We start from the raw sequence: 54061 nt of genomic DNA on the forward strand, positions 1-54061 counted from the left end.
TGGTGTGAAGCCTTGTTTATTCCAGCTCGCCCATCTGCGATTGCAGGTAGTTCTGCAGGCCGACGCGGTCGACCAGGTCGATCTGGGTTTCAAGGAAGTCGATGTGTTCTTCGGTGTCGTCCAGAATTTCTTGCAGCAGGTCGCGCGAGACATAGTCGCGCACCAGTTCGCAGTGCTGGATGCCGTCCTTGATGGTGGCTTGCGCGCCGGTTTCGGCGCCGAGGTCGCAACGCAGCAGTTCGGGCACGTCTTCGCCGATGTTCAGCTTGCCCAGGTCCTGCAGGTTCGGCAGGCCGTCGAGCATGAAGATGCGGTCCATCAGCTTGTCGGCATGCTTCATTTCGCCGATCGACTCTTCGTATTCCTTCTTCGCCAGCTTGTCCAGACCCCAGTGCTTGAGCATGCGGTAGTGGAGGAAGTACTGGTTGATTGCGGTCAGCTCGTTCTTGAGCTGCGCCTGCAGATGTTCGATGACCTTGGGGTCGCCCTTCATATTCGTTTTCCTTGTTCTGAAAACGAGGATTGTCCGGGTCCTCGCAGGGGCCGCGCAAGCATTCCCCCTGCGCAGTCGGTCTGCATGCGTACGAGGGTGATATGCGTTCGTATCCGGGCAGGAGGCGAAAGCGCCGGGACCTTTGTTTTTCATAGGCCGCACCGATGCAATCGATAGTTCATTACTATCAAAATGTATTATTCAGTAGCTATACTCATGGCTCGCACTTATTTTTGTCCACCCGCAGCATCCAAGGAATCACCATGTCCCTGATCAACACCCAAGTCCAGCCCTTCAAGACCCAGGCCTACCTCAACGGCAAGTTCATCGATGTGTCCGACGAGACGCTCAAGGGCAAGTGGTCCGTGCTGATCTTCATGCCGGCGGCCTTCACCTTCAACTGCCCGACCGAAGTCGAAGACGCGGCCGACAACTACCCCGAGTTCCAGAAGCTGGGTGCCGAGGTCTACATCGTGACCACCGACACGCACTTCTCGCACAAAGTCTGGCACGACACGTCGCCGGCCGTCGGCAAGGCCAAGTTCCCCCTGGTGGGCGACCCGACCCACACGCTGACCAACGCTTTCGGCGTGCACATTCCCGAAGAAGGCCTGGCACTGCGCGGCACCTTCGTGATCAACCCCGACGGCATCATCAAGACCGCCGAAGTGCACTCCAACGAAATCGCCCGCGACGTCAAGGAAACCCTGCGCAAGCTCAAGGCAGCTGTCTACACCGCCGCCCACCCGAACGAAGTCTGCCCGGCCAAGTGGAATGACGGCGACAAGACCATCGCACCGTCGTTCGACCTCGTCGGCAAGATCTAAGCGCCCCGCGCGAAAGCCCGGGCGCTCACGAGGCCCCGGGCTTTTTTGTTCCCAGTTGATAGTTTTCAGTTATCGAAAGAGAGTCCCTCATGCTCGACGCAAGCACCAAAGCCCAATTGAAGAGTTACCTCGAACGTGCCACGCAGCCGATCGAGATCGTCGCCTCCCTCGACGACAGCAAGGCCTCGGGCGAAGTGTTGTCGCTGCTGAAGGACGTGGCCGATTCGTCCCCGCTGGTCAAGCTGACCGAAAGCCGCGACGACAACCACCGCAAGCCCTCGTTCTCGGTCAACCGCCCGAGCGAAAACCACGGGCCGCGTTTCGCCGGCCTGCCGATGGGCCATGAATTCACCTCGCTGATCCTTGCGTTGTTGCAGATCGGCGGCTACCCCCCGAAGGTCGAGCAGGCCGTGCTCGACCAGATCAAGGCGCTCGACGGCGACTTCGAGTTCGAGATCTACGTCTCGCTCACCTGCCACAACTGCCCCGACGTGGTTCAGGCGCTGAACCTGATGGCGGTGCAGAACCCGCGCATCCGCGCCACCATGATCGAGGGCGGCACCTTCCAGGACGAAGTGAAGGAACGCCAGATCATGGCCGTGCCGACCGTGTTCCTCAACGGCACCGAGTTCGGCCAGGGGCGCATGAGCCTGGAAGAAATCCTCGCCAAGATCGACACCAGCGGTGTGGAGCGCGAAGCGAAGAAGATCGCCGCCAAGGACCCGTTCGACGTGCTGATCGTCGGCGGCGGTCCCGCAGGCGCTGCGGCCGCGGTCTACGCGGCCCGCAAGGGCATCCGCACCGGCGTGGCCTCGGAGCGCTTCGGCGGCCAGGTGCTGGACACCCTGGGCATCGAGAACTTCATTTCGATCAAGGAAACCGAAGGCCCCAAGTTCGCACACGCGCTCGAAGAGCATGTGCGTGATTACGACGTCGACATCATGAATCTGCAGCGTGCCAAGGCGCTGGTGCAGGGCAAGGACCTGATCGAAGTGCAGCTTGAAAGCGGCGCTTCGCTCAAGAGCAAGACGGTCATCATCTCGACGGGCGCGCGCTGGCGCAACATCAACGTGCCCGGCGAGCACGAGTTCAAGAACAAGGGCGTGGCCTACTGCCCGCATTGCGACGGCCCGCTGTTCAAGGGCAAGCGCGTGGCGGTGGTCGGCGGCGGCAACTCGGGCGTCGAAGCGGCGATCGACCTGGCCGGCATCGTGGGCCATGTCACGCTGATCGAGTTCGACACCCAACTGCGCGCAGACGCCGTGCTGCAGCGCAAGCTCAAGAGCCTGAAGAACGTCGACATCTTCACCAACGCGCAGACCACCGAGATCACCGGCGACCAGAAGGTCAACGGCCTGGTCTACAAGGACCGCGCGTCGGGCGAGCTCAAGACGGTCGCGCTGGAAGGCGTGTTCATCCAGATCGGCCTGGTGCCCAACACCGACTGGCTCAAGGGCGTGGTCGAGCTGTCGAAGCACGGCGAAATCATCGTGGATGCACGCGGCCAGACCTCCGTGCCGGGCGTGTTCGCGGCCGGCGATGCGACCACGGTGCCGTTCAAGCAGATCATCATCGCGGCCGGCGACGGAGCGAAGGCGGCGCTCGGCGCGTTCGACCATCTGATCCGCACTTCGGCTCCTGCCTGAAGACGCATCGGCGCATGCGCCATGCAAGAGCGCTCGCTTGTCGGGCGCTCTTTGCTATCCAAAAGATAGCAATCTCAGTAGTTGAGCCGCTCGGGCCGCAGCTCCTGCAGGATCGTCGTCGCGATTTCCTCGATCGACTTGGTGGTGGTCGACAGCCAGCGGATGCCGCCGCGCCGCATCATCGCCTCGGCCTCGCTCACTTCGTGGCGGCAGTTCTCCAGGCTGGCGTAGCGCGAGTTGGGCCGGCGCTCGTTGCGAATCTCGCTGAGCCTCTCGGGCTGGATGGTCAGGCCGAACATCTTCTTGCGGTGCGGGGTGAGGGCGGGCGGCAACTGGCGGCGGTCGAAGTCTTCCGGAATCAGCGGGTAGTTGGCCGCCTTCAGGCCGTGCTGCATGGCCAGGTAGAGCGAGGTCGGCGTCTTGCCGCTGCGGCTCACGCCCACAAGAATGACGTCGGCGCCTTCCAGGTCGCGGTTGCTCTGGCCGTCGTCGTGCTGCAGGCTGAAGTCGATCGCGGCGATGCGGTCGTTGTATTCCTTGCTTTTGCTCACGTCGCTGAAGCGGCCGATGCGGTGGTTCGACTTCATGGCCAGCTCGATTTCCAGCGGCCGCACGAAGGTGCCGAACATGTCCAGCAGCATGCCCTTGCAGCCGGTCTCGATCACTTCCAGCACGTCCATGTTGGCCAGTGTGGTGAAGACGATGGGGCGCACGCCCTCGAGTTCGGCCGTGTGGTTGATGTGGCGCACCGCCTGGTGGGCCTTGTCGACCGTGTCGGTGAAAGGCAGGCGCACGTGGCGCGGCTTCATCTCGAACTGGGCGAGAACGGCGTTGCCGAAAGTCTCGGCGGTGATGCCGGTGCCGTCGGAAATGAAGAAAACAGTGCGTGTATGCATGGTGTTGCTCTTGCGGCCTTGTCCTGCGGCGCGCGCGACCTTGCCACGCCTACAATTCGGGCCATTATCGGGAATCCGCTTTCCCAACCCCCCATTTTTTCCATGCACGCCGCGCCCGCACCCAAAGCAACGACAACGATCGTGCCGCGCCGTCTGCATGCGGCACCGGTTTCAACTTCTGGAGCTTCCCCATGTCTGCACTTTTCGACGCGACCGCCCTGGTCGTACCGTTTGAAAACCTGAGAATGACCGACGTCGAGGCGGTTGGCGGCAAGAACGCCAGCCTCGGCGAAATGATCTCGCAGCTGCCGCAGGGCGTGCGTGTGCCCACCGGTTTCGCGACCACGGCGCACGCATTCCGCCAGTTCCTGGCCCACGACGGCCTGGCCGACAAGATCAGCAAGCGCCTGGCCGCACTCGACACCGAGGACGTGCGCGCGCTGGCCACCGCGGGCGCGGAGATCCGCGCCATGGTCGAAAACCAGCCTTTCCCGGCCGACCTGCAGAAAGCCATCGGCGAAGCCTTTGCCACGCTGAGTGCCGGCAACCCCGAGGCTTCGTTTGCCGTGCGTTCTTCGGCCACGGCCGAAGATTTGCCCGACGCGTCGTTCGCCGGACAGCAGGAAACCTTCCTGAACGTGGTCGGCATCGAGGACGTGCTGCACAAGATGAAGGAGGTATTCGCCTCCCTCTACAACGACCGCGCCATCAGCTACCGCGTGCACAAGGGCTTCGAGCACGACGTGGTCGCGCTGTCGGCCGGCGTGCAGCGCATGGTGCGCTCCGACCTCGGCGCCGCCGGCGTCATGTTCACCATCGACACCGAGTCGGGCTTCGACCAGGTGGTGTTCATCACCTCGAGCTACGGCCTGGGCGAGACGGTGGTGCAGGGCGCCGTGAACCCCGACGAGTTCTACGTGCACAAGCCGACGCTGCGCGCCGGCAAGAAGGCTGTCATCCGCCGCAACCTCGGCTCCAAGCTCATCCAGATGGAGTTCGCCACGCCTGAAGAGAAAAAGGCGAGCGGCAAGCTTGTGAAGACCACCGACGTCAAGGCCGAGCAGCGCAACCGCTACTCGCTGAGCGACGCCGACGTGGAGCAACTGGCCAGGTACGCGCTGGTGATCGAAGAGCACTACGGCCGCCCGATGGACATCGAGTGGGGCAAGGACGGCACCGACGGCCACCTCTACATCCTGCAGGCGCGTCCCGAAACGGTGAAGAGCCAGCAGCAGGGCAAGGCCGAGCAGCGCTACAAGCTGTTGGGCAAGGGCGCCGTGCTGGCCGAAGGCCGTGCCATCGGCCAGAAGATCGGCACCGGCCCGGTGCGCCTGGTGCACAGCATCAGCGAAATGGACAAGGTGCAGGCCGGTGACGTGCTCGTCACCGACATGACCGACCCCAACTGGGAACCGGTGATGAAGCGCGCCGCCGCCATCGTCACCAACCGCGGCGGGCGCACCTGCCACGCGGCCATCATTGCGCGCGAGCTCGGCATTCCGGCCGTGGTCGGCTGCGGCGACGCGACCGACCTGCTGAAGGACGGCACGCTGGTCACCGTGAGCTGCGCCGAAGGCGACACCGGCTTCATCTACGACGGCCTCCTCGAGACCGAGGTGACCGAAGTGCAGCGCGGTGTGATGCCCGAGATCGACCTGAAGATCATGATGAACGTGGGCAACCCGCAGCTCGCCTTCGACTTCGCGCAGTTGCCGAACCACGGCGTGGGCCTGGCCCGCCTGGAGTTCATCATCAACAACAACATCGGCGTGCACCCGAAGGCCATCCTGGACTATCCGAACGTCGACAACGACCTGAAGAAGGCCGTGGAGTCGGTGGCCCGCGGCCATGCCTCGCCGCGTGCGTTCTATGTCGACAAGGTGGCCGAGGGCATTGCGACCATTGCCGCCGCGTTCTGGCCCAAGCCGGTCATCGTGCGTCTGTCGGACTTCAAGTCGAACGAGTACCGCAAGCTCATCGGCGGCAGCCGCTACGAACCGGAAGAAGAAAACCCGATGCTGGGCTTCCGCGGTGCCGCGCGCTACCTGAGCGCCGACTTCGGCGAGGCCTTCGCCATGGAGTGCGAAGCCCTGAAGCGCGTGCGCAACGACATGGGCCTGGTCAACGTGCAGATCATGGTGCCCTTCGTGCGCACCCTGGGCCAGGCAGAGCGCGTGACCGGCCTGCTCGGCGAGCACGGCCTGAAGCGCGGCGAGAACGAACTCAAGCTGATCATGATGTGCGAGGTGCCGAGCAACGCCATCCTGGCCGACGAGTTCCTGCAGTTCTTCGACGGCTTCTCGATCGGTTCGAACGACCTGACCCAGCTCACGCTGGGCCTGGACCGCGACTCCGGCCTGGAACTGCTGGCGGCCGACTTCGATGAGCGCGACCCGGCGGTGAAAGCCCTGCTGAGCCGTGCCATAAAGTCCTGCAAGGCGCAAGGCAAGTACGTCGGCATCTGCGGCCAGGGCCCTAGCGACCACCCGGACTTCGCGCTGTGGCTGGCCGATGAAGGCATCGAGTCGATCTCGCTGAACCCCGACAGCGTGATCGACACCTGGCAACAGCTCGCCAAGCGCTGAATCCACGAATGGCGGAAATCCCCATCGGGGGATTCCCGCTGTCGGCGGGTGTTTTTGAAACAAATTGCGTAATTGATGCCAGACTTGTGAGATTCACGGGCGCATCCCGGAAGGGAAGACCACCATGATTCTTGTCAAGACGCAAACTGGCCATCAGGCCTTGAAAGACCGCTCGGTCACGCTGTCGCCGCGGCAGCGTTCGGCTTTCATTCTTTTCGACGGCAAGCGCTCTCTCGACGACGTGCTGGCCGCCGGCATGGGCATCGCGCGCGAGGACATCGACCACCTGGTCGAACTCGGCATGTTGGCGCCTGTGGGAGGAGCCTCCGCGGTGCCCGATGGCGCGGTTTCCCAGGCGAGTCCCGTGGCGGCGCCGGCCACCTCCGGGCGCAGCAAGCAGCAGCGCTACAAGGACGCCTATCCCATCGCCACGCAACTCACCGGCAGCCTGGGCCTGATGGGGTTCCGGCTGAACCTGCAGGTCGAGGGCACCGCGAGCTACGAGGACCTGGTCGCGCTGGCACCGAAGATCCGCGCGGCGGTCGGCGCCGAGAAGGCTGCGCCGCTGGACAAGGCGCTCAACGACTGAACGCCTTGCCGGCCCGCGCAATACAGGGCTATAATCGTGGGCTTTCCCTTGCCACACTGCGCCAGACGCTGCAGGTGGCTTTTTTCTCTTCTTCGGAAGAATCCACAAGGAGTGCCATGCGTCACTACGAAATCATTTTGCTGATCCACCCGGATCAGAGCGAACAAGTTCCGGCCATGCTGGAGCGCTACAAGGGCCTGATCACGGCCGGCGGCGGCAAGATCCACCGCGTCGAAGACTGGGGCCGCCGTCAGCTGGCTTACCAGATCAACAAGCTCAACAAGGCGCACTACCTGTGCGTCAACATTGAAGCTGAGCAAACCGTGATGGGTGAACTCGAGCACGCGTTCAAGTTCAACGACGCCGTGCTGCGCCACCTGACCGTTCAGAAGAAGAAGGCCGACACCGGTCCTTCGTCGATGATGAAGACGGTCGAGCGCGAAGAAGCCCGCAAGGCTCAGCAGGCCGAATACGCCGCCAACAACAACTGATGGTGTGAGTGCCGCCGCTGCGGCAACAGGGGTCAATCAGCTGTTGCTGACCGCCTCGGTTGCCGAACTCGGAGCTCTGCGATACACCCCAGCCGGCTTGCCCGCCATCGACCTGAAGCTCGAACACGAGTCGACGCTCCAGGAGGCGGGAAAGCCCAGGCAGGTGAAGGCGGCCCTCAAGGCCGTTGCCTTCGGCGCCATCGCCGAACGGCTCGCAAGGCAGTCCATGGGGAGTCTCTGGCGTTTCCAGGGGTTTCTCGCGACACCGGGCAACGGCAAGCATCCGGTCCTGCATGTGCAGGACTTCCAGCAAGATTAATTTTTCGAGAGGTCCATCATGGCCACGTTCAAGAAATTCAACAAAGACAAGCGCCCCAAGCGCAACACCCAGTCGCTGCTGTTCAAGCGCAAGCGCTTCTGCCGCTTCACCGTCGCTGGCGTCGAAGAAATCGACTACAAGGACATCGACACGCTGCGTGACTTCATCAGCGAAAACGGCAAGATCATCCCCGCACGCCTGACCGGCACGCGCGCGATCTACCAACGCCAGCTGAACACCGCCATCAAGCGCGCGCGCTTCCTGGCCATGGTGCCGTACAGCGACCAGCACCGCGTCTAAGGAGCCGAGACCATGCAAATCATTCTTCTGGACAAGGTTGTCAACGTCGGTGCCCTGGGCGATATCGTCAAGGTCAAGGACGGCTACGCACGCAACTTCCTGATCCCGACGGGCCTGGCCCGCCGTGCGACCGCCTCCAACAAGGCCGAATTCGAAGCCAAGCGCGCCGAACTCGAAAAGGCTGCGGCCGCCAAGCTGGCCGAGTCGCAAGCCCAAGGCGAAAAGCTCGGTGGCACGACCGTCAAGCTGACGCAAAAGGCCGGCGTCGACGGCCGCCTGTTCGGTTCGGTCACCAACGGCGACATCGCCGAAGAGCTGAACAAGCAAGGCTACAAGGTTGTCAAGGCGCAAGTGCGCCTGCCCAACGGCCCGATCAAGGTTGTTGGCGACAGCACGGTGAGCGTTTCGCTGCACACCGACGTGGTGGTCGAAATCAACGTGACGGTCTACGGCGAAACCGCCTGATCGTTCACAGCGCGTGAGCGCTGCAGCAAAAGCCGCCTTCGGGCGGCTTTTCTTTTTGTGCGCCAGAGTTTTCCAGTTGATTGCACCGGAAGATCACCGTTTATTCACAACCTTGTCCACACACGCGGGTGCGTGCGCGGCTTAGCATGCAGGGTTGCAAGGGAAGTCCATGTCCGCCGTTTTCTCCTATGCCGACAATGACCCGTCGGCCGACCGCCAAGTTGCCAAGCTGCGCATTCCGCCTCATTCCATCGAGGCCGAATCGAGCGTGCTCGGCGGCCTGCTGCTCGACAACGGCGCCTGGGACCGCATGGGCGACCTGCTGGTCGACGGCGACTTCTACCGGCACGAGCACAAGCTGATCTACGCCGCCGTCGGCGGGTTGATCAATGCCAGCAAGCCGGCCGACGTGATCACTGTCTACGAGCAGTTGCAGAACATCGGCAAGGCCGACGAGATCGGCGGGCTGGTCTACCTGAACTCGCTCGCGCAGTACGTGCCCAGTGCGAGCAACATCCGGCGCTATGCGGAGATCGTGCGCGAGCGTTCGATCCTGCGCAAGCTGGTGTCGGCCGCCGACGAGATCGCGACCAACGCGTTCAATCCGCAGGGCAAGGCGGTCGACAAGATCCTGGACGAAGCCGAGCAGAAGATCTTCAACATCGGCGAAGAAGGCACGCGGATGAAGCAGGGCTTCCAGAGCATGGATGCCCTGGTGGTCGAACTGCTCGACCGCGTGACGGAGATGGCCGAGAACCCGAACGACGTCACCGGCGTGCGCACCGGCTTCCACGACTTCGACAAGATGACCTCGGGCCTGCAGCCGGGCGACATGATCGTCCTGGCCGCGCGTCCTTCGATGGGGAAGACCTCGCTCGCGATCAACATCGCCGAGCACGTGGCCCTCGAAGAAGGGCTGCCGGTGGCGGTGTTCTCGATGGAAATGGGCGCCTCGCAACTGGCGGTGCGTATCGTGGGCTCGATCGGCCGCATCGACCAGGGTCACCTGCGCACCGGCAAGCTCAGCGACGAAGAGTGGCCGCGCCTGACCGAAGCCATCGAGAAGCTGCGCACCGTGTCGCTGCACATCGACGAGACGCCGGGCCTGTCGACCAGCGAGTTGCGCGCCAACGCGCGCAGGCTCGCGCGCCAGTACGGGCGCCTCGGGCTGATCGTGGTCGACTACCTGCAGCTCATGTCGACCAGCAGTTCGGGCGACGAGAACCGCGCCACGGCCGTGGGCGAAATCTCGCGCGGCCTGAAGATGCTGGCCAAGGAACTGAAGTGCCCGGTGATCGCGCTGTCGCAGCTCAGCCGCGGTGTGGAAAGCCGCACTGACAAGCGCCCCATGATGAGCGACTTGCGCGAGTCCGGCGCCATCGAGCAGGACGCGGACATCATCATGTTCATCTACCGCGACGACTACTACAACAAGGAGTCGAAGGAGCCGGGCGTGGCCGAGGTGATCATCAGCAAGCACCGCAACGGCCCGACCGGCACCATCAAGCTGGCCTTCCTGAAGCCGATCACCAAGTTCGAGAACCTGGTCGGCTACAGCAACAGCGACCAGTACTGAGCGGGCTCAGCCGACGCTGCTGCCCGACCATGGCGGGGTGCTCGGCGGCTTGAGCGGCACGATCTTTCCCTGCGAGTTCTCTGCCTTCAACTGCCGCAGCATGTCGGCCAGCGTCTTGCCTGCTTCGTCGCGAAAGCGTTCTGGCAGCACGTCGATCGCATCCATGCGGTCCACGCGAAAGCCGCGAAAGTCGTTGCGCAGCTCGCACCAGGTCGACAGCGTCCACACCTTGCCCCAGTAGAAGCAGCCGAGCGGGCGCACGGTGCGCTCGCTGGCATCGCCCGACACATCGCGGTAGTGCAGCCTCAGCTTGTTGTGCGACTGCACGGCCTCGCGCAGCGACTGCAGCCGCGCACGCAGGGCGTCGTCCAGGCCCATGGCCGGCGCGTAGAGCGCCAGCGCCTCCGCGGAGACGCGCGCGGCCGGCGGCAGCACCGAGAGGATCTTTCCCAGCCCGCTCTCGATGTCGCGCGCCAGCGCCGGATCGACCCAGCTTTGCGCAAGCCGCGCCGCGGCCACGAGCGCAGACGCTTCGTCCTGCGTGAACATCAGCGGCGGCAGCTCGAAGCCCGCGCCGAGCCGGTAACCCACGCCGGCTTCGCCCTCGATGGGCACGCCCTGGTGCTGCAGGTCGGCCACGTCGCGGTACACCGTGCGCTCGGACACCTCCAGGCGCTGCGCCAGGAAGGCGGCCGTGGTGAGCCGGCGCCCTCGGATGAGCTGCACGAGCTGGAAGAGGCGGTCGGCACGGCGCATCAGCGTGTGCCTGTGAATTCGAATTCGCCGCCAGTCTTCGTGGTGCTCATGAAACTCCGATATGGATCGCGACCTTGTCCGGTCCTTCGTAGGCTTCGAAATCGCTGCGGTAGCTGCGCGCGACCTCCGGGTGCATCTCGAAATAGTGCCAGATGCGCTGCCAGGTGGCGATCACCATGTGCGGCATTTCGCCCTGGCCGGTGAACACGAGGTAGTCGCCGGCCTCGACGGCCACGCTGTCCGCACCGTCGGAAACGGCCACGCCCGCCGTCACGTCGAACGCGCCATGGGCGTCCGATTCGTAGGCCGAGTAGACGCTGAAGATCCGGGTGTCACTGGTGCGGTGCGGTGTGGATGCATACGTCTGCTCGCCGAAGAAGCGCCGCCACAGCGCCCCTATGCGGGCCGTGTCCGGGGCATTCTCCTCGCGGTTGGTGGTGCGGACCGTGAGGCCTGCAACCTGGAAGGCGTCTTGGTGGTGGCGGGTCGATTCCATCTTTTCTTTTGTCTTTCTCACAGTGCGAGCATCTTCAGGTCGGCTTTCATGGCCAGGGCGATCAGTTGCATGTCGTCATCCGTGATGTCGAACATGCCGAAGCGAAACTTGTAGCCCCATTGCTTCGGGCTCTCAATGAACGCGAGGCGCTCGATCAGCGGCGCGATGGGCGCCTCGTGCGACGCCGCATAGGCCACGTCGCGGCGCCACGGCACGAAGCCGTTGCCCATGTCGAATTCGTACGGCATGCCGGGCTGCACGATGCCGATCGACACGAAGCTCTGCAGCTTGTCCGTGCCGCTGAACACCGTGGCCGGCGAATAGTAGGCCACGCGGTCGCCCGCTGAAAGTCGCTTGAGCGGTGCCTGCTTGCCGTGCCCGACCTGCATGAAGCCCAGCGGGCGGTGGTCGCGGCCGCGCCGCGCATGCTCGGCGCTGGCCACGGCGATCCAGTTGCGTTGCGCCATGGCCGTTCAGTCCAGCGCGTGCAGGCCGACTTCGTTGCCTTCGGTGTCGCGCATGTGGGCGATGAAGCCCATGCCCGGCGGCAACGCGGACTTCGGTGCCACGATGTGCCCACCGGCCGCCTCGACGCGCGCGAGCACGGCGTCGAGGCTGGGCATGCAGTCGAGGTAGATGCGGATGCTGCTGCCGGCGCGCGCGGTGGCACTGGCACCGGCCTGCAGGGCGCCACCGGTGGCGGGTGCTTCGTAGGGAAACACGGCCAGCGCGTCGCCGCCGAAGTCTTCGCGGCGCAGCTTGCGGGCGAGCACGGTTTCGTAGAAGGCCTGTGCGCGGTCCAGGTCGGCGACCGGAATCTCGAACCAGCTGATGGCGTTGTGCTTGTGCATGGAGGGCTCTCTTTCGTTGCTGTTGAAGGAGCCCCTATGGTGCGATCCGCCTCCTGACAGCGTCTTGTCAGTAGCCTGTCGCCGCAGGCGAAAAAAAGCCCGCGGCGCTCCGGGGAGCGTGCGCGGGCTTTGTCGGCGTCGAGGCCGGCGGCTTACAGCACGTCGCTCGCGAAGTCAGCCAGGCGAGAGCGTTCGCCGCGCGCCAGCGTGATGTGCCCGCCGTGCGGCCAGCCCTTGAACTTGTCGACCGCGAAGGTTAGGCCCGAGGAGCCTTCCGTCAGGTAGGGCGTGTCGATCTGTGCCAGGTTGCCCATGCAGATGATCTTGGTGCCCGGGCCTGCGCGCGTGATCAGCGTCTTCATCTGCTTGGGCGTCAGGTTCTGCGCCTCGTCGATGATCACGTACTTGTTTAGGAAGGTGCGCCCGCGCATGAAGTTCATGCTCTTGACCTTGATGCGGCTGCGGATCAGCTCGTTGGTGGCCGCGCGGCCCCATTCGCCGGCACCGCCGCCGTCGCCCTTGGCCAGGAACTCGAGGTTGTCGTCGAGCGCGCCCATCCAGGGACCCATCTTTTCTTCTTCGGTGCCGGGCAGGAAGCCGATGTCCTCGCCCACGCTCACGGTCGCGCGGGTCATGATGATCTCGGTGTAGCGGCGGTCGTCCAGCACCTGCGTGAGCCCTGAAGCCAGCGCCATCAGGGTCTTGCCGGTGCCGGCCGTGCCGGTGAGCGTGACGAAGTCGATCTCCGGGTCCATCAGCAGGTTCATCGCGAAGTTCTGCTCGCGGTTGCGCGTGTTCACGCCCCACACCGCATTCTTGGCCGAGCTGTAGTCCTTGAGCGTCTTGAGCACCGCGGTCTTGTCGCGGATCTCGGTGACGCGCGCGTACATGCTTGGTTCACCCGGCGCCTCGAAGAAGACGAACTGGTTGATGTACAGGTTGGGCACGATCGGACCGCTGATCCGGTAGAACGTGTTGCTGCCGCTCTGCCAGCTTTCGACCGTCTTGCTCTGGCGCGTCCAGAAGTCGGGCGGCAGGGCGAGCGAACCGGCATAGAGCAGGTCGCCGTCTTCCAGCGTCTTGTCGTTCTGGTAGTCGTCGGCGGCCAGGCCCAGCGCGCGGGCCTTGACGCGCATGTTGATGTCCTTCGACACCAGCACCACTTCCTGCTTCGGCCTGCCCGGGCGGTCCTTGGCGTACTCGTCGCGCAGCGCGTGCACCACGCCGAGGATCTGGTTGTCGGCCTTGCCCTGGGGCAGGCTGATCGGCAGCGAGTAGTCGAGCGGGGCGGTCTGGAAGAACAGCCGTCCGCCCGCTTCGCGGTGGCCGGTGGTGTCGAGCTTCAGGCCCTTGTCGATGTCTGCATCTTGTGCACCGGCCAGCGCGTCGAGCGTGCGGCTGGTCTGGCGGCCGTTGCGCGCGACCTCAGTGGTGCCTTTCTTGTGGCCGTCGAGCTCTTCCAGCACGATCATCGGCAGGAAGATGTCGTGCTCCTCGAAGCGGAACAGGCACATCGGGTCGTGCAGCAGCACGTTGGTGTCGAGCACGAACAGCTTGGCAGGGCCGGTGGATTTGCTTCGCTTGGGGCGTGCCGGTGCTTGCGGTGCCGCAGCGGGTGCCTGAATCACGGGAGCCGCCGTGGGGACTCTGGTCTCGACCTGGATGGCGGCGGGCGGCTGCTGCGGCGCGGTGACGGGGACAGGCGCGGAGACCGGTTTCGATTTGGCGCGGCGGGGAGGGTGTGCGGTTTCGCTGCCGCCGCCGCCTTCCGTGCCGAGGTTATCGAACAGTTCCAGCGGCTGCGGTCCGCTCTGCGCGGAGGCTTCGGCGCGCGAATCGCCAGCGCGGCGCGAGCCCCTGTGCGAGGGCCGTGCGGGCGCATCGATCGCGTCCGGCGAGAGCAATGCAGCGCGTTTCGTGGGGGCGGGAGGCAATGGCATGTGTCAGGTCGCTCGCAGAAAGTGGGAACCAGAAAACGAAAAAGCCGCCTGTAGACCAAGGCGGCTTTGTTCGGGGGATGCGGTCGTGGAGCTCAACGGCATGAACCCATTATGCACACCCTGGATGACGCGTCGAAGGCTCTTTACGCGCTGCGTGGGGCATTCCCCACGTCGCGACGCAAAAGGGCTGCCAGCGCTTTGTGCAATGCTCAGGCGGCCTTCTTGAGGGCCTTGACAGCCTTGAGCACGTCGTCGACATGGCCAGGGACCTTGAGTCCGCGCCATTCGGCCTTCAGGATGCCGTCAGCGCCGATCAGGAAGGTGCTGCGCTCGATACCCTTGACCTTCTTGCCGTACATGATCTTGTTCTTGACCACGCCGAACATGTGGCACATTTTTTCTTCGGTGTCGGCAATGAGTTCGAACGGGAGTTCGAGCTTTGCCTTGAACTCGTCATGCGACTTCATGTTGTCGCGCGACACGCCGAAGACCGTGGCGCCTGCCTTTTCGAAGTCCTTGTAGCGGTCGCGGAATTGCATCGCTTCGGTTGTGCAGCCCGGAGTGTTATCTTTCGGGTAAAAGTACATGACCAGCACGTGGCCGAGATGCGAAGTATTCGAGACCTTCAGGCCGCCCGTGGCGTTGGCGTCGAATTCAGGAATGGGTTTGTTGACAACGATCGCCATGAAACTTGTTTTCTCCGTTAGATTCAGTCCTTCGAGCCCTCTCGAACCGTTTTCAGACGGTGCTTGCTCGAAGAATGAAGGATTGGTCGTTGCTAACTTTGGGGTAGCGGGCCGGTTCGCAACCTAGTATTTTACCCCGAAAACGCCTGCCTCAGCCGCCTGCTGGACTCTCGACGAGCAGAGCGGCGATCACGTGCCTGCCTTCGCCGGCCAGGATGTTGTAGGTTCGGCAGGCTGCCGCGGTGTCCATGGTCTCCACGCCGGTGCGTTGCGCCATCAGGGGCTGCAGCCAGGCGGGTTGGGGAAAGCGGATGCGGTTTCCGCTGCCGAAGATGATCAATTCGGCACCCAGCGACGCCAGCTGCGCGAAATGTTCGGCGCCGATCTGGTCGAAGCTCGAACAATTCCATTCGAACCGCTCGCCGTGCGAGCCGACCACGACGCTGCCCTCGACCTTTTCATTGTTGATGGCGACCCAGCCGGGGCCGTGTGCGGTGAGGGATTGGGCGTCGGATTTGTCGGGCTGGAGCTTCATCGGTGCACTGGGAACTGTGGTCAAATTATAGGTTTTCCCCAGCGTCACGAGGCCCGCAAGGGCTTTTTTCGGAGCCAGCCCGCCGGGACGGCAACTCCGAGCAAGCAACCCGTTAACCCGCGCCCGGGAGGGCCCTTTGAAGCAGCTCAAGAAATCGGCCAAGCTGGCCAACGTTCTCTACGACATCCGCGGGCCCATCATGGACGCCGCCAAGCAGATGGAAGAGGACGGCCAGAAGATCATCAGGCTCAACATCGGCAACCTCGCCGTGTTCGGCTTCGATGCACCCGAGGAAATCCAGCAGGACATGATCCGCAACCTGCCGAACTCGGCCGGTTACTCCGACAGCAAGGGTGTTTTCGCCGCGCGCAAGGCGGTGATGCACGAGACGCAGAAGCAGGGCATCGCGGGCGTCACCCTCGACGACATCTACCTGGGCAACGGCGCCAGCGAGCTGATCGCCATGTCCACCAACGCGCTGCTCGACGACGGCGACGAGCTGCTGCTGCCGGCGCCCGACTACCCGCTGTGGACCGCCTCCACGAGCCTGTCGGGCGGCACCCCGGTGCACTACCTCTGCGACGAGGCCAACGGCTGGATGCCCGACCTCGACGACATCCGCGCCAAGATCACGCCGCGCACCAAGGGCATCGTGGTCATCAACCCGAACAACCCGACCGGTGCGCTGTATTCCGACGCGCTGCTCAAGAGCATCGTGGCCATCGCGCGCGAGCACGGCCTGGTGATCTTCGCCGACGAGGTCTACGACAAGGTGCTGTACGACGGCGTCAAGCACACCGCCATCGCCAGCCTGTCGAGCGATGTGCTCACGCTGACCTTCAATTCGCTTTCCAAGAGCTACCGTTCCTGCGGCTACCGCGCCGGCTGGCTCGTGGTGTCGGGCGACAAGCGCAGCGCGCAGGACTACATCGAGGGCCTGAACATGCTCTCGAACATGCGCCTGTGCGCCAACGTGCCGGGCCAGTGGGCCATCCAGACGGCGCTGGGCGGCTACCAGAGCATCAACGACCTGGTGTGCGACGGCGGGCGCCTGCGCCGCCAGCGCGACCTGGCCTACGAGCTGATCACCGCCATTCCAGGCGTGAGCTGCGTCAAGCCCAGCGCCGCGCTCTACATGTTTCCCAAGCTCGACCCCGAGGTCTACCCGATCGAGGACGACCGCCAGTTCTTCCTCGAGCTGCTGAAGGAAACCCGCGTGATGCTGGTGCAGGGCACCGGCTTCAACTGGGCCACCCCGGACCACTTCCGCATCGTGTTCCTGCCTCACGAGGATGACCTGCGCGAGGCCATCAACCGCATCGCGAAGTTCCTGGAGCAGTACCGCTTGCGCCGCAAGACGGGCTCATGAGATCCGCCTGCATCGCCGCCGCCTTGTCGCTTGCAGCCTTGTCTGCAGCCGCCGCCGACAAGGCGCCCGTTTCCTTCTCGCACAACGACTGGGAACTTGCCTGCGACAACACGCGCACCTGCCGCGCCGCGGGCTACCAGCAGGACGGCGAGCCGGTGTCGATGCGCATCACCCGCAAGGCCGGCCCCGGCACCACGGTCGACATCGCACTGCAGACCGGCGGTGAGGAAGAGGTCAAGGGCCCGTTGCGCCTGAAGGTCGGCAAGGCCACCGTGTCCGGCCTCGAAGGCGGCGCCCCCAGCCTCGACGCCAGCCAGGTTCGCACCGTGCTGCCCGAACTCCTCAAGAGCGACGACGCCACGCTCACGGCCAACGGCGGCAAGAAATGGGTGCTCTCGCTCTCCGGCCTCAACGCCGTGCTGCTGAAGATGGACGAAGCCCAGGGTCGCGTCGACACGCCGGGCGCGCTGGTGCGCCGCGGCGGCAAGCCCGAAACCTCCGTGCTGGCGGCGTTGCCGATGCCCGTCGTCAATGCGCTCGAGCCCGTCAAGGCGCGCCCTGGCGACGACGCCCTGGCGGCGCGCATCTTCCCTTCTCTCAAGTTGAGCGAAGCCGATGGCCCGTGCAACAGCATGGACGGGGTGCAGGCCAAATCGTTTCAGATCCATCGCCTGACCGACAGCAAGATCCTGCTGTCGCTGGAGTGCAGCGTGGGTGCCTACAACTCCACCAGCCAGCTCTGGATCGCTAACGACAAGCCGCCCTATGCGCCATCGGCCCTCGAGGCCAACGGTGATTTCGACGACAAGGACGCCAGCATTTCCTCGGTCATGAAGGTCCGCGGCATCGGCGACTGCGTGTCGACCGAAACCTGGCACTTCGACGGCAAGGGCTTCGTGCGAACCGACGCCACCGTCGACAGCCTGTGCCGCGATTTCCCGGGCGGCGCATGGAACCTGCCGCGCTACGTCAGCCGCGTCGTGACCGCGCCCGCCGCCACCCCATCCAAACCATGAACGCCCTGAACGCGACTTTCCCAATGAAACCCATCCAAGTAGGCCTGCTCGGCGCAGGCACGGTCGGCAGCGGCACCTTCAAGGTGCTCCAGCGCAACCAGGAAGAAATCAAGCGCCGCGCCGGCCGCGGCATCGAGATCACCATGGTGGCCGACCTCGACACCGCCCGCGCCCGCGAAGTGGCCGGCGAAGGCGTCAAGGTGGTGGCCGATGCGCGCGAAGTCATCGCCAACCCCGACATCGACATCGTCATCGAGCTGATCGGCGGCTACGGCATTGCGAAGCAACTCGTGCTCGAAGCCATTGCGGCCGGCAAGCACGTGGTCACCGCCAACAAGGCGCTGCTCGCGGTACACGGCACCGAGATCTTCGCGGCCGCGCAGGCCAAGGGCGTGATGGTGGCCTTCGAGGCCGCGGTGGCCGGCGGCATCCCGATCATCAAGGCGCTGCGCGAAGGCCTCACGGCCAACAGCATCCAGTGGCTGGCCGGCATCATCAACGGCACCACCAACTTCATCCTGTCCGAGATGCGCGACAAGGGCCTGGACTTCGCGACCGTGCTGAAGGAAGCCCAGCGCCTGGGCTACGCCGAAGCCGATCCGACCTTCGACATCGAAGGCGTGGACGCCGGCCACAAGGTCACGCTGATGAGCGCCATCGCCTTCGGCATTCCGGTGCAGTTCGACAAGGCCCACATCGAGGGCATCACCAAGCTCGCCGCGCAGGACATCAAGTACGCCGAACAGCTCGGCTACCGCATCAAGCTCTTGGGCATCACCAAGCGCACCGCCCAGGGCATCGAGCTGCGCGTGCATCCGTCGCTGGTGCCGTCCAAGCGGCTGCTGGCCAACGTCGAAGGCGCGATGAACGCGGTGGTGGTGCACGGCGACGCAGTGGGCACCACGCTGTACTACGGCAAGGGCGCCGGCAGCGAGCCGACCGCCAGCGCCGTGATTGCCGACCTGGTCGACATCACCCGCCTGCACACAGCCGACACCGCACACCGTGTGCCGCACCTGGCCTTCCATCCCGACGCCATGAGCGACCTGAAGGTGCTGCCGATGACCGAGGTGGTCACCAGCTACTACCTGCGCCTGCGCGTGGCCGACCAGGCCGGCGTGCTCGCCAAGGTGACGGGCCTGCTGGCCACCGCCGGCATCAGCATCGACGCGGTGCTGCAGCGCGAAGCCGACGAAGTGGGCGGCGAAGGCTCCACGCAGACCGACCTCATCATCCTCACGCACGATGCGCGCGAAGGCACTGTCAACGACGTGCTGGCCGAGCTGCAGGCACTGCCCACGGTGCTGGAGCCCATTGTTCGCATCCGCAAGGAAGAGCTGTCCTGAGGGGCAGCCTGCGAACTTCATCCATCGAACATTGAACCGGTACAACAGGACCATCGCGTGAACTACCTGAGCACCCGCGGCCACCCCGACCGCAAGCGCTTTTGCGAAATCCTTCTCGAAGGCCTCGCGCCTGACGGCGGCCTCTACCTGCCGGCGCACTATCCGCAGGTCGACACCGCCACGCTCGCCAGGTGGCGCGCGCTGCCTTACGCCGAGCTGGCCTTCGAGATCCTCTCGCTCTACATCGACGACATTCCGCCGGCCGACCTGAAGGCGATCTGCGCGAAGACCTACACCGCCGAGGTGTTCGGCTCCGACGAGATCGTGCCGCTGCGCGAGCTCGAGGACGGCGTGTACCTCGAAGCCCTGTCCAACGGCCCCACGCTGGCCTTCAAGGACATGGCGATGCAGCTGCTGGGCAACCTGTTCGAGTACGAACTGGCGCGCCGCGGCGCGGAGCTCAACATCCTGGGCGCGACCAGCGGCGACACCGGCAGCGCGGCCGAGTACGCGATGCGCGGCAAGAAGGGCGTGCGCGTCTTCATGACCTCGCCCGACGGCCGCATGAGCCCGTTCCAGCAGGCGCAGATGTTCAGCTTGCAGGACGAGAACATCCACAACATCGCCATCACCGGCGTGTTCGACGACTGCCAGGACATCGTGAAGGCGGTGTCCAACGACCTGGGCTTCAAGCGCAAGTACCGCATCGGCACCGTCAATTCGATCAACTGGGCGCGGCTGCTGGCGCAGGTCGTCTACTACTTCGCGGGCTATTTCCAGGCCACGGCGAGCAACGACAAGCCGGTGAGCTTCACCGTGCCCTCGGGCAACTTCGGCAACGTGTGCGCGGGTCACGTGGCGCGCATGATGGGCCTGCCGATCCAGACGCTGGTGGTCGCCACCAACGAGAACGACGTGCTCGACGAGTTCTTCCGCACCGGCATCTACCGCGTGCGCGGCGCGGTCGACACGCACGAAACATCCAGTCCGTCGATGGACATCAGCAAGGCCAGCAACTTCGAGCGCTTCGTGTTCGACCTGGTGGGCCGCGACGCCGCCCGGCTGCGCCAGCTGTTCGTGGAAGACCTGGGCCTGCAAGGCAGCTTCGACCTGAGCGCCGACCCGGCGTTCAAGCAGGCTGCCGAACGCTTCGGCTTCAAGAGCGGCCGCAGCACGCACGCCGACCGCCTGGCGACCATCCGCGACACCGAGAAGCGCTTTGCCACGCTGGTCGATCCGCACACCGCCGACGGCCTGAAGGCCGCGCGCGAGCAGCTCGCACCCGGCGTGCCGATGGTGGTGCTCGAAACCGCGTTGCCGATCAAGTTCGCCGCCACGCTGGTCGAGGCGCTGGGCGAGGAGCCCGAGCGGCCGAAGCGGTTCGAGGGCATCGAGGCGCTGCCCAAGCGCGTCGTCAAGCTGCCGGCCGACGCCGAGGCCGTGAAGGCCTACATCGCACAGAACTGTGATTGATCTCGTCCGGGCCCTCGCATGAAGGTCGTCGGCTTCGCCGGCTATTCGGGCGCGGGCAAGACCACGCTGCTGGAGCGCCTGATCCCCGCGCTCAAGCGACTCGGACAGCGCGTGTCGGTGGTCAAGCATGCGCACCACAAGTTCGACATCGACCATCCGGGCAAGGACACGTACCGCCACCGCGAGGCGGGTGCCTTCGAGGTCGTCGTCGCCTCCGACAAGCGGCTGGCCGTGATGCGCGAGTTCGAATTCCCCGTGGAGCTCAGCGTGCACCAGTTGCTGGCCGAGGTGCACCCGGCCGCCGACTGGGTGCTGGTCGAGGGCTTCCGGCACAGCGACGTGCTGAAGATCGAAGTCTGGCGTCAGCCCGAGGGCGACGAGCCATCGCGCCCGGTGCTCTACACCGACGATCCTTTCGTCACCGCCGTGGCCACGGACGACCCGGCCGGCCTGCCCGTGCCCACCGAGCGCCCGCTGTTCGACCTCAACGACGCCGAGGCCATTGCGAAGTGGTTGATCGACAGCGGCGACCGCTTCGAATACAACCCTGAACACCATGGCTGACACACCTGTTCCTCCCGTTCCTTTCGCTGCCTCTTCCTTGCGCCCGCCGTTGATGCCGCTCGACGAGGCCATCGCCGTCCTGCTCGCCAGGGCGCAGCCGACGCTGCCCGCCGAGAGCGTCGCCACCTTCGAGGCCGACGGCCGCGTGCTGGCGCAGGACCTCGTGTCCGGCCTGACCGTGCCGCCGCGGGACAACAGCGCGATGGACGGCTACGCCGTGCGCGTGGCCGACTGCGCCGCGCCGGGGGCCGAGCTGGCCGTGGCGCAGCGCATTCCCGCGGGCACCGTGGGCACGCCGCTCGCGGCCGGCACCGCGGCGCGCATCTTCACGGGGGCGCAGGTCCCCGAGGGCGCCGACGCCGTCGTGATGCAGGAAGACACCGCCGCCACGCCGCAGGAAGGCAGCCTGGGCTCGGTTCGCATCGCCATCGTTCCGGCGGCGGGCCAATGGGTGCGACGCGCGGGCGAAGACGTGGCGTCGGGCGACGTGGTGCTCAAGCAGGGCGAACGCCTCACGCCCGCCGCGCTCGGCCTGGCGGCCAGCGTCGGCTTTCACAAGCTGCAGGTGGCCCGCAAGCCGCGCGTGGCCATGCTCTCCACCGGCGACGAACTGGTGATGCCCGGCGAAGTGGCGCCCGACGCCATGAAGCCCGGCGCCATCTACAACTCCAACCGCTTCTTCATGCGCGCCTTGCTGCACCGCCTGGGCTGCGAGGTGAACGACCTGGGCATCGTGCCCGACGACCGCGAAGCCACCATCGCGGCGCTGCGCGAGGCGGCCGAGAGCAGCGACCTGATCATCACGACCGGCGGTGTTTCCGTCGGCGAGGAAGACCACATCCGCGCCGCGCTGCAGTCGCTCGGCGAGCTTCAGCTGTGGTCGCTGTCGATGAAACCCGGCAAGCCCTTCGCCTATGGTTCCATCGCGCGCAGCAACGGGCAGGGCGCCTGCCACGTGACCGGGCTGCCCGGCAACCCTGTGTCGAGTTTCCTGACCTTCCTGATGCTGGTACGGCCCTTCCTGCTGAGCTTGCAGGGTGCCACGCGCGTGGCGCCCGAGGCCGTGCAGATGCGCGCCGACTTCGACTGGCTGCGCGCCGACAAGCGCCGCGAGTTCCTGCGCGCGCGGCGCAACGCGGCGGGCGGGCTCGAACTGTTCGGCAACCAGAGCTCGGGGGTGCTGACCTCGATGGTCTGGGGCGACGGTGTGGTCGACAACCCGGCCGGGCAAACCATCAGGTCGGGCGACACCGTGAACTTCATTCCCTTCGCCTCGCTGCTCGGCTGAATCGAATGAAAGTCCAGGTTCATTATTTCGCCTCGGTGCGCGAGGCGCTGGCCCGCAGCGGCGAAAGCGTCGACACGCAAGCCGAAACGCTCGCCGCGCTTCGCGACGAACTCATCGGCCGGGGCGGCTCCTATGCCACCGCGCTCGCGCGCGGCAAGGCGGTGCGCATGGCGCTCGACCAGGCCATGAGCGACGAAGCCGCAGCCCTGCACGACGGCTGTGAAGTCGCCTTCTTCCCGCCCGTCACGGGCGGCTGAGCAGGGCGTCCAGCGCCACGAGGCGCTCGCGCAGGCCGTCGGACGCGCGCGTCATCGGCGAACGCAGCTCGTCGTGCATTTCGCCGGCGTGCGCCAGCAGCGCCTTCACGGGGCCGGGGTTCGGCTCGGCGAACAGGCTGTCCACCAGCGGCTGCAAGGCCTGCCATTCGTCGCGCGCCTGCGCCAACCGGTTCTCCGACAACAGCCGCACCAGCCGCACGAAGCGGCGGGTCTGCACGTTGCCGCTGGCGGCGATGGCACCCACGCCGCCTTCGGCCATCGTGCTGAAGATCTGGTGGTCTTCGCCCGACAGTACCTGCAGCCGGCCGTCGGCGATCACGGCGCGTGTCTTGGCCATGTCGCCGCCGCAGTCCTTGATGCCGCGAATGCGCGGGTGCGCGGCCAGCGCCAGCAGCGTGTCGCGCGCGATGGTGACACCGGTGCGGTAGGGGATGTCGTAGACCAGCACAGGCACCGTGCTGGCATCGGCGATGGCGTGGAACCATTCGAGCAGGCCGCCCTGCGACGGGCGGATGTAGTGCGGTGCTGCCACCAGCAGGCCCGCCAGCGGGCGCTCGCACAGCTTGCGCGCCCAGGCCGTGGCCTTGCCCAGGTGGTAGCCCGAAATGCCCATCACCACCGGCAGGCCGCCGGCTGCGGCCAGCACGGTGTCGAGCACGGCCAGCTGTTCGTCCTCGTCGAGCGCGGCGGCCTCGCCGGTGGAGCCGCAGGGCACGAAGCCGGTCACGCCGTCGGCGGCGAGGCGCCGGGTCAGGGCGGCGAGGGCGTCATGGTCCACCGCGCCGTTGCGGAACGGGGTGACGAGGGCGATCCAGAAGCCTGAGAAATCAGGGACAGTGGGATAGGGTTGTTGCGGCACGCGGGTTTCCTCTCAGGAATCGACCGATGGAAAAAGAACCACCGTCGGATGCGCGCGAAACCCATGAAAGGGCCAAAAACCTTGGCAGGTTCCGTCGCTCATCCGACGACGGAACCTCGGCTCCGGTCAGACGAGCTTTGGTTTTTTGGCTTTGCTGCCCTGGCACGCGCAACCGCTTCCAGCGTGCGAAAGCACTGAGGAGGGGGTGGCGAGGCAAGGCATCGTCGCAGTCTAGCGCGATGCCACAATTCGGAAATGAGCATTGCGCGTGTTTCGATCCAGACAGCCGATTTCGACCTTTCGCAGGAGGTCGCCGCGTTGCGTGCCGGCGACAAGCGCGTGGGTGCGGTCTGCAGCTTTGTCGGCACCGTGCGGGACCGCAACGACGGCAGCAGCGTCGCGTCGATGGAACTGGAGCACTACCCCGGCATGACCGAGAAGGCCGTCGAGGCCATGATCGACGAAGCGCAGCGGCGCTTCGACATCCTCGGGGCGCGCGTGATCCACCGCGTGGGCCTGCTGCAGCCGCTGGACCAGATCATGATGGTGGCGGTGGTGTCGGCGCACCGCGGCCAGAGCTTCGAGGCCTGCGAGTTCCTGATGGACTACCTCAAGACGCAGGCGCCGTTCTGGAAGAAGGAGCAAACGCCCGAAGGCGCCCGCTGGGTCGATGCGCGCGTGGCCGACGACGTGGCGCTCGCGCGCTGGGGCATCACCGCCCCGAACGCCTGACCCCGCGTTGTTCCCCCTCCCCGGGGGAGAGGGAGCAAGGCATCAAAGGGGCTTGAAGCCGCTGCCCTGGATGATCTTTTCCCAGGCCGCCGTGTACGTGCGCACACGCCCCGCGAACTGCCCCTGCGACTCGTAGCCCACCGTCAGGCCCATCGCCGTGAGTTTCTGCTTCACGTCGGGCATGGCCAGCACCTTCTGCAGCGCCTCGCCGTACTTGTCGATGATCGGCTGCGGCGTGCCCACCGGCGCGAAGATGCCGTAGTAGGGCAGGTCGTCCAGGTTCGCGAAGCCCAGTTCGGTGAAGGTCGGCACGTTCGGAATCACGGCCTGGCGCTTGGCGCCGATGGAGGCCACGATGCGCACCTTGCCCGCCTTGTGGTTCTCGATGAAGTCCGGCACCGAGGCGATGCCCGCGGTGATCTGGTTGCCCAGCATGTCGGCCGTCATGGGCGCGCTGCCGCGGTAGGGGGCGGGCTGCACATCGATCTTGTACTTGTCCGAGATCATCTTCACCAGGAACTCGGGGATCGAGGCCGGCGCCGGAATGCCGATGGTTTCCTTGCCGCCCTTTTGCGTGCGGACCCACTTCACGTACTCGTCCATGGTCTTGGCCGGCGTGCCGCCCGAGACGGCCAGCACGTTGGCGAAGGTGGCGAAGCCGGCCACGGGCACGAAGTCGGTGGCGGGGTTGAAGCCGGGGTTCTTGATGACCTGCGGCAGGATCGAGATGGTGTGGTCGTGCGACAGCAGCAGGGTGTGGCCGTCGGCAGGCGACGACTTCAGCACGGTGGCCGCAATCTGGCCGCCCGCGCCGGCGCGGTTTTCCACCACCACCGGCACGCCCAGCACGTCCTTGAGCTTTTCGCCCAGGGTGCGCGCGATGGCGTCCGTGCCCGCGCCGGCCGGAAAGCCGACCAGCAGGCGGATGGGGGTGCCGCTTTGCGCCTGCGCAAGGCCCGACAGGCCCAGGGCGGCTAGAAAGAGGCCGGCGCTGATCGCCCGGCGCACCGGTTGAACGCGCTGCATTGAAAAAACCATGATCGACTCCATTCGAGAGAGAGAAATGCCTACGGGCAGGAAACGGGTCTCGTGCAATACCCGTGCCCAGGCTGCCGTAGTCCGCCTGTCGCGGGCAGAACCTTGAATCGTGCCCGAACGGCCCTATTTTGGAAGCAGGAATACCACCATGCGACAAGACAAACTCACCACCAAATTTCAGGAAGCCCTGGGCGACGCGCAGTCGCTCGCGCTGGGCAACGACAACGCCTACATCGAACCGGCCCACCTGCTGGTCGCGATGCTGCGCCAGAGTGAAGGGCCGCGCGCATTGCTCGAACGCGCGGGCGTGAATGTGCCAGGCCTTTCCCAGGCCGCCGAAGCTGCCATCAAGAAGCTGGCGCAGGTCCAGGGCGCCGACAGCGTGCAGGTGGGCACCGAACTGGGCAAGCTGCTGCAGGCCACCGAGAAGGAGGCCATCAAGCGCAACGACCAGTTCATTGCCGGCGAGCTCTTTCTGCTGGCGCTGACCGACAGCAAGACCGACATCGGCAATCTCTGCCGTGCGAACGGCATGACGCGCAAGTCACTCGAGGCGGCCATCGACGCCGTGCGCGGCGGCCAGGGCGTGAACAGCGCCGACGCCGAAGGCCAGCGCGAAGCCCTGAAGAAATACACCACCGACCTCACCGAGCGCGCGCGCCGCGGCAAGCTCGACCCGGTGATCGGGCGCGACGAGGAAATCCGCCGCGCCATCCAGGTGCTGCAACGCCGCACCAAGAACAACCCCGTGCTCATCGGCGAACCCGGCGTGGGCAAGACCGCCATCGTCGAAGGCCTGGCGCAGCGCATCGTCTCGGGCGAGGTGCCCGAATCGCTCAAGGGCAAGCGCGTGCTGTCGCTGGACATGGCCGCGCTGCTGGCCGGTGCCAAGTTCCGCGGCGAGTTCGAGGAGCGGCTGAAGACCGTGCTGAACGAGCTTGCGAAGGACGAAGGCCAGACCATCGTCTTCATCGACGAGCTGCACACCATGGTCGGCGCCGGCAAGGCCGAGGGCGCGATGGACGCGGGCAACATGCTCAAGCCCGCGCTCGCACGCGGCGAACTGCACTGCGTGGGCGCCACCACGCTGGACGAGTACCGCAAGTACATCGAGAAGGACGCCGCGCTGGAGCGCCGCTTCCAGAAGATCATCGTGGGCGAGCCCAGCGTGGAAGCCACCGTGGCCATCCTGCGCGGCCTGAAGGAAAAGTACGAGGTGCACCACGGCGTGGACATCACCGACCCGGCCATCGTGGCCGCAGCCGAGCTGAGCGACCGCTACATCACCGACCGCTTCCTTCCCGACAAGGCCATCGACCTGATCGACGAGGCTGCGGCCAAGATCAAGATCGAGATGGACTCCAAGCCCGAGGTCATGGACCGGCTCGACCGCCGCCTGATCCAGCTGCAGATCGAGCTGGAGGCCGTGCGCCGCGAGAAGGACGAGGCCTCGCAGAAGCGCTTCGGCCTGATCGAGGTCGAGATCGCCAGGCTGCAGAAGGAAATTGCCGACTACGACGAGATCTGGCAGGCCGAGAAGGCGCAGGCCCAGGGCAGCGCCAAGGTGCGCGAGGACATCGACAAGATCAAGTTCCAGATTGCGGAGTCGACCGCCAAGGGCGACTTCAACAAGGTCGCCGAGCTGCAGTACGGCCAGCTGCCGGCGCTCGAAAAGCGCCTGAAGGAGGCGCAGGACGCCGAAGCCAGCAAAGGCAAGTCGAGCGCCCCCACGCTGCTGCGCACGCAGGTCGGCGCGGAAGAAATCGCCGAGGTCGTGGCGCGCGCCACCGGCATTCCGGTCGCCAAGCTGATGCAGGGCGAGCGCGACAAGCTGCTCGTGATGGAAGGCAAGCTGCACGAGCGCGTGGTCGGCCAGGACGAGGCCATCGGTGCGGTCGCCAACGCGATCCGCCGTTCGCGCTCGGGCCTGAGTGACCCGAACCGCCCGACCGGCTCGTTCCTGTTCCTCGGCCCCACGGGCGTGGGCAAGACCGAGCTGTGCAAGGCGCTCGCAGGCTTCCTGTTCGACAGCGAAGACCACCTGATCCGCATCGACATGAGCGAGTTCATGGAGAAGCATTCGGTCGCCCGCCTGATCGGCGCGCCGCCGGGCTACGTGGGCTACGAGGAGGGCGGCTACCTCACGGAAGCCGTGCGCCGCAAGCCCTACAGCGTGGTGCTGCTCGACGAGGTCGAGAAGGCCCATCCCGACGTGTTCAACGTGCTGCTGCAGGTGCTCGACGACGGGCGCCTCACCGACGGCCAGGGCCGCACCGTGGACTTCAAGAACACGGTGATCGTGATGACGAGCAACATCGGCTCGCCGATCATCCAGGCCATGGTGGGCCAGCCTTCGGAGGAGATCAAGGAAGCGGTGTGGGACGAGCTGAAGAACTACTTCCGCCCCGAGTTCCTGAACCGCATCGACGAGACCGTGGTGTTCCATGCGCTGGATGCGAAGAACATCGAATCGATCGCCGGGATCCAGCTGAAGGTGCTGACCGCGCGGCTCGCGAAGATGGACCTGGGCCTGCAGGTGTCGCCCGCGGCGCTGGCCGAGATTGCCAAGGTCGGCTTCGACCCGGTGTTCGGTGCGCGTCCGCTGAAGCGCGCCATTCAGCAGCGCATCGAGAACCCGCTCTCGAAGCTGCTGCTGGACGGCAGCTTCGGGCCGAAGGACACGATCGAGGTCAACACCGACCCGATCCAGTCGCCTGGACAGTTCTCGTTCTCCAAGGCCGGGGAACCAACGGCGGCTGCTTCGGCCTAAGCTGGAATGATGAACTTCATTTTTCGGGTCATTCTTCTGCTCCTGGGGCTGGTTTTCGCGGCCAGCCTGGCCGTGGCGGTCATGCTGCTGGCGGCCGTGTGGGGTGTGCGCTACGCCTGGGGGCGTCTCACGGGCAAGCCCGTGACCCCCTGGGTCGCCTCGATGGGTGGGCGCTTCAATCCGCGCTCCGGCTTCGACCGGTTTCGCCATGCGGCACAGCCTGCGGAGCCCCAGGCGGCCGATGTCGTCAACGCACGGGCGCGCGGCGAATCGGTGCGCAGCCCCATCGCCATCGGCCCCGCCGATGACGTGACCGACGTGCGGGCCCGCCCCGTGCGCGGCGACTGAGCGTCGTTGCAGCTTTCGCTGCCCGGATGTCTACTGGCTCGTAGAATTTCTACTGGCCAGTAAATTTCCTTCTCGCCGCGCTGTGCGGTGTCGAATCTCCGGCCATGTCGTTTCGCACCGATGGCCCGTTCCGTTTCCCCTCCGTCCGCTCCAGTTTCGCCGTCTCCGTCTCCCTGGGAGCCCGCGGGCAAGCGCGCGCGCCAGCGCGAGGTCAAGCGCCAGGCCGTGCTGCAGACCGCGGCCCAACTCTTCAACGAGCGCGGCTTCCACGCCACCTCGCTCGACGACATTGCCGAGCGGCTGAACGTCAGCAAGCCCACGCTCTACTACTACGTCGAAAGCAAGGACCAGATCCTGCTCGAGTGCGTGAAGACCGCGCTCGACCTCATGCATGCTGGCATCGGCGAGGTGCGCGCCGCGGGTGGCAGCGCCATCGAGCAGCTCAAGGCCTGCATGCGCATCTACTCGGGCGTGGTCATGCAGGACTTCGGCATGTGCGTGATCCGCATCGGCGAAGACCCGTTGCCCGCGCCGCTGAAGAAGGAGCTGCGCCATCTCAAGGCCGGCATCGACGGCCAGTTCCGCCTGCTCATCGAGGACGGCGTGGCAGAAGGCTCGCTCGCGCCGTGCGACCCGAAGATGGCGGCCTTCATGCTGGCCGGCGCGCTGAGCTGGATCGGCCGCTGGTACCGCCCCGACGGCGACCTCACGCCCGACCAGATCGCGGACCAGGGCATCGAACTGCTGCTCAACGGCGTGCTGCAGCGCCCTGTTCCCGCTGCCCCCGCCACCGCTCGCGCGCCGCGCCAGCCCGCCACGAAAAAAGGAAACACCGCATGACGACAGATGCACCTCTGCTGCTGGGCCGCGACGGCGCGGTGGCCACCATTCGCTTCAACCGGCCGGGCGCGCTCAATGCGATCGACGTGCCGATGGCCAACGCCTTTCTCGCCGCCGTGCGCGAACTGGCCGCCGACAAGGGCGTGCGCGCCGTGCTCATGAGCGGGGCGGGCAAGGGCTTCATGGCAGGCGGCGACCTGGCCGTGCTGAGCGCCGACCCGCAGCAGGGCGCCGCCGAGCTGATCGGCCCGCTGCACGAGGCGCTGACCGTGCTCGACGCGATGGACGCACCGCTGGTCGCGCAGGTGCACGGCGTGGCGGCCGGCGCGGGCCTGAGCCTGATGCTGCAGGCCGACTTCGTGCTCGCGGCCGAGGGCACGCGCTTCAACCTCGCGTACGTGAACATCGGCACCAGCTGCGACGTGGGCGCCTCGTGGGCGCTGCCGCGGCTGGTGGGCATGCGCCGCGCGCTGGAGATCGCGATGCTCGGCGACACCTACGACGCGGCCGCCGCCGAGCGCATGGGCCTCGTCAACCGCGTGGTGCCCGCCGCCGAGCTTGAGGCCGAAGCGCTGGCGCTCGCGCACCGGCTGGCCAAGGGGCCGACCGTGGCGCTGGGCCACCTGCGCCGGCTGATGCGCGGCTCGCTCGGGCGCGACCTGGCGGGCCAGCTCGACGCCGAATCGGCCGCCTTCCAGGTCTGCGCCGCCACCGACGACTTCCGCAGCGGCCTGAACGCCTTTTTCGACAAGAAGCCGGCCGTGTTCAACGGCCGCTGAATCCGTAGTCACTCAAACCCAGGAGATCCAGACATGACCTCACGCGACATCTTCGTGGTCGGCACCGCCCGCACCGCCATCGGCACCTTCGGCGGCGCGCTGAAGGACGTGCCCAACACCCAGCTGGCCACCACCGCCGTGAAGGCCGCCATCGAGCGCAGCGGCGTGGCGGCGGACGCCATCGGCCACGTGGTCATGGGCAACGTGATTCCCACCGACGTGAAGGACGCCTACCTGAGCCGCGTGGCCGCCATCGACGCGGGCTGCCCCATCGAGACGCCGGCCTTCAACGTGAACCGCCTGTGCGGCTCGGGCCTGCAGGCCATCGTGTCTGCAGCGCAGGCCATTGCGCTGGGCGACTGCGACATCGCCATCGGCGGCGGTTCGGAATCGATGAGCCGCGGCCCGTACTTCGACACCTCGGCCCGCTACGGCGCGCGCATGGGCGACGCGGTGCTGGTCGACTACATGCTGGGCATCCTGCACGACCCGTGGGAGAAGATCCACATGGGCATCACGGCCGAAAACGTGGCCGCGCGCTACGGTATTTCGCGCGAGCAGATGGACGAACTGGCCGCCACCAGCCAGCAGCGCGCGGCGGCGGCCATTGCCGCGGGCCGCTTCAAGGAACAGATCGTTCCGGTCGAAGTGAAGACGCGCAAGGGCGTGGTGCTGTTCGACACCGACGAGCATGTGCGCGCCGACACCACCGTGGACACGCTCGCGAAGATGAAGCCCGCGTTCAAGAAGGACGGTCTCGTGACGGCCGGCAATGCCTCGGGCATCAACGACGGCGCCGCCGCCGTGGTGCTGGCCGAGGGCGGCCGCGTAAAGGCGCTGGGCCTGAAGCCGCTGGCGCGCCTGGTGGGCTACGCGCACGCCGGCGTCGAACCGGCGTACATGGGCATCGGGCCGGTTCCGGCCACGCGCAAGGTGCTGGAGCGCACAGGCCTGAAGGTGAGCGACTTCGACGTGATCGAGTCGAACGAGGCCTTCGCGGCGCAGGCCTGCGCGGTCATCAAGGAACTGGGCTTCGACCCGGCCAAGGTGAACCCCAACGGCTCGGGCATTTCGCTGGGCCATCCGGTGGGCGCGACGGGCGCGATCATCACGACGAAGGCCATTGCGGAGCTGCACCGCACGGGTGGGCGCTACGCGCTGGTCACCATGTGCATCGGCGGCGGGCAGGGCATTGCCGCCGTCTTCGAGCGCGTCTGAGCGCGTTCAGGGCACACTTGCCGGCATGCTGCGCCCATCTCTGCTGATCGATCCCGACGAAGTCGAGATCAGCGCCATCCGGGCGCAGGGGGCGGGCGGGCAGAACGTGAACAAGGTGTCGAGCGCGGTGCACCTGCGCTACGACATCCCCGCCAGCTCGCTGCCCCCCGACGTGAAAGAGCGGCTGCTCGCCCTGCGCGACAGCCGCATCACGCAGGAGGGCGTGCTGGTGCTCAAGGCCCAGCAGCACCGCACCCAGGAAATGAACCGTGCCGACGCGCTCGCGCGCCTTCAGGCGGTGGTCGACACCGTGGCCACGCCGCCGCGCGTGCGGCGCGCCACCAAGCCGACCTATGGTTCGAAGCAGCGCCGGCTCGAGGGCAAGAGCCAGCGCTCGCAGATCAAGAACCTGCGCGGGCGGGTGCAGGACTGAGCCCGGCGGTGCCGCCGCGCAGCCGCCGGATCTGCAGCCAGACACCGGCCAGGTACAGCAGGAACAGCACGCCGGTGATGGCCTTCAGCTCGGGGGCCTCGGGGCTCGACAGCAGCGGCGCGCCCAGCGGCAGGCGCGTCAGCGTCTCGGTGAAGGCCGGGATCCAGTGGAAGAGAAAGCTGGCCGAGTAGGCCGCGGCCTCGACATGGCGCGCACGGCGCCCGAAGAGCATGCCGCGCCCTGCCATGGCGCCCACCGCCAGCGCCACCAGCGTCAGGATGCCCAGCGCATGCGGCTTGCCGAAGCCGCCATGCTGGAAGATGCCGAAGCCGGTGAGGCAGGTGAGCACGGTGGTCCACACGAAGACCTGTCCCAGGCCGGTGCGGAACGTGATCTCCCTGTAGCGGAACAGAGACCAGAGCCCTGCGACGACGGCGACCAGACTGATCGCCGTGTGAACCGTGCCGAGGGACGTGAGTCCCAGCCATCCAGTGGGTGCCATGCGGATCTCCTCGTGTCGTGGTGCGGAATTTTGGCGTTTTGCAACGAATTTGTGTGATCTGGGAGGAAATGAGTGCCAAGACCCTGCTTTACGGGACTGACACGTCGCGCAAGCACAATCGCAGTCATGAGAAGGTTTTTCCACCCCGTGGTGCTGTCCGCGCTTCTTCTGTCACCGGTCGCGGCGCTGCTGGCCGGCTGCGGCCCGGGGGCGGCGCAGGGCGCAAGCAACCTTGCCACCGCCGCCGCTGAGCTCAAGTGGGAAGAGCTGATTCCCAAGAGCTGGGACCCCACCAAGCGCTACCGCAACATCAGCCTCGAGGCGCTGCGCGACAACGACCCGCGCGCGATCCAGCTGCTCGACGAAATGCGCGCCGTCTGGGACAACGCGCCGGTCAACGTGGCGCTCGACGGCAAGGCCGCCAAGCTCTCGGGCTTCGTGGTGCCGCTGGACGCCTCGCAGGACGGCATTCGCGAATTTCTGCTGGTGCCGTACTTCGGCGCCTGCATCCACACGCCGCCGCCGCCCGCCAACCAGATCGTGCATGTGATCGCGCCCGCGCCCGTCAAGGGGCTGCACGCGATGGACACGGTGTACGTGAGCGGCACGCTGAAGGCGGCGCGCTACGCGTCGGCGGACATGGGCGTGAGCGGCTACGAGATCGCGTCGGCCGCGGTCGAGCGCTTCACGCCGAAGCAGCCGCAGTAGCCGCAGCAGTGCAAGGGGCAGGCCCCGTGGGGCTCACCCCTCAGGTCATGCGCTGCGACAAGAAATCGAGGAACGACGTGATGCGCGCCGACAGCTGCGTGTTGCGGTAGTACACCGCGTTGACGGCCTGGCGCACGTCCGCCGTGTCCTTGGCCAGCACCTGCACCAGCGCGCCGCTCGCACGGTCTGCGCCCGTCATGAAGTCCGACAGGCACGCGATGCCCACGCCGGCCAGCGCCAGCTGGCGCAGCGTTTCGCCGCTCGACGCGGCCACCGTGGGCGTGATGTTCCACTCGTCGCCGTGCACGCCGCGCAGCGGCCAGCGGTTGAGCGACTCGGGCTGGGTGAAGCCCAGCAACGCGTGCCCGGCCAGTTCGGCCACCTTGCGCGGCTTGCCGTGCGCCTCCAGGTAGGCGGGGCTCGCGAGCACGCGCAGACGGTGCGTGCCGAGCGGGCGCGCATGCAGCGTGGAGTCGCGCAGCGGCCCGATGCGAATGGCAATGTCGGTGCGCCGCTCCAGCAGGTCGATGGGCAGGTCGTCGGTGTCCAGTTCCAGGCTGATCTGCGGGTAGAGCCTTCGAAACTCCGGCACCAGCGGCACGATGGCGTGCAGCATGAAGGGCGAGGCCGCGTTCACGCGCAGCCGCCCCGCGGGTTGCTGGCGGCGCGCGGCCATCTGCTCTTCGGCGTCGTCGATGGCATCGAGGATGGCGCGCGTGCGCTGCAGGAAGGCCGCACCTTCCTCGGTGAGCTCGAGCCGGCGCGTGGTGCGGCGCAGCAGCGTGGTGTCCAGCTTCTGTTCGAGCCGGCTCAGCGCGCGGCTGATGCCCGAGACAGTCTGCGCGAGCTGGTCGGCCGCGGCCGTGATCGAGCCCGCGTCCACCACCGTGCGGAAGGCAACCAGTTCTTCGATGGTGGTCTTCATGGGCGCACGCGGTCCGGTGTGGTTCAGGGCGCGGCTTGTGCCGCCGGCACGTCGATGCGGGGCATCAGCGCCGCGAGCGCCTCGCCGTCGGTGCGGTAGCTGAAGAGCATGGGCCCCGGCGCGAGCAGGCCGGCGCGTTCCAGCACCTGCATGGCGGGCAGCTTCAGGCCGCTCAGGTGCAGGCGCACGCCTTTGGACTCCATCATCCGGCGGATCGAGCCGAACACCTCGGCGCCGGTGATGTCGATGCGGTTGATGGGTTGCGCGAACAGGCACACGTCGGTGAGCTCCGGACGCTCGGCCAGTGCCACGGTGAGCGCGCGTTCCAGCGTGGAGGCCGAGGCGAAGTCGAGTTCGGCGTCCATGCGCAGCGCATACAGGTGCGGCGCCAGCGGCGGCAGTTTCCACAGGTGGCGGTCGCGCAGGCTGCCGTCGGGGTGCAGGCCCACTTCGATGATGCGCGGGTGCAGGTGGCGGTACATGTAGTGCGCCATGCTGGCCAGCAGGCCGCCCAGCACGCCCCAGTAGATGCTCGGCGCGGTGGCGATGGTCAGCACGAAAGTGCCGAAGGCAATGCCCGCCTCGATGCGCGACACGCGCCACAGCGCCTTGAAGCTCGCTGGCTTCACCAGCCCCAGGATGGCCGTGACCACCACCGCCGCCAGCACCGCCTGCGGCACGTGGTACAGCAGCGGCATCAGCCACAGCAGCGCACCGGCCACCACCACCACGCTGAAGAGCGTGGCCCAGCCGGTCTGCGCGCCCGCATAGAGCGTGATGGCCGAACGCGAGAACGACGAACTGGTGGGAAAGGCGCCCGTGAAGCCCGAGGCCAGCTTGGCCAGGCCCTGGCCGATCAGGTCCTGGTTTTCGTTCCACAGCGTGCCGGCGCGCGCGTTGTCGACCTTGGCGCTGGACGCGGTTTCCAGAAAGCTCACCAGCGTGATCATCAAAGCCGGCAGCACCAGCGCGCTGAAGGTGCCCAGCGGCAGCAGGCCGGGCCAGTACAGCGAAGGCAGGCCCGAAGGCAGGCTGCCCACCACCGCGCCACCGCGCAGGGCGTAGTCGACCGCCCAGCTGATCGCGGCCGCACCGGCGACCAGCGCCATGGTGGTCGGAAAGCGCGGCAGCAGGCGCTTGCCCAGCCACAGCACCGCAACGCTGCCCAGGCCGAACGCGATGGCCACCAGGTCGGGCAGCGGGCCGCCCTGCAGCACCTGCGGGATGGTGCGCCCCGTGAAGCCCAGCAGCGCGGGCAGTTGCGAGACGGCGATGAGCACCGCCGCACCCTGCGTGAAGCCGATGAGCACCGGCGAGTTGACCAGCCGCAGCAGCCAGCCGAAGCGCCCCGCGCCCAGCACGATCTGGATGGTGCCGGACATCAGCGTGAGCCACACCGCCATCGCCACCCATTCGGCGCTGCCCGCCACCGCCAGCGGTGCGAGCGAGGCGCCGACCAGCAGGCTGGTGAGCGCCGTGGGCCCGACCGACAGGCGCTGCGACGAGCTGAACATCACCGCGATGAGCGCCGGGAACAGCGCCGCGTACACGCCCGTCACCAGCGGCATGCCGGCCAGCGCGGCGTAGGCCACGCCTTGCGGAATGACCATCAGCGCCACGGTGATGCCGGCCATGGCCTCGTTGCGCAGCAGCGCGGCGGAAGGGCGCGGCCAGGCGAGACAGGGAACCCAGCGCGCGAGGCGCTGGCGAAGGGAGGAGGAGGGGGCAGCCGGGGTCATGAACGTTTGCGGGCGCACGAAGAAGAAACAACACACAGGCACATGCGCGGTGCGCCGCGCGGGAGCGATGCGGAAGGCAGGGGCGGAATCAGATCAGCGAGGTTGCGTTCTTCAGCACGTAGTCGCAGGCCTTGGTCTTGACCTTCGACGACAGGATCTTGAAGTTCAGCGTCTGGCCGTCGCCGCCTTTCAACAGGCCTTTGGCGCCGCTGGCGAAGCCGGTCTCCTGCGGCTTCTGTCCGGTGATCTTGGCCAGCAGCTTGTCCTTGACCGAGGCCGCGTCGCCACCCAGGTAGTTGTTCTTCACGCAGTACTGCAGCACGCCGGCCGCATTGCCCATGGTGCTGGAGCCGATGGCCGGCATCTTGAAGCCGAGGTTGCCGAGCGATGAACCGCCAGCGGAGCCGCCTTGCGAATTGGCGCTGGCAGCCTCGCCGGCCTTTTCCTTCAGCTGGTCGAGCAGGTTGTTGGCCTGCGCCGAGGCGCCTGCCGCGAGCAGGGCCAGGGCGATGACGGTGGAGCGAGCATGCATGGTGGGTCTCCTTTGGAAGCGGCCACCAGCATAACGGAGAGTGCCCGGGACTCTGGCCCCCGTGGCACGCCGATTACTTCGTGCGCGGCGGGCGCTTTTCGAGCAGCGGCGTGCTCGTGCCCTGCACGCCGACCAGCCCCAGCACCGTCACCAGCGAGTTCTGCGCACCCTTCCAGCCGTCGGTCACGTCGATCCACTCCGAGAGCGCGTGGAAGCCGCCGGTCTTGCCGCCGCCGCCGATGATGATGGCCGGGATGCCCAGCGACATCGGCACGTTGGCGTCGGTGCTGGCGCCCGTCAGCAGCGTCTTGTGGCCGAAGGCCGCGTTCGAGCGCGTGGCGGCCTCGACGATCACCGTGTCCGACTGCGTGCGGCCGCCCGGGCGGTCGCCGATGAGCTTGGTGCTCACGCTGAGCGTGTTCACGTTCCAGCGCTTGTTTTCTTCCACCACCGCTTCGTCGATGGCGGCCAGGATCTTCTTCTCGGCTTCCAGCAGCGGCGCCATTTCGTCTGAGCGGATGTCCACCGCCATGCGGGCATCGGGCGCGATGGTGTTCACCGAGGTGCCGCCGCCGACCGTGCCCACGGTGAAGGTGGTCTTGGGAAACGTCGGCGTGCGCACGTCGGCGATCTTGGCGATGGCGCGGCCCATGCCGTGGATGGCGCTGGGCACCTGGCCGAAGGCGCCGAAGCTGTGGCCGCCCGGGCCCTTGAAGGTCACTTCGTAGCGGTGGCTGCCCGTGCCCAGCATCAGCACCGTGCCTTCGGGCGCGGGCTCCAGGCCGACCATGCCGTCGATGTCCAGGTTGTCGCGAAAAATCGCCTTGATGCCGCGAAGGTTGCCCAGCTCTTCCTCGCCCACGTTGCCCACGAACAGCAGGTCGCCCGCGGTCTGCACCTTGTTGTCGTTCAGCACTTTGAGCCACGACAGCAGCACCGACAGGCCGCGCGTGTCGTCGGAGATGCCCGGCGCGTAGAGCTTGCCGTCGCGCTCCTTCACCTTCACGTCGGTGCCGGCGGGGAACACGGTGTCGAGGTGGGCCGAAATGAGCAGCTTGGGCCCGTTGCCCGTGCCCTTGCGCAGGCCGACCACGTTGCCTTCGGCGTCGATCTTCGCGTCGGCGAGGCCGAGCGCCTTCATGCGCGCGAGGAAGGCCTCGGCGCGCTTCTGTTCCTTGAAGGGCGGGGCTTCGATCTCGGTGAGCATCTTCAGGTCTTCGACCGAGCGCTCGTGGTCGGCCTTCACCGCGTCCAGCAGCTTCTGGATGGCGGGAGACGCCATCAGCTGCGTGTAGGCCTTGTCGACGTCGGGGCGCACCTGCATGGGCGTGGCCGCGACGGAGCCTGTCTGGGCATGGGCGAGGCCGGCAGCGGCGGATGCCAAGGCGAGGACGATCGGAGCGAGGCGAAGAGACGCAGGGCGGGACATGGTGAGCAAGATTCCTTGAGAGTGCGACGGAAAGGAGCGCGCCGACGACGCGGTGTCGTCAGCAATTCTTGCGGCTGTGCTACGTGCCTGCTCTGGTTTAATCTTCGGCGTTGTCAGTTTTTCTAACGAGCCGATCTTCATGGCCACCATGCGCCGCCACATTCCCAGCACCCGCGCGCTGTTGATCTTCGACGCAGTCGCCCGTCATCATGGCGTGGGCAAGGCCGCGGAGGAACTGTGCCTCACGCATAGCGCGGTGAGCCAGCAGTTGCGGCTGCTGGAGAGCCAGATCGGCGTGCGGCTGGTGCAGCGCACCGCGCGCGGCACCGAGCTCACCGAGGCGGGGCGGCGCTACCACGGGCAGGTGTCGGGCGACCTGCTGCGCCTGCAGAACCACACGCTCGAGGCCATGGCACAGCGCACCGACGGCCTGCGACTGCTGGTGGGCGCGGTGCCTGTGCTGGCCGAGGGCTGGCTCATGCCGCGGCTGCCGGCATTCATCGCGCAGCACCCGGGCTGCAGCCTGCACCTGCAGGTGTTTCCGACACACCTCTACATGGAAGACATGCCCTTCGACGTGGGCGTGCAGTACGACGACGCGGTATGGCCCGGTGCGAACGCGCTGCCCTTGATGGGCGAGTCATGCGTGGCGGTGTGCTCGCCGCAGGCGAAGGGGCGCCCGGCCATGGCGCGGGGCGACTTTCGCGCCGCGCCGCTGCTGCAACTGCGCACCCGCATGGGCGCCTGGGAGGAGTGGTTTGCCCAGACGGCGCACGCGCAGGCGCCGTACAGCCTGGTGGCGGGGCACCGCTTCGACCTGTTTTCCACGCTGATTGCCGCGGTGCGCGCCGACCTGGGCGTGGGGCTGGTGCCCGCGTATTTCGTCGAACGCGAACTGCGCTCCGGCGAACTGGTGCTGGCCTGCCCGCACCGGGCGCCGTCGAGCCGGGGCTACAGCGTGTTCGTGGCGCCGAGCCGCACCGACGATCCGTTGATCGGCGCCTTCGTGGCGTGGCTTCGGGCGACGGCGGCCGAGCCGCAAGCGCAACCGGCTTAGTCCGGCCGGCGGAACAGCAGCACGGAGTTCGTGCCGCCGAAGGCGAATGAGTTGCTGATGGCGGCCTCGAGCGACGGTGCCGCGGTGTTGCCGGGCGCCACCAGGTTCATCTGGCACGCCGAATCGATCTCGGTGCAGTGGGCGTTAGGCGGCAATTGCCGCTGGTGCAGCGCCAGCACGGTGATGACCGCCTCGATGGCGCCGGCCGCGCCCAGCAGGTGGCCATGCAAGGCCTTGGTCGAGCTCACGCGCAGCGCGCCGAGGTCGTCGCCCCACACGTCCGCCAGCGCATTTCGCTCGACCACGTCGCCGATGCGCGTGGCCGTGCCGTGCGCGTTGCAGTAGCCCACGTCGCGCGGCTGCAGGCCGGCCTGGCGCAGGGCCGCGCGCAGGGCGCGTGCCTGGCCCGGGGCGTCGGGCTTGGTGAGGTGGGTGGCGTCGCTGCTCAGGCCCCAGCCGGCCAGCGTGGCGTAGCTGCGGGCGCCGCGCGCACGGGCGCGCTCGGCCGATTCGAGAATCAGGAAGGCCGCGCCTTCGCCCAGGGCGAAGCCGCTGCGGTCGGTGGCGAACGGGCGCACCGCGCCGGCTGCTTCGCCGGGCTGGAAGGTGGCCAGCGTCTGCATGGCCTGCCAGGCCACGACCACGCCGGGCACGATCAGCGCTTCGCTGCCGCCGGCAATGGCGATGTCGACCTCGCCGCGCTGCACGGCCTTGGCCGCTTCGGCGATGGCGGCGGACGACGAGGCGCAGGCCACGGAATAGGTGAGCACCGGCCCTTGCGCGCCCTGGCGCATGGCCACGTGGGCGGCCGGCGCGTTGGGCATGAAGGCCGGAATGGTCAGCGGCGACACACGGCCGTTGCCGCGGTAGGCCGCTTCGAGCGCCGCCGCGCCGCCCATGCCGCAGCCGGAGAAGACGCCGATGCGTTCGGGGTCGGCATCGCCTGCCGCCAGGCCCGCGTCGCGCATGGCCAGGTCGGCGGCGGCCACGGCCAGCTGGCTCACGCGGTCGACGCCTGCCAGCTGCAGCTTGGTGAACCAGCGGGATTCGTCGAAGGCCGCCGTGGCGGCCGCGGCCGGCTTGGGCAGTTCGGGAAAGACGGGTTGGATGGCCGAGCGGCCCTGCAGCAGCGCCTGGAACAGCGCGACGGGCTCGTCGCCATGCGGCGCCACGACGCCCAGACCGGTGACCGCGACGGCGTGGTTCACGCTGTCTTCGCGGCCCGGACCTTGTCGACCAGCTGCGCGAGTTCGGCCAGGGTGTCGATGCTCGCGTCTTCGTCGGGCATGGTGATGCCGAAGTGGTCTTCGATGGCGAAGAGAAATTCTGCGAGCGCCAGCGAATCGAGTCCGCCGGTTTCCCGCATCGATGCATGCGGGTCGAGCTTCGACGGATCGATGCCGTACTTCTCGTGGATCAGGTCCTGCAATTCCTTCAGCGAACTCATCGTGCGATGCCTGTCGTCATGTGCCGCCGAATCGATTGCCGCCCCTGGAGGGCGTGCCATTGAATCGATCCCTTCCTCGTTCGGCCAGTGGTGAGTGTGATCAATGATTGCCGATGATATCCGCTCGCACCCTAGGGACATCCCCCTTGCTGTCGCTTTGTCGCCTGCTTGTCCGCGTGCCTTCCCGGCCGCCAGCGCAGCGAGGGAAGGGCGAACGCCATGCCCAGCAGCGCACCGGCCAGCACGTCGAGCACCACGTGCTGCTTGACCGCCAGCGTCGAGTAGGCAATGGCGGCAAACCAGAACCAGTTGATCCAGTACAGGAATGCAGGCGTACGGGCCCGGCGCAGCACGTCGTGCACGCGCACGGCAGTGAAGATCGCCACCGCGACGTGCATCGACGGACAGGCGTTGCCGGCCGCGTCTACACCCTGCAGCATCGCGAAGCCGGGATAGCCCGACGCATCGATGGGCAGCGGCGGGATCTGTGTGGGCCACAGGTAGAAGATGCCCAGCCCCGTGAGGCACAGGCCGCTGATCCACAGCCCGTAGACCAGCAGCTCCCTGAAAGTCAGCTGCAAGCCGGGCGCGACGCCCACGTACAGCCAGAGCGACAGGTAGGCGCCCAGCGTGTAGGGCTGGAATGCAATCAGGTGGTCCAGCGCCGTGAGCGGCATCACCGTGACCGGAAAGGCCGGGTTGCGCAGCAGGTGGAAGTAGCCGATGAAGAAGAGCCACGTGAAGACCGTGGTACCGACCGCCTTCAGCAGGAAGTGGCGGCGCATTCGCAGCCAGATGTCGGCGGTCCACGCGCGTGGTCCGGCGTCGGGCGCCATGTGCAGGGGGATCTGTGAGTGCATGGTGTCGGTGGCCGATCTTGCCAGAGCGCGGCGGCCCGCCACGGCGCGCCCCCGAAGCCCCGCCGGTTCAGGCGGCGGCAGGGCGCTTGCGATGCTGGAACGACGTCGGTGAGCGGCCCGTGGCTGCCTTGAACATCGCGCAGAAGGCGCTGTCGGTGGCATAGCCGCTGGCGGCCGCCACCTGGCTCACGGCCATGCCGCGCGCCAGCAGCGGCAACGCATGCGCCATCACGGCCTGCTGGCGCCACTGCTGCCAGCTCATGCCGAGCTGGTCGCGGAACAGCCGCGCCACGGTGCGCTCGCTGGCGCCGATGCCGGCCGCGCGCTCGGCCAGCGTGGCGCGGTCGGCCGGGTTGCGCAGCAGCGCCTCGCACAGCTGGCGCAGGCGCTTGTCGGTGGGCAGCGGCACGTCGATGCGGATCTGCGTGGCGCGCTCCAGCTCGTCGACCAGCAGCGGCGCGATCATGCGTTCGCGCTGCGGCGCATGCGGGTCTGCCGGCGGCAGGCCGTCGGGCGTGGTGTCCAGCGCCAGCATCAGCGCGCGCAGCAGCGGGCTGATTTCGAGCACCTCGCACTTCTCCCAGGTGGGCGCGATCCAGGCGTGCAGGTAGACGGTGCGCAGCTCCGCGTCTTCGATCAGCGTGATGCTGTGCGGCATGTTGGCCGGCACCCAGAGCGCGCGGGAGGGCGGCACGATGTAGCTGCCGTCCTGCGTGCTCAGACGGATCACGCCGCGGGTGGAGAAGGTGAGCTGCGGCCACGGGTGCTCGTGCAGCTCGACCCGCGTGTCGGCCGTGAGGAAGTGCTCCTTGGCGCGCAGCGGGCGCACTGCGTCGGGGGCGTAGAGGTGGGGCGTGAGCGGCCCGACGCTGTGCGCGGGGGCGGCCACCGCGCCGCGCGCACTCCGCGCGGGAGGCGGTGCGGCGGTGTCCGAGGTTTGGGCGGTTCTGGCGGTCGCGAGGGAGGGGGGGGCGTCGCTTGGCATGGTTTCGACAAATGTTGTCGCTGTATCGCCATTCTGCCGCGCCACCGCCGCATAGCATCGGTGCCCGCCCCGGTTTTTTGTAGCAATCCATGTCCTCTTCGACCTCCTCGACCGCCGTCCCGCCCACCACCTTGCGCACCGACGCCAAGCTGATCGGCCTGGTCGGCATGGCCCACGCGGTCAGCCACTTCAGCCAGCTCATCCTGGCGCCGCTGTTTCCCTGGCTGAAGGACGCGTTCAACGTGAGCTACGTCGAGCTGGGCGCGGTGCTCACGGTGTTCTTCGTGGTCTCGTGCATCGTGCAGGCTGCGTCCGGTTTCATCGTCGACAAGCTGGGCCCGCGCCCGGTGCTGTTCGTGGGCCTGGGCGCGCTGGGCCTGGCGGCCTTCGGCTACGCGGCGGCGCAGAGCTACTGGATGCTGCTGCTGAGCGCGGTGGTCGGCGGCATCGGCAACGGCGTGTTCCACCCGGTGGACTACACGCTGTTCAACCGCAAGGTCGCACCCACGCGGCTGGGCCATGCCTACAGCGTGCACGGCATCACCGGCAGCCTGGGCTGGGCGCTGGCCCCGGCCTTCGTGGTGCCGATCGCCATTGCCTACTCGTGGCGCGTGGCGCTGGCCTCCGCAGGCGCCGTGGCCCTGGTGGTGCTGCTGGTGCTGTGGGTGTACCGCAGCGTGCTGTCGCTCGACGCGGCCGCCGTGCACAAGGCCACGGGGCAGGGCGCGGCTGCACCGGCCGGCGGCGAGTTCGACTTCCTGCGCATTCCGGCCGTGTGGATGTGCTTCGGTTTCTTCTTCTTCTATGCCGCGGTGATCAGCGTGGTGCAGACCTTTGCACCGGTCGCCGCGGGCCACCTGCATGCGGTGCCGGTGGCGCTGGTGGCGATGTGCCTCACGGTCTACATGGTGGCCAGCGCGGTCGGCATGGTGTTCGGCGGCTTCCTGGCCTCGGACCCTTCGCGTTGCGAACGCATCGTGGGCGCGGGCTTCGGCATTGCAGCCACGCTGGCGCTGGTGTTGGCCTTTGCGGACTTTCCGCCGGTCGTGGTGCCCGTGCTGTTCGGCGCCATGGGTTTCGTCTCGGGCATCGCGGGGCCTTCGCGCGACCTGCTGGTGAAGAAGTCGACACCGCCCAATGCCACCGGGCGCGTCTACGGCGTGGTGTATGCGGGGCTCGACATCGGCCAGGCCGTGGCGCCGCTGGTGTTCGGCCGGCTGATGGACAGCGGCCAGTACACCAGCGTGATCGTCGGCCTGGCGCTGGTGCAGGGCGTGCTGATTGCGAGCGCCTTCAACGTGCGCCGCGTGCGCCGCACGGCGTTCGTGCCGGCCTCGGCCTGACACCGCTTTCGGCTGAAGTGCCGCCGATATCATCGGCCGCATGCAAGCCTTGTATGTCTATGTGATCGCCGGCGCGGTGCTGGCGGGGTTCGTGCAGGGCCTGTCGGGCTTTGCGTTCGGGTTGGTCGCCATGTCGGTCTGGGCCTGGACGCTGGAGCCGCAACTGGCCGCCTTGCTCGCGCTGTTCGGGGCACTGACCGGGCAGGTGATCGCCGCGGTCACCGTGCGCCGGGCCTTCGACAAAAGCATTCTGTGGCCCTTCGTGCTCGGCGGCCTGGTCGGCGTGCCCTTCGGTGTCTGGCTGCTGCCGCACCTGGACCTCGTGGTCTTCAAGTTGTGCCTCGGCGTGCTGCTGGTGCTGTGGTGCCCGGCCATGCTGATGTCGCAACACCTGCCGAAGGTGGCGTTCGGCGGGCGCGTGGCCGACGGGGTGGCCGGCGCCATCGGCGGTGCGATGGCGGGCATCGGCGGGTTCTCGGGGACCATTCCCACGCTCTGGTGCACGCTGCGCGGCTTCCAGCGCGATACGCAGCGCGCCGTCATCCAGAACTTCAACCTGTCGATGCTGGCGGTGGCGTTCGCGATCCACCTGGCCAGCGGCAGCATCTCGCGCGCCACCGTGCCGCTGCTGGCGCTCGTTGCCGTGGCGGTCGCGGTGCCGGTGCTGCTGGGCGCGCGGCTGTACATCGGCATCAGCGAGGCCATGTTTCGCAAGCTGGTGCTGGGCCTGCTGACCGCGTCCGGCGTGGCGATGCTGGCGTCGGCGGTGCCGGCGCTGTTGCAGTGCGGCTGAGCGTTGAGCGGCAGGCCGGGAACCTTCCCGGCCGCGTGCCTTCCAAGCGCAGGACCCGTCGCCTTGGCGGGCCTTTTTCCCCATCCGGAGCGTCCCCCCGAAATGCGCCTTTGAGCCTCCCCTGATTCGCCGCGATGCAAAGCCTTTGCATCGCCTTGCAACGAACTCATCGGAGGGCCGCGCATGGCTCATCGCACACACGCTCCGCGTCCGGCCGCAGGCCTGGGCGCTTCTTCTGCTTTCTCTTTCGCACTGCGCCATGTGCGCCTTGTGCTGCCCGACGGGCGGCTGCTGTTCGACGATATCGACGAGACTTTCCAGTCCGGCCGCATCGGCCTCGTGGGCCGCAACGGCGCCGGCAAGACGCGGCTCATCGAACTGCTGGCAGGCCACGAGATGCCGAGTGCGGGCGTGGTGCTGCGGCCGGCGCGCATCGCGCATGTGCCTCAGAACCTCGCGCCGACGCCGGACGCCAGCGTGGCCGACCTGGCCGGGCTCGGGCCGCCGCTGGCGGCGCTGGCGCGCATCGAGGCGGGCGTCGGTGCGCCGTCGGACTTCGATATCGCCGAGGGGCAATGGGATCTGCCGGCCCGCTTCACCGCAGCGCTGCAAGTCGCCGGACTCGCGCTCGCACCGCTGCGGCCGGCCGACGGTCTGAGCGGCGGCGAACGCACGCGCGTGGCGCTGGTCGGCGCCTTCCTGTCGGGCGCCGACGGCTTGCTGCTCGACGAGCCCACCAACCACCTCGACGCCGATGCGCGCCGCTGGTTGAGCGAGCAGCTCGCCGCGTGGAGGGGCGTGGCCGTCATCGCAAGCCACGACCGGGAACTGCTCGAGGGCATGGACCGCATCGTCGAGATCACGCCCCACGGCCGCCTGCGCGGTTGCACCGGCGGCTGGACCGCGTACAGCGCGTGGCGCGACCGCGAAGCAGCCGCCGCGCAAGCCCGGCTGGACCATGCGCGCACCGAGCGCGCGAGCGCCTTGCGCGAACTGCACAAGCAGCACGATGCGCAGCAGCGCCGTGCCGCACGCGGCACGAACTGGGCGCGAGAAGCGAACCTGGGCGGGCTGCACCTGGGACGCCTGAAGGACAACGCACAGGCGCATGCAGGCCGAGAGAGCGAGCGCAAGCGCGAGAGCCGCGACGCGCTCGACAGCGCGGTGCGCGAGGCCGCAGCCCATGTGACGGGCGCGCCCGCCGTGGCGCTCGCGCTGCCGGCCTCGTCTGTTCCCGCGGGACGCCGCGTGCTGTGGCTCGAAGACGCAGTGCCTGCGTGGCCGGCCGATGCGCAGCCGTCGAGCCTGTGCCTGCACGGCCCTGTGCGCATCGGCGTCACAGGCGCCAATGGCTGCGGCAAGACCAGCCTCCTGCGGATGCTCGCGGGCCGCGACGAGCCACGCGCCGGCAGGTGTGAGGCACCGCTGCGGTCCGCATGGCTCGACCAGGGCCATGACGCGGACGACGCGCTGTCTTCGGGCCGCTCCGTCTTGCAGCAGCTGCAGGCCCTGCATTCGCTTTTGCCCCAAGCCGAACTGCGCACCCGGCTGGCGCTGCTGGGGCTCGGCGCGGCTGCGGTGTGCCGGCCCGTGGCACAGCTCAGTGGGGGCGAGCGCCTGAAGGCCGCGTTGGCGTGCGCGCTATGGAGCGGCGCACCGGCGCAGATGCTGTTGCTCGACGAGCCGACGAATCACCTCGACATCGCTTCGGTGTCGGCACTCGAACAGGCGTTGCGCGGGTTCCCTGGAGCGATCGTGGTGGTGTCGCACGATTCGCGGTTCCTGTCGGCGCTGGGTCTTACGCACAGGCTCGATGCGCAGGCAGGTGGGTGGGCGCTGAGCGACCTGGGGTAGCTGCCTATCGCGGCAACGCCAGCGCGAACGGCAGGCTCAGAACGCCCAGCAGGGTCGACAGCGTCACCAGCCCCGCCACATAGGGCCCGTTGTAGCCCATGCGCGCGGCCAGCACATAGGCGCTCGATGCCGTCGGCACCGCGGAGAAGGCCATCAGCACGACCGCCTGCGTCGCATCGAGCCGCAGCGCATGCACCAGCCCCCAGGCGACCAGAGGCAGGAAAAGATGGCGGATCGACAGCACCGACACCGCCAGCACCTTGCCCGTGCCCAGCGTGGAGAACTTCATGCCCGCGCCGGCCGCGAGCAGCCCCAGCGCCAGCGACGCCGCGCCGATGCGCGTGAGTGTCGGGGTGGCCCAGCTCGGCACGGTCAGGCCCAGGACGTTGGCCAGCAGCCCGGCCACGGTCGCCACGATCAGCGGGTTGCGCACCAGCTGCCGCAGGAAACCGGTATTCGCATGGCGCGTCATCGGCCACACCGCTGCAATGTTGAAGATGGGCACGCACACGCCGATCAGCACCGCGATCAGCAGCAGCCCTTCGCCCCCGGCCAGCCGCTCGGCCAGCGCCAGGCAGATGAAAGAGTTGAAGCGGAACGCGACCTGCGTGCTGGCCGCGTGGTCGCGCCGGTCGATGTGCGCGCGAATACCCGGAACGAAGGGCAGGGCGTAGGCCATGGCGATGCCGCATGCGCCGATGCATAGTCCGGCGGTCAGCAGGTTCGACGTGGCACCGAAGTCCAGCGGGCTGCGCACGATCGAATGGAACAGCAGCACCGGAAAAAGAAAGTAGTAAACCAGGCTCTCGACCTGGTCCCACACGCGGCGGTCGAGCGCGGTGTAGCGGCACAGGAGCCAGCCGATGGCGATGAGGGAGAAGTCGGGGAAGAGCAGCTGCGCGTAGTTCACCGCTTCGAGGATAAACCGGACAGACCGTGGGTATTCCACAGCACGGAAAGCGGCTTTCGGACGCTAGCATCCGGGCTTCGTTTTTTCGACATCAAACAATCCAAGGAGTTATCGATGCAACGTCGTCAATGGAGCGCGCTGGTGGGGGGCGCCGCACTGGTTGCTTTTGCGGGCCAGAGCTTTGCACAGGGCTACCCGAACAAGCCCGTCGAGCTGAGCGTGCCGTTCGCACCCGGTGGCACGACGGACATCGTGGCGCGCGTGATCTCCGACCCGCTGGGCAAGGTGCTCGGCCAGCCGGTGGTGGTGATCAACCGCGCCGGCGGCGGCGGCATCGTGGGCGCGGCCGAAACCGCGCGCGCCACGCCCGATGGCTACAAGCTGGGCATCGCCACCGTGTCGAGCACGGCGGCCAACCCCGCCATCAATCCGAAGACGCCGTACGACCCGATCAACGACTTCACGCCGATCATCAACATCGCGGCCACGCCCAACATCATTGCGGTGAACCCGAACTTCCCGGCCAAGAACTACGCCGAGTTCGTGGCCGAGCTGAAGAAGAACCCCGGCAAGTACTCGTACGCGTCGTCGGGCACGGGCGGCATCGGCCACCTGCTGATGGAGCTCTACAAGAGCCTGACCAACACCTTCGTCACGCACATCCCGTACCGCGGCGCGGGCCCGGCGCTGAACGACGTGGTGGCCGGCCAGGTGCCGATCATGTTCGACAACATCCCCTCGGCCATGCCCTTCATCACCAGCGGCCGGCTGATCCCGATCGTGGTGTCCGCACCGCAGCGCCTGGCCGCGCTGCCCAACGTGCCGACCTTCAAGGAAGTGGGCCTGGAGCCGGTGAACCGCATGGCGTACTACGGCATCCTCGGCCCCAAGGGCCTGCCGAAGGAAGTGGTCGAAAAGATCAGCGCGGGCGTGAAGAAGGCCGTGGAAGAGCCGGCGGTGCGCAAGCGCATCGAGGACACCGGCTCGCTGATCGTGGCCAACTCGCCCGAGCAGTTCTCCGCGCAGATCAAGGCCGAGTACGAGGTCTACAAGGACGTGGTGAAAAAGCAGAACCTCAAGCTCGACTGAGGTTTTTCGCGCACCGCAAAGCCGCCCGCATGCCGGGCGGCTTTTTCTTTTGTTATCTTGCATCGCATGACCGAGGCCGCCACGCAAACACCCGACATCGACGATTTCATCGACGCCCTCTGGCTCGAGGACGGGTTGTCGAAGAACACGCTGGCCGCCTACCGGCGCGACCTGGCGCTGTTCGCGCAGTGGCTTCGCCTGCAGCGCGACGGCGCCGCGCTCACTGCCGCGCGCGAGACCGACGTGCAGGCCTACATGGGCGCGCGCCTGTCCACCCAGGGCAAGGCCACTTCGGCCAACCGCCGGCTCACGGTGTTCAAGCGCTACTACCGCTGGGCGCTGCGCGAGCGGCGCGTGGTGGCCGACCCGACCATCCGGCTCATGCCCGCGCGGCAGATGCCGCGCGCCATCAAGACGCTGTCGGAGAAGCAGGTCGACGACCTGCTCGGCGCGCCCGACGTCGAGACGCCGCTGGGCCTGCGCGACCGCGCGATGCTGGAGGTGATGTATGCCAGCGGCCTGCGCGTGAGCGAGCTGGTGGGGCTCAAGGCCATCAACATGAGCCTGAACGACGGCGTGCTGCGCGTGCTGGGCAAGGGCAACAAGGAGCGGCTGGTGCCCTTCGGCGGCGAGGCGCGGCGCTGGATCGAGCGCTACATCGACGAGTCGCGCCCCGCCATCCTCGACGGCCAGCAGACGCCCGACCTGTTCGTGACCGCGCGCGGCGCCGGCATGACGCGCGTGATGTTCTGGATGATCGTGAAGAAGCACGCGGCCGCTGCCGGCATCCACGTGCCGCTGTCGCCGCACACGCTGCGCCACGCCTTCGCCACGCACCTGCTGAACCATGGCGTCGACCTGCGCGCGGTGCAGCTGCTGCTGGGGCATGCCGACATCTCGACCACCACCATCTATACGCACGTGGCGCGCGAGCGCCTGAAGCAGCTGCATGCCCAGCACCATCCGCGCGGCTGATTCTCCTGAACCGTGGCGCATCGGCTGCGCCGGCTGGAGCCTGCCGCGCGCACTGTGGCCGGAGTTTCCGGCCGAGGGCTCGCACCTCGAACGCTACGCGCAGCGCTTCGACGCGGTCGAGATCGACACGTCTTTCTACCGGCCGCACCGGCGCGAGACGTATGAACGCTGGGCCGCGAGCACGCCTGCGGGGTTTCGCTTCGCGGTCAAGCTGCCGCAGTCGGTGACACACGAATGCAGGCTGGTCGATGCGATGCCTGCGTTCGAAGAATTTGCCGCGCAGGTCGAGGGGCTCGGCGACAGGCTGGGTGCGCTGGTCGTGCAACTCCCGCCCAGCCTGGCGTTCGATGCCGACGTGGTGCGCAGGTTTTTCACCGCGCTGCGGCAAAGGCATTCGGGCGCGGTGGTGCTGGAGCCGCGCCATCGCAGCTGGTTCGCGCCGCAGGTCGACGGCCTGCTCGCGGGCTTTCAGGTGGCCCGCGTGCTGGCAGACCCGGTGTTGTTCGACGAGGCTGCGGCACCCGGTGGCTGGCCGAGCCTTGTCTACCTGCGGCTGCACGGCTCGCCGCGCCGCTACTGGTCGGCCTACGACGACCGCCTGCTTGCGCGGCTGGCGCAGCGGCTGCGGCTCGCGAAGGAAGAGGGCGCTCAGTGCTGGTGCGTGCTCGACAACACGGCAGGCGGCGAGGCGGTCGGCAACGCGCTGACGCTGCAGCGCCTGCTGCAAGACCAATGATCAACAAGAGGAGACAGAACATGAACTTCAACCGACTCTGTGCCGGCCTTTCGCTGGCCGTCGCCAGCGGCCTTGCCGTCGCACAAGGCTTCCCGAGCGCCAAGCCCATCCGCCTCATCGTCGGCTACCCGCCGGGCGGGGGCATCGACTTCGCCGCGCGCACGGTGCAGGTGCCGCTGCAGGAGGCGCTCAAGCAGCAGCTGGTGGTCGACTACAAGCCGGGCGCCAGCGGCATGATCGCCGCGACCGAGCTCACGCGCCAGCCGGCCGACGGCTACACGCTGCTGCTGGCCAACACGGGCCCGTTCGCCATTGCGCCCTACCTGCAGAGCAAGCCGCCGTACGACCCGATCAGGCAGTTCACGTACATCGGCCAGATCAGCCAGGGCAGCTACATCGCGGTGACGCGGCCCGACCATCCGGCGAAGAACCTGAAGGAGTTCGTGGCCTGGGCCAAGGGGCAGCCGGGCAAGGTCAACTTCGCCTCCGGCGGCAACGGCACCTCGACCCACCTGAACGGCGAGCTGATGAACCAGGTCACCGGCCTGGACATGACGCATGTGCCGTACAAGGGCAGCGCGCCCGCGGTGCAGGACCTGCTGGGCGGGCAGACGCAGATCCTCATCGACGCGGGCAGCGTGCTGCTGCCGCAGGTGAAAGGCGGCAAGCTCAAGGCGCTGGCTGTGACCGGCCCGGTACGCGACCCGCAGCTGCCCGACGTGCCGACCGTGAAGGAGCTGGGGCTGGCGGGCATGGAGGCGGTCGGCTTCCAGGGGTTGGTGGGGCCGGCCAACATGCCCAGGGACGTGGTCGACAAGCTCTCCAGCGAGTTGGCCAAGGCGCTGGCGCAGCCGGAGATCAAGGCGAAGTTCGCCGCGGCGGGCGCCGAGGTGCATTCGCTCGGCCCGGTCGAGTTCGCGGCTTTCGTCAAGGCGGACAATGAGAAGTGGTCCAGGCTGATCAAGGAGCGCAAGCTGCAGCTGGACTGATGCAACCCACGTAACCGACAGACATGAATTTCCTGGCCTCTTCGAAGCATTCGCGCCGCACGGCGACCCGACTCCTGGCTGCCGCCGCGCTCGTCGCTGCCTCCGGCGCCCACGCCCAAGCCGTTCCCAAGACAGTGCGGCTCATCGTCGCGTACCCGGCCGGCGGCGTCAGCGACGTGGTCGCGCGCGCACTGGGCGACCGGCTGGCCGCGCAGATGGGCACCACGGTGATCGTGGACAACCGCGCCGGCGCCAGCGGCGCCATCGGCATGGACGCCGTCGCCAAGGCCGCGCCCGACGGCGCCACGCTGGGCTTCTCGGCCATCAGCCCGCTGGTGCTGAGCCCGCACCTGGGCAAGCTGCCCTTCGACCCGCTGAAGGACGTGGCGCCGGTGGCCAGCGTGATGTATTCGCCGGTGCTGCTGATCGCCACGCCGGCCAGCAAGGCCAAGGACTTCAAGGCGCTGATCGACGACGCCAAGGCGCACCCGGGCGCGGTGCGCTGGGCCACGTCGGGGCCGGCCTCGCTCGGACACATCGTGCTGGAGCAGCTGCATGCGGCGGCGGGCGTGGACATCACGCACGTGCCCTACAAGGGCGGCGGCCAGCAGCTCAACGACGCCATCGGCGGGCAGTTCGAGATTTTGTCGACCAACGCGAGCCCGACGCTGTCGTCGCACATCCAGTCGGGCAAGCTGCGCCCGCTGGCCGTGGGCGCGCCGGCGCGCCTGGAGAGCCTGCCCGCGGTGCCCACGCTGGCCGAACTGGGCTACAAGGCGGCCAACATCAACTCGGTGTTCGGCGTGTTCGCGCCGGCCGCCACGCCCCCTGCGCTGGTGGCGAAGTACAACGCCGAGATCAACAAGGCGCTGGCCAGCCCCGAGCTGCGCGCCAAGCTCACGGCCACCGACAACGTGCCGACCGGCGGTACGCCGCAAGCGTTCGCCAAGGAGATCGCCAGCGAGTTCGAGAGCAACGGCCGCATCATCAAGTCGGCCGGCATCAAGGCCGACTGAGGCTGCTGACGCCGAAGTGACCGCGCGGCTTGCGGTTGGATTCACCCTACCTTATAGTAGGTAGATGACAGACGCCACCGCCCTTGCCACCGGCAGCACCCGCGAGCAGATCCTCGCGGTGGCGCGCGGCTTCATCGAGACCCGCTCCTACCTGGGCTTCAGCTTCCAGGACGTGGCCGATGCGGTGGGGGTTCGCAAGGCCAGCCTGTACCACCACTTTCCGACCAAGGAAGCGCTGGGCATCGCGGTGATCCGGGCGGCCACGCAGGGTTTCAAGGATTGGGACGCGGCGCGCGCGCGGGAGCCGAAGGACGCGCTCGAATCGTATTTCCGCATGTACCGCAACACGCTGCGGGCCGGCTCCGCCATGTGTCCCGCAGGCGCACTGGCCCCGGGCTGGGGCGTGATCAACGACGAGCTTCGCCTGGCCGTGCAGGAACTGCGCAACACCCAGGTGACGTGGCTCACTGGCGTGCTGGGGGCGCTGGCGTCCGCACAAGGAACGCGCGAGAAAGCAGAAAAGGGCACGAAGGCCAGGCGCACCTCGGTCGCCTCGCTCGCCGCCTATGTGTTCTCCGTGTGCCAGGGCGCGCTGCTGTCGGCGCGCATGACCGGGCGCGTGGAAGACTTCGACGAAGCCATCGTGCAACTCAGGAGTTCACTGCCCGGCTGAGCGCCGGGCTCGACGCAGGCACGCTCCGTCGTGCCTATTTTTTAACCGCATAGACTACCGATTGGATGGTAGGTTTTATCTGTTGGAGCATCGCCATGAAAGCCGTCATTTCCGCCTACGCCCGTTCTCCCTTCCACTTCGCCAAGAAAGGCGCCCTTGCCGGCGTGCGGCCCGACACGCTGGCCGCCGGCGTGATGCGCGGCCTGCTGCAACGCACCGACCTCGACCCGGCGCTGCTCGAAGATGTCATCCTCGGCTGCGCGTACCCCGAGGCCTCGCAGGGCAACAATCTCGCGCGCATCGTCGGGCTGCTCGCCGGCCTGCCGCACGAGGTGGGCGGCATGACGGTGAACCGCTTCTGCGGCTCGTCGATGCAGGCCGTGCACATCGCGGCAGCGCAGATCGAGGCAGGCATGGGCGAGGCCTTCCTGTGCGTGGGCGTGGAGTCGATGACGATGGTGCCGCAGGGCGGCTTCAACTTCTCGCCCAACCCCGAGCTGCAGGACAGCACCGACGCCTACATCTCGATGGGCGAGACCGCCGAGAACGTTGCACAGCGCTGGAATGTGAGCCGTGCCGACCAGGAAGCGCTGGCGGTGGAATCGCACCGCAAGGCGGCCGAGGCGCGCGCGCAAGGCCGGCTGGCCGGGGAGATCATTCCGGTGCGCCTGGCTTCGGGCGACATCGTCGATGTCGACGGCTGCATCCGCCCCACGACCTCGGCCGAAGCCTTGGCGAACCTCAAGCCCGTGTTCCGCCCCGACGGCGTGGTCACGGCCGGCACCTCGTCGCCGCTGACCGACGGCGCGGCCGTGGTGCTGGTCACCAGCGACGCTTTCGCGGCGACGCACGGGCTGAAGGCGCTCGCGCGCATCAAGTCGTTCGCGACCGTGGGGGTCGACCCCGCCGTCATGGGCATCGGCCCGATTCCCGCCACCCGCAAGGCGCTGGCGCGCGCCGGGCTGAGTGCCGCAGACCTCGACGTGATCGAGATCAACGAGGCCTTCTCGTCGCAGGCGCTGGCCTGCATCCGCGACCTGGGGCTCGACCCGTCGAAGGTCAACCTCGACGGCGGCGGCCTGGCCATCGGCCATCCGCTGGGCGCGACCGGCGCGCGCATCACGGGCAAGGCGGCGTCGCTGCTGGCGCGCGAGGGCGGGCGCTATGCGCTGGCCACGCAATGCATCGGCGGCGGGCAGGGCATTGCGACGATCCTCGAGCGCGTCTGAGCGTCCGAGAATGACGCTCGTCACAACCAGGAGACTCCCATGGACAAGCTGTACCTCGAAGACCTGAAGGTCGGCGACCGCTTCCAGAGCGCCGAGCACACGCTCGACGTGGCGCAGATCAAGGCCTTTGCGCAGCAGTTCGACCCGCAGCCCTTTCACACCGACGAAGAGGCTGCGAAGAGCACCTTCTTCGGCGGCCTGGCCGCGAGCGGCTGGCACACCGCGGCGCTCACGATGAAGCTGCTGGTGGAGAGCGGCATTCCGCTGGCCGACGGCATCATCGGCTCGGGTGGCGAGCTGCAATGGCCCAAGCCCACGCGGCCCGGCGACGTGCTGCACGTGGTCAGCGAGGTGGTCGACATCGTGCCCTCGCGCTCCAAGCCCGGGCGCGCGATGGTGACGATGCGCTGCCAGACGCGCAACCAGCGCGGCGAGGTGCTCCAGTACTTCACGCCGAAGCTGGTGGTG

The 54061-nt window shown here is 67.4% G+C and carries 57 protein-coding genes (1 of these 57 cut by a window edge); 36 read left to right on the forward strand and 21 right to left on the reverse strand.

Going from position 1 to position 54061, the window contains the following annotated elements:
* Positions 1 to 16 precede the first annotated feature (16 nt).
* On the reverse strand, positions 17 to 493 hold the full coding sequence (bfr, locus tag ACSFBM_RS04985) for a bacterioferritin (RefSeq protein ID WP_435435626.1): 477 nt from the start codon (positions 491 to 493) through the stop codon (positions 17 to 19).
* 263 nt (positions 494 to 756) lie between these two features.
* Between bfr and ahpC the strand changes: the two genes are divergently transcribed.
* On the forward strand, positions 757 to 1320 hold the full coding sequence (gene ahpC / locus ACSFBM_RS04990) for an alkyl hydroperoxide reductase subunit C (RefSeq protein WP_056520682.1): 564 nt from the start codon (positions 757 to 759) through the stop codon (positions 1318 to 1320).
* An 89-nt stretch (positions 1321 to 1409) separates the two neighbouring features.
* A complete protein-coding gene (gene ahpF / locus ACSFBM_RS04995) occupies positions 1410 to 2966 on the forward strand; it encodes an alkyl hydroperoxide reductase subunit F (protein ID WP_435435627.1) in 1557 nt (518 codons plus the stop codon).
* Positions 2967 to 3040: 74 nt separating this feature from the next.
* Here ahpF and ppsR read toward each other — a convergent pair whose 3' ends face one another.
* Complete coding sequence (gene ppsR / locus ACSFBM_RS05000; RefSeq protein WP_435435628.1) at positions 3041 to 3862, reverse strand: posphoenolpyruvate synthetase regulatory kinase/phosphorylase PpsR; 822 nt, start codon at positions 3860 to 3862, stop codon at positions 3041 to 3043.
* Positions 3863 to 4053: 191 nt separating this feature from the next.
* Between ppsR and ppsA the strand changes: the two genes are divergently transcribed.
* From ppsA to dnaB, 7 genes are all read left to right on the forward strand, one after another.
* Positions 4054 to 6447, forward strand: coding sequence for a phosphoenolpyruvate synthase (gene ppsA, locus ACSFBM_RS05005; protein ID WP_435435629.1), 2394 nt, complete (start codon positions 4054 to 4056; stop codon positions 6445 to 6447).
* 124 nt (positions 6448 to 6571) lie between these two features.
* Entirely contained in the window at positions 6572 to 7036 is a 465-nt protein-coding gene (locus ACSFBM_RS05010; RefSeq protein ID WP_435483384.1) for a hypothetical protein, read from the forward strand.
* Between the two features lie 116 nt (positions 7037 to 7152).
* Positions 7153 to 7527, forward strand: a complete 375-nt coding sequence (rpsF, locus tag ACSFBM_RS05015) for a 30S ribosomal protein S6 (RefSeq protein ID WP_124458694.1) — start codon at positions 7153 to 7155, stop codon at positions 7525 to 7527.
* 4 nt (positions 7528 to 7531) lie between these two features.
* A complete protein-coding gene (priB, locus tag ACSFBM_RS05020; RefSeq protein ID WP_435435631.1) occupies positions 7532 to 7846 on the forward strand; it encodes a primosomal replication protein N in 315 nt (104 codons plus the stop codon).
* An 18-nt stretch (positions 7847 to 7864) separates the two neighbouring features.
* A complete protein-coding gene (rpsR, locus tag ACSFBM_RS05025) occupies positions 7865 to 8146 on the forward strand; it encodes a 30S ribosomal protein S18 (RefSeq protein ID WP_007830781.1) in 282 nt (93 codons plus the stop codon).
* Between the two features lie 12 nt (positions 8147 to 8158).
* Positions 8159 to 8611, forward strand: a complete 453-nt coding sequence (gene rplI, locus ACSFBM_RS05030; protein WP_435435632.1) for a 50S ribosomal protein L9 — start codon at positions 8159 to 8161, stop codon at positions 8609 to 8611.
* A gap of 169 nt (positions 8612 to 8780) precedes the next feature.
* Positions 8781 to 10187 carry a replicative DNA helicase gene (dnaB, locus tag ACSFBM_RS05035; protein WP_435483385.1) on the forward strand — a complete coding sequence of 469 codons (1407 nt, stop codon included), beginning with the start codon at positions 8781 to 8783 and terminating at the stop codon, positions 10185 to 10187.
* Between the two features lie 6 nt (positions 10188 to 10193).
* Here the strand turns inward: dnaB and ACSFBM_RS05040 are convergent, their stop codons facing one another.
* From ACSFBM_RS05040 to ACSFBM_RS05070, 7 genes are all read right to left on the reverse strand, one after another.
* Positions 10194 to 10943 (reverse strand): helix-turn-helix transcriptional regulator, encoded by a 750-nt coding sequence (locus tag ACSFBM_RS05040; RefSeq protein WP_435483386.1) that lies wholly within the window; start codon positions 10941 to 10943, stop codon positions 10194 to 10196.
* Positions 10944 to 10989: 46 nt separating this feature from the next.
* Positions 10990 to 11439, reverse strand: coding sequence for a GyrI-like domain-containing protein (locus tag ACSFBM_RS05045; protein WP_435483387.1), 450 nt, complete (start codon positions 11437 to 11439; stop codon positions 10990 to 10992).
* 17 nt (positions 11440 to 11456) lie between these two features.
* Positions 11457 to 11906: an EVE domain-containing protein gene (locus ACSFBM_RS05050; protein ID WP_435483388.1), complete on the reverse strand. Its 450-nt coding sequence runs from the start codon at positions 11904 to 11906 to the stop codon at positions 11457 to 11459.
* 6 nt (positions 11907 to 11912) lie between these two features.
* Positions 11913 to 12290 (reverse strand): VOC family protein, encoded by a 378-nt coding sequence (locus ACSFBM_RS05055; RefSeq protein ID WP_435483389.1) that lies wholly within the window; start codon positions 12288 to 12290, stop codon positions 11913 to 11915.
* A 152-nt stretch (positions 12291 to 12442) separates the two neighbouring features.
* A complete protein-coding gene (locus ACSFBM_RS05060) occupies positions 12443 to 14230 on the reverse strand; it encodes a PhoH family protein (protein WP_435483390.1) in 1788 nt (595 codons plus the stop codon).
* 209 nt (positions 14231 to 14439) lie between these two features.
* Positions 14440 to 14916, reverse strand: a complete 477-nt coding sequence (locus ACSFBM_RS05065; protein WP_007830801.1) for a peroxiredoxin — start codon at positions 14914 to 14916, stop codon at positions 14440 to 14442.
* Between the two features lie 151 nt (positions 14917 to 15067).
* Positions 15068 to 15451, reverse strand: a complete 384-nt coding sequence (locus ACSFBM_RS05070; RefSeq protein ID WP_435483727.1) for an Mth938-like domain-containing protein — start codon at positions 15449 to 15451, stop codon at positions 15068 to 15070.
* Between the two features lie 136 nt (positions 15452 to 15587).
* On the opposite strand from ACSFBM_RS05070, the gene ACSFBM_RS05075 reads away from it, so the two are divergent.
* Genes ACSFBM_RS05075 through ACSFBM_RS05105 form a run of 7 tightly spaced genes read left to right on the forward strand, consistent with a single transcriptional unit; the run spans position 15588 to position 22764 of the window.
* Positions 15588 to 16820 (forward strand): pyridoxal phosphate-dependent aminotransferase, encoded by a 1233-nt coding sequence (locus ACSFBM_RS05075; protein ID WP_435483391.1) that lies wholly within the window; start codon positions 15588 to 15590, stop codon positions 16818 to 16820.
* Positions 16817 to 17836, forward strand: coding sequence for a DUF1176 domain-containing protein (locus tag ACSFBM_RS05080; protein ID WP_435483392.1), 1020 nt, complete (start codon positions 16817 to 16819; stop codon positions 17834 to 17836). The genes ACSFBM_RS05075 and ACSFBM_RS05080 overlap by 4 nt, the downstream gene beginning before the upstream one ends.
* A 23-nt stretch (positions 17837 to 17859) precedes the next feature.
* The gene (locus ACSFBM_RS05085; RefSeq protein WP_435483393.1) at positions 17860 to 19182 is read left to right on the forward strand and encodes a homoserine dehydrogenase; all 1323 of its coding nucleotides are present in this window, start codon (positions 17860 to 17862) and stop codon (positions 19180 to 19182) included.
* 57 nt (positions 19183 to 19239) lie between these two features.
* Positions 19240 to 20655, forward strand: a complete 1416-nt coding sequence (gene thrC, locus ACSFBM_RS05090) for a threonine synthase (RefSeq protein ID WP_435483394.1) — start codon at positions 19240 to 19242, stop codon at positions 20653 to 20655.
* Positions 20656 to 20673: 18 nt separating this feature from the next.
* Positions 20674 to 21219: a molybdopterin-guanine dinucleotide biosynthesis protein B gene (mobB, locus tag ACSFBM_RS05095; protein ID WP_435483395.1), complete on the forward strand. Its 546-nt coding sequence runs from the start codon at positions 20674 to 20676 to the stop codon at positions 21217 to 21219.
* Positions 21212 to 22507, forward strand: a complete 1296-nt coding sequence (locus ACSFBM_RS05100; RefSeq protein WP_435483396.1) for a molybdopterin molybdotransferase MoeA — start codon at positions 21212 to 21214, stop codon at positions 22505 to 22507. Before mobB ends, ACSFBM_RS05100 begins: the two co-directional genes overlap by 8 nt.
* Positions 22508 to 22512: 5 nt before the next feature.
* Positions 22513 to 22764: a MoaD/ThiS family protein gene (locus tag ACSFBM_RS05105; RefSeq protein ID WP_435483397.1), complete on the forward strand. Its 252-nt coding sequence runs from the start codon at positions 22513 to 22515 to the stop codon at positions 22762 to 22764.
* Here ACSFBM_RS05105 and dapA read toward each other — a convergent pair.
* A complete protein-coding gene (dapA, locus tag ACSFBM_RS05110; RefSeq protein ID WP_435483398.1) occupies positions 22751 to 23644 on the reverse strand; it encodes a 4-hydroxy-tetrahydrodipicolinate synthase in 894 nt (297 codons plus the stop codon). The two genes, ACSFBM_RS05105 and dapA, sit on opposite strands and share 14 nt — an antisense overlap.
* A gap of 255 nt (positions 23645 to 23899) precedes the next feature.
* Here dapA and ACSFBM_RS05115 point away from each other — a divergent pair, with 255 nt between their 5' ends.
* A complete protein-coding gene (locus tag ACSFBM_RS05115) occupies positions 23900 to 24376 on the forward strand; it encodes a molybdenum cofactor biosynthesis protein MoaE (RefSeq protein WP_435483399.1) in 477 nt (158 codons plus the stop codon).
* Positions 24377 to 24418: 42 nt separating this feature from the next.
* Here ACSFBM_RS05115 and ACSFBM_RS05120 read toward each other — a convergent pair whose 3' ends face one another.
* Positions 24419 to 25414 carry a Bug family tripartite tricarboxylate transporter substrate binding protein gene (locus ACSFBM_RS05120; protein WP_435435648.1) on the reverse strand — a complete coding sequence of 332 codons (996 nt, stop codon included), beginning with the start codon at positions 25412 to 25414 and terminating at the stop codon, positions 24419 to 24421.
* A gap of 148 nt (positions 25415 to 25562) precedes the next feature.
* Between ACSFBM_RS05120 and clpB the strand changes: the two genes are divergently transcribed.
* The 6 genes from clpB to arfB all read left to right on the forward strand — a co-directional run bounded on the left by clpB (position 25563) and on the right by arfB (position 31802).
* On the forward strand, positions 25563 to 28184 hold the full coding sequence (clpB, locus tag ACSFBM_RS05125) for an ATP-dependent chaperone ClpB (protein WP_435483400.1): 2622 nt from the start codon (positions 25563 to 25565) through the stop codon (positions 28182 to 28184).
* A 9-nt stretch (positions 28185 to 28193) separates the two neighbouring features.
* Positions 28194 to 28532 (forward strand): hypothetical protein, encoded by a 339-nt coding sequence (locus tag ACSFBM_RS05130; protein ID WP_435435651.1) that lies wholly within the window; start codon positions 28194 to 28196, stop codon positions 28530 to 28532.
* Between the two features lie 120 nt (positions 28533 to 28652).
* Entirely contained in the window at positions 28653 to 29372 is a 720-nt protein-coding gene (locus ACSFBM_RS05135; RefSeq protein WP_435483401.1) for a TetR/AcrR family transcriptional regulator, read from the forward strand.
* A complete protein-coding gene (locus tag ACSFBM_RS05140) occupies positions 29369 to 30151 on the forward strand; it encodes an enoyl-CoA hydratase/isomerase family protein (RefSeq protein ID WP_435483402.1) in 783 nt (260 codons plus the stop codon). Before ACSFBM_RS05135 ends, ACSFBM_RS05140 begins: the two co-directional genes overlap by 4 nt.
* Positions 30152 to 30184: 33 nt before the next feature.
* Positions 30185 to 31369, forward strand: coding sequence for an acetyl-CoA C-acyltransferase family protein (locus ACSFBM_RS05145; RefSeq protein ID WP_435483403.1), 1185 nt, complete (start codon positions 30185 to 30187; stop codon positions 31367 to 31369).
* Positions 31370 to 31394: 25 nt separating this feature from the next.
* Positions 31395 to 31802 (forward strand): alternative ribosome rescue aminoacyl-tRNA hydrolase ArfB, encoded by a 408-nt coding sequence (arfB, locus tag ACSFBM_RS05150; RefSeq protein WP_435483404.1) that lies wholly within the window; start codon positions 31395 to 31397, stop codon positions 31800 to 31802.
* Here the strand turns inward: arfB and ACSFBM_RS05155 are convergent.
* The gene (locus ACSFBM_RS05155; RefSeq protein ID WP_435483405.1) at positions 31771 to 32304 is read right to left on the reverse strand and encodes a DUF2306 domain-containing protein; all 534 of its coding nucleotides are present in this window, start codon (positions 32302 to 32304) and stop codon (positions 31771 to 31773) included. The genes arfB and ACSFBM_RS05155 overlap by 32 nt on opposite strands.
* A 126-nt stretch (positions 32305 to 32430) precedes the next feature.
* Here ACSFBM_RS05155 and ACSFBM_RS05160 point away from each other — a divergent pair, with 126 nt between their 5' ends.
* On the forward strand, positions 32431 to 33012 hold the full coding sequence (locus tag ACSFBM_RS05160) for a DUF3299 domain-containing protein (protein WP_435483406.1): 582 nt from the start codon (positions 32431 to 32433) through the stop codon (positions 33010 to 33012).
* 40 nt (positions 33013 to 33052) lie between these two features.
* Here the strand turns inward: ACSFBM_RS05160 and ACSFBM_RS05165 are convergent, their stop codons facing one another.
* The 4 genes from ACSFBM_RS05165 to ACSFBM_RS05180 all read right to left on the reverse strand — a co-directional run bounded on the left by ACSFBM_RS05165 (position 33053) and on the right by ACSFBM_RS05180 (position 37637).
* Complete coding sequence (locus ACSFBM_RS05165) at positions 33053 to 33937, reverse strand: LysR substrate-binding domain-containing protein (protein ID WP_435483407.1); 885 nt, start codon at positions 33935 to 33937, stop codon at positions 33053 to 33055.
* A 23-nt stretch (positions 33938 to 33960) separates the two neighbouring features.
* Positions 33961 to 35676: a SulP family inorganic anion transporter gene (locus ACSFBM_RS05170; protein WP_435483408.1), complete on the reverse strand. Its 1716-nt coding sequence runs from the start codon at positions 35674 to 35676 to the stop codon at positions 33961 to 33963.
* 88 nt (positions 35677 to 35764) lie between these two features.
* Positions 35765 to 36208, reverse strand: coding sequence for a DUF2501 domain-containing protein (locus ACSFBM_RS05175; protein ID WP_435483409.1), 444 nt, complete (start codon positions 36206 to 36208; stop codon positions 35765 to 35767).
* Between the two features lie 73 nt (positions 36209 to 36281).
* Entirely contained in the window at positions 36282 to 37637 is a 1356-nt protein-coding gene (locus ACSFBM_RS05180) for a M20/M25/M40 family metallo-hydrolase (protein WP_435483410.1), read from the reverse strand.
* Positions 37638 to 37785: 148 nt separating this feature from the next.
* On the opposite strand from ACSFBM_RS05180, the gene ACSFBM_RS05185 reads away from it, so the two are divergent.
* The gene (locus tag ACSFBM_RS05185; protein ID WP_435483728.1) at positions 37786 to 38694 is read left to right on the forward strand and encodes a LysR substrate-binding domain-containing protein; all 909 of its coding nucleotides are present in this window, start codon (positions 37786 to 37788) and stop codon (positions 38692 to 38694) included.
* Here ACSFBM_RS05185 and ACSFBM_RS05190 read toward each other — a convergent pair.
* The 4 genes from ACSFBM_RS05190 to ACSFBM_RS05205 form a co-directional block, all read right to left on the reverse strand.
* A complete protein-coding gene (locus ACSFBM_RS05190) occupies positions 38691 to 39902 on the reverse strand; it encodes a beta-ketoacyl-[acyl-carrier-protein] synthase family protein (protein ID WP_435483411.1) in 1212 nt (403 codons plus the stop codon). The genes ACSFBM_RS05185 and ACSFBM_RS05190 overlap by 4 nt on opposite strands.
* Positions 39899 to 40141, reverse strand: a complete 243-nt coding sequence (locus ACSFBM_RS05195) for an acyl carrier protein (RefSeq protein WP_116908594.1) — start codon at positions 40139 to 40141, stop codon at positions 39899 to 39901. Before ACSFBM_RS05195 ends, ACSFBM_RS05190 begins: the two co-directional genes overlap by 4 nt.
* Positions 40142 to 40272: 131 nt before the next feature.
* On the reverse strand, positions 40273 to 41001 hold the full coding sequence (locus ACSFBM_RS05200) for a phosphatase PAP2 family protein (protein ID WP_435483412.1): 729 nt from the start codon (positions 40999 to 41001) through the stop codon (positions 40273 to 40275).
* Between the two features lie 67 nt (positions 41002 to 41068).
* On the reverse strand, positions 41069 to 41986 hold the full coding sequence (locus ACSFBM_RS05205) for an AraC family transcriptional regulator (protein ID WP_435483413.1): 918 nt from the start codon (positions 41984 to 41986) through the stop codon (positions 41069 to 41071).
* A gap of 89 nt (positions 41987 to 42075) precedes the next feature.
* Between ACSFBM_RS05205 and ACSFBM_RS05210 the strand changes: the two genes are divergently transcribed.
* The 3 genes from ACSFBM_RS05210 to ACSFBM_RS05220 all read left to right on the forward strand — a co-directional run bounded on the left by ACSFBM_RS05210 (position 42076) and on the right by ACSFBM_RS05220 (position 45976).
* Positions 42076 to 43329 (forward strand): MFS transporter, encoded by a 1254-nt coding sequence (locus ACSFBM_RS05210; RefSeq protein ID WP_435483414.1) that lies wholly within the window; start codon positions 42076 to 42078, stop codon positions 43327 to 43329.
* A gap of 40 nt (positions 43330 to 43369) precedes the next feature.
* Positions 43370 to 44122 carry a sulfite exporter TauE/SafE family protein gene (locus ACSFBM_RS05215; protein ID WP_435483415.1) on the forward strand — a complete coding sequence of 251 codons (753 nt, stop codon included), beginning with the start codon at positions 43370 to 43372 and terminating at the stop codon, positions 44120 to 44122.
* Positions 44123 to 44305: 183 nt separating this feature from the next.
* Positions 44306 to 45976 carry an ABC-F family ATP-binding cassette domain-containing protein gene (locus tag ACSFBM_RS05220; RefSeq protein ID WP_435483416.1) on the forward strand — a complete coding sequence of 557 codons (1671 nt, stop codon included), beginning with the start codon at positions 44306 to 44308 and terminating at the stop codon, positions 45974 to 45976.
* 4 nt (positions 45977 to 45980) lie between these two features.
* Here ACSFBM_RS05220 and ACSFBM_RS05225 read toward each other — a convergent pair whose 3' ends face one another.
* Positions 45981 to 46898: an AEC family transporter gene (locus ACSFBM_RS05225; RefSeq protein ID WP_435483729.1), complete on the reverse strand. Its 918-nt coding sequence runs from the start codon at positions 46896 to 46898 to the stop codon at positions 45981 to 45983.
* Positions 46899 to 47000: 102 nt separating this feature from the next.
* Here ACSFBM_RS05225 and ACSFBM_RS05230 point away from each other — a divergent pair, with 102 nt between their 5' ends.
* From ACSFBM_RS05230 to ACSFBM_RS05265, 8 genes are all read left to right on the forward strand, one after another.
* Positions 47001 to 47975: a tripartite tricarboxylate transporter substrate binding protein BugE gene (locus ACSFBM_RS05230; protein WP_435483417.1), complete on the forward strand. Its 975-nt coding sequence runs from the start codon at positions 47001 to 47003 to the stop codon at positions 47973 to 47975.
* Between the two features lie 66 nt (positions 47976 to 48041).
* Positions 48042 to 48950, forward strand: a complete 909-nt coding sequence (xerD, locus tag ACSFBM_RS05235; RefSeq protein WP_435483418.1) for a site-specific tyrosine recombinase XerD — start codon at positions 48042 to 48044, stop codon at positions 48948 to 48950.
* Positions 48925 to 49686 carry a DUF72 domain-containing protein gene (locus ACSFBM_RS05240; protein ID WP_435483419.1) on the forward strand — a complete coding sequence of 254 codons (762 nt, stop codon included), beginning with the start codon at positions 48925 to 48927 and terminating at the stop codon, positions 49684 to 49686. Before xerD ends, ACSFBM_RS05240 begins: the two co-directional genes overlap by 26 nt.
* Positions 49687 to 49706: 20 nt before the next feature.
* Positions 49707 to 50675 (forward strand): Bug family tripartite tricarboxylate transporter substrate binding protein, encoded by a 969-nt coding sequence (locus ACSFBM_RS05245; RefSeq protein ID WP_435483420.1) that lies wholly within the window; start codon positions 49707 to 49709, stop codon positions 50673 to 50675.
* Between the two features lie 23 nt (positions 50676 to 50698).
* The gene (locus ACSFBM_RS05250) at positions 50699 to 51691 is read left to right on the forward strand and encodes a Bug family tripartite tricarboxylate transporter substrate binding protein (protein ID WP_435435671.1); all 993 of its coding nucleotides are present in this window, start codon (positions 50699 to 50701) and stop codon (positions 51689 to 51691) included.
* A gap of 64 nt (positions 51692 to 51755) precedes the next feature.
* Positions 51756 to 52364, forward strand: a complete 609-nt coding sequence (locus ACSFBM_RS05255; RefSeq protein ID WP_435483421.1) for a TetR/AcrR family transcriptional regulator — start codon at positions 51756 to 51758, stop codon at positions 52362 to 52364.
* Positions 52365 to 52459: 95 nt separating this feature from the next.
* Positions 52460 to 53593, forward strand: a complete 1134-nt coding sequence (locus tag ACSFBM_RS05260) for a thiolase family protein (RefSeq protein ID WP_435483422.1) — start codon at positions 52460 to 52462, stop codon at positions 53591 to 53593.
* Between the two features lie 39 nt (positions 53594 to 53632).
* Positions 53633 to 54061: the 5' portion of a MaoC family dehydratase gene (locus ACSFBM_RS05265; protein WP_435435674.1), read on the forward strand. 18 nt of this gene lie beyond the right edge of the window; 429 of the gene's 447 nt are visible here — the first part of the coding sequence; its start codon is at positions 53633 to 53635; its stop codon lies off the right edge, out of view.

The sequence above is a fragment of the Variovorax pasteuri genome (assembly GCF_051216435.1).
Lineage (GTDB): Bacteria > Pseudomonadota > Gammaproteobacteria > Burkholderiales > Burkholderiaceae_C > Variovorax.

Bases quoted from the DNA above. Each gene is read 5' to 3' on its own strand.
- bfr (WP_435435626.1), bottom strand. From the start codon at position 493: ATGAAGGGCGACCCCAAGGTCATCGAACATCTGCAGGCGCAGCTCAAG.
- ahpC (WP_056520682.1), top strand. From the start codon at position 757: ATGTCCCTGATCAACACCCAAGTCCAGCCCTTCAAGACCCAGGCCTAC.
- ahpF (WP_435435627.1), top strand. From the start codon at position 1,410: ATGCTCGACGCAAGCACCAAAGCCCAATTGAAGAGTTACCTCGAACGT.
- ppsR (WP_435435628.1), bottom strand. From the start codon at position 3,862: ATGCATACACGCACTGTTTTCTTCATTTCCGACGGCACCGGCATCACC.
- ppsA (WP_435435629.1), top strand. From the start codon at position 4,054: ATGTCTGCACTTTTCGACGCGACCGCCCTGGTCGTACCGTTTGAAAAC.
- ACSFBM_RS05010 (WP_435483384.1), top strand. From the start codon at position 6,572: ATGATTCTTGTCAAGACGCAAACTGGCCATCAGGCCTTGAAAGACCGC.
- rpsF (WP_124458694.1), top strand. From the start codon at position 7,153: ATGCGTCACTACGAAATCATTTTGCTGATCCACCCGGATCAGAGCGAA.
- rpsR (WP_007830781.1), top strand. From the start codon at position 7,865: ATGGCCACGTTCAAGAAATTCAACAAAGACAAGCGCCCCAAGCGCAAC.
- rplI (WP_435435632.1), top strand. From the start codon at position 8,159: ATGCAAATCATTCTTCTGGACAAGGTTGTCAACGTCGGTGCCCTGGGC.
- dnaB (WP_435483385.1), top strand. From the start codon at position 8,781: ATGTCCGCCGTTTTCTCCTATGCCGACAATGACCCGTCGGCCGACCGC.
- ACSFBM_RS05040 (WP_435483386.1), bottom strand. From the start codon at position 10,943: ATGCGCCGTGCCGACCGCCTCTTCCAGCTCGTGCAGCTCATCCGAGGG.
- ACSFBM_RS05045 (WP_435483387.1), bottom strand. From the start codon at position 11,439: ATGGAATCGACCCGCCACCACCAAGACGCCTTCCAGGTTGCAGGCCTC.
- ACSFBM_RS05050 (WP_435483388.1), bottom strand. From the start codon at position 11,906: ATGGCGCAACGCAACTGGATCGCCGTGGCCAGCGCCGAGCATGCGCGG.
- ACSFBM_RS05055 (WP_435483389.1), bottom strand. From the start codon at position 12,290: ATGCACAAGCACAACGCCATCAGCTGGTTCGAGATTCCGGTCGCCGAC.
- ACSFBM_RS05060 (WP_435483390.1), bottom strand. From the start codon at position 14,230: ATGCCATTGCCTCCCGCCCCCACGAAACGCGCTGCATTGCTCTCGCCG.
- ACSFBM_RS05065 (WP_007830801.1), bottom strand. From the start codon at position 14,916: ATGGCGATCGTTGTCAACAAACCCATTCCTGAATTCGACGCCAACGCC.
- ACSFBM_RS05070 (WP_435483727.1), bottom strand. From the start codon at position 15,451: ATGAAGCTCCAGCCCGACAAATCCGACGCCCAATCCCTCACCGCACAC.
- ACSFBM_RS05080 (WP_435483392.1), top strand. From the start codon at position 16,817: ATGAGATCCGCCTGCATCGCCGCCGCCTTGTCGCTTGCAGCCTTGTCT.
- ACSFBM_RS05085 (WP_435483393.1), top strand. From the start codon at position 17,860: ATGAAACCCATCCAAGTAGGCCTGCTCGGCGCAGGCACGGTCGGCAGC.
- mobB (WP_435483395.1), top strand. From the start codon at position 20,674: ATGAAGGTCGTCGGCTTCGCCGGCTATTCGGGCGCGGGCAAGACCACG.
- ACSFBM_RS05100 (WP_435483396.1), top strand. From the start codon at position 21,212: ATGGCTGACACACCTGTTCCTCCCGTTCCTTTCGCTGCCTCTTCCTTG.
- ACSFBM_RS05105 (WP_435483397.1), top strand. From the start codon at position 22,513: ATGAAAGTCCAGGTTCATTATTTCGCCTCGGTGCGCGAGGCGCTGGCC.
- ACSFBM_RS05115 (WP_435483399.1), top strand. From the start codon at position 23,900: ATGAGCATTGCGCGTGTTTCGATCCAGACAGCCGATTTCGACCTTTCG.
- ACSFBM_RS05120 (WP_435435648.1), bottom strand. From the start codon at position 25,414: ATGGTTTTTTCAATGCAGCGCGTTCAACCGGTGCGCCGGGCGATCAGC.
- clpB (WP_435483400.1), top strand. From the start codon at position 25,563: ATGCGACAAGACAAACTCACCACCAAATTTCAGGAAGCCCTGGGCGAC.
- ACSFBM_RS05130 (WP_435435651.1), top strand. From the start codon at position 28,194: ATGAACTTCATTTTTCGGGTCATTCTTCTGCTCCTGGGGCTGGTTTTC.
- ACSFBM_RS05135 (WP_435483401.1), top strand. From the start codon at position 28,653: ATGGCCCGTTCCGTTTCCCCTCCGTCCGCTCCAGTTTCGCCGTCTCCG.
- ACSFBM_RS05140 (WP_435483402.1), top strand. From the start codon at position 29,369: ATGACGACAGATGCACCTCTGCTGCTGGGCCGCGACGGCGCGGTGGCC.
- ACSFBM_RS05145 (WP_435483403.1), top strand. From the start codon at position 30,185: ATGACCTCACGCGACATCTTCGTGGTCGGCACCGCCCGCACCGCCATC.
- arfB (WP_435483404.1), top strand. From the start codon at position 31,395: ATGCTGCGCCCATCTCTGCTGATCGATCCCGACGAAGTCGAGATCAGC.
- ACSFBM_RS05155 (WP_435483405.1), bottom strand. From the start codon at position 32,304: ATGGCACCCACTGGATGGCTGGGACTCACGTCCCTCGGCACGGTTCAC.
- ACSFBM_RS05160 (WP_435483406.1), top strand. From the start codon at position 32,431: ATGAGAAGGTTTTTCCACCCCGTGGTGCTGTCCGCGCTTCTTCTGTCA.
- ACSFBM_RS05165 (WP_435483407.1), bottom strand. From the start codon at position 33,937: ATGAAGACCACCATCGAAGAACTGGTTGCCTTCCGCACGGTGGTGGAC.
- ACSFBM_RS05170 (WP_435483408.1), bottom strand. From the start codon at position 35,676: ATGACCCCGGCTGCCCCCTCCTCCTCCCTTCGCCAGCGCCTCGCGCGC.
- ACSFBM_RS05175 (WP_435483409.1), bottom strand. From the start codon at position 36,208: ATGCATGCTCGCTCCACCGTCATCGCCCTGGCCCTGCTCGCGGCAGGC.
- ACSFBM_RS05180 (WP_435483410.1), bottom strand. From the start codon at position 37,637: ATGTCCCGCCCTGCGTCTCTTCGCCTCGCTCCGATCGTCCTCGCCTTG.
- ACSFBM_RS05185 (WP_435483728.1), top strand. From the start codon at position 37,786: ATGCGCCGCCACATTCCCAGCACCCGCGCGCTGTTGATCTTCGACGCA.
- ACSFBM_RS05195 (WP_116908594.1), bottom strand. From the start codon at position 40,141: ATGAGTTCGCTGAAGGAATTGCAGGACCTGATCCACGAGAAGTACGGC.
- ACSFBM_RS05200 (WP_435483412.1), bottom strand. From the start codon at position 41,001: ATGCACTCACAGATCCCCCTGCACATGGCGCCCGACGCCGGACCACGC.
- ACSFBM_RS05205 (WP_435483413.1), bottom strand. From the start codon at position 41,986: ATGCCAAGCGACGCCCCCCCCTCCCTCGCGACCGCCAGAACCGCCCAA.
- ACSFBM_RS05210 (WP_435483414.1), top strand. From the start codon at position 42,076: ATGTCCTCTTCGACCTCCTCGACCGCCGTCCCGCCCACCACCTTGCGC.
- ACSFBM_RS05215 (WP_435483415.1), top strand. From the start codon at position 43,370: ATGCAAGCCTTGTATGTCTATGTGATCGCCGGCGCGGTGCTGGCGGGG.
- ACSFBM_RS05220 (WP_435483416.1), top strand. From the start codon at position 44,306: ATGGCTCATCGCACACACGCTCCGCGTCCGGCCGCAGGCCTGGGCGCT.
- ACSFBM_RS05230 (WP_435483417.1), top strand. From the start codon at position 47,001: ATGCAACGTCGTCAATGGAGCGCGCTGGTGGGGGGCGCCGCACTGGTT.
- xerD (WP_435483418.1), top strand. From the start codon at position 48,042: ATGACCGAGGCCGCCACGCAAACACCCGACATCGACGATTTCATCGAC.
- ACSFBM_RS05240 (WP_435483419.1), top strand. From the start codon at position 48,925: ATGCCCAGCACCATCCGCGCGGCTGATTCTCCTGAACCGTGGCGCATC.
- ACSFBM_RS05245 (WP_435483420.1), top strand. From the start codon at position 49,707: ATGAACTTCAACCGACTCTGTGCCGGCCTTTCGCTGGCCGTCGCCAGC.
- ACSFBM_RS05250 (WP_435435671.1), top strand. From the start codon at position 50,699: ATGAATTTCCTGGCCTCTTCGAAGCATTCGCGCCGCACGGCGACCCGA.
- ACSFBM_RS05255 (WP_435483421.1), top strand. From the start codon at position 51,756: ATGACAGACGCCACCGCCCTTGCCACCGGCAGCACCCGCGAGCAGATC.
- ACSFBM_RS05260 (WP_435483422.1), top strand. From the start codon at position 52,460: ATGAAAGCCGTCATTTCCGCCTACGCCCGTTCTCCCTTCCACTTCGCC.